Source organism: Bradyrhizobium sp. SZCCHNRI1009, from assembly GCF_032487575.1.
Taxonomy (GTDB): Bacteria; Pseudomonadota; Alphaproteobacteria; order Rhizobiales; family Xanthobacteraceae; genus Bradyrhizobium.
This window is the reverse complement of sequence record NZ_JAUEUL010000019.1, coordinates 1-56955: the sequence shown is the minus strand read 5'-3', so window position 1 is coordinate 56955 and position 56955 is coordinate 1. Positions and strand designations below refer to the sequence as shown.

General features: G+C 66.2%; 53 protein-coding genes (1 of these 53 only partly in view). 21 read left to right on the top strand and 32 right to left on the bottom strand.

Translation table 11 applies throughout. From position 1 onward, the window contains the following. The 9 genes from QX010_RS25695 to QX010_RS25655 form a co-directional block, all read right to left on the bottom strand. Positions 1-193, bottom strand: partial view of an urea amidolyase associated protein UAAP1 gene (locus QX010_RS25695; protein ID WP_316182694.1) — the 5' portion only. The gene continues 617 nt to the left of window position 1, outside the view; the window shows 193 of its 810 coding nt (coding positions 1-193); its start codon is at positions 191-193; its stop codon lies off the left edge, out of view. Continuing rightward, positions 190-792 carry an urea carboxylase-associated family protein gene (locus QX010_RS25690; RefSeq protein ID WP_316182693.1) on the bottom strand — a complete coding sequence of 201 codons (603 nt, stop codon included), beginning with the start codon at positions 790-792 and terminating at the stop codon, positions 190-192. Before QX010_RS25690 ends, QX010_RS25695 begins: the two co-directional genes overlap by 4 nt. An 11-nt stretch (positions 793-803) precedes the next feature. Continuing rightward, positions 804-1196, bottom strand: a complete 393-nt coding sequence (locus tag QX010_RS25685) for a RidA family protein (protein ID WP_316182689.1) — start codon at positions 1194-1196, stop codon at positions 804-806. 24 nt (positions 1197-1220) lie between these two features. Then, the gene (locus tag QX010_RS25680; RefSeq protein ID WP_316182687.1) at positions 1221-1988 is read right to left on the bottom strand and encodes an amino acid ABC transporter ATP-binding protein; all 768 of its coding nucleotides are present in this window, start codon (positions 1986-1988) and stop codon (positions 1221-1223) included. Positions 1989-2000: 12 nt separating this feature from the next. Then, positions 2001-2657, bottom strand: coding sequence for an amino acid ABC transporter permease (locus QX010_RS25675; RefSeq protein WP_316182685.1), 657 nt, complete (start codon positions 2655-2657; stop codon positions 2001-2003). After that, complete coding sequence (locus tag QX010_RS25670; RefSeq protein WP_316182684.1) at positions 2654-3298, bottom strand: amino acid ABC transporter permease; 645 nt, start codon at positions 3296-3298, stop codon at positions 2654-2656. The genes QX010_RS25675 and QX010_RS25670 overlap by 4 nt, the downstream gene beginning before the upstream one ends. Before the next feature lie 136 nt (positions 3299-3434). After that, positions 3435-4289: a transporter substrate-binding domain-containing protein gene (locus QX010_RS25665; RefSeq protein WP_315805024.1), complete on the bottom strand. Its 855-nt coding sequence runs from the start codon at positions 4287-4289 to the stop codon at positions 3435-3437. A gap of 25 nt (positions 4290-4314) precedes the next feature. Beyond that, positions 4315-5148 (bottom strand): nitroreductase family protein, encoded by an 834-nt coding sequence (locus tag QX010_RS25660; RefSeq protein WP_316182682.1) that lies wholly within the window; start codon positions 5146-5148, stop codon positions 4315-4317. A 436-nt stretch (positions 5149-5584) separates the two neighbouring features. Further along, entirely contained in the window at positions 5585-6073 is a 489-nt protein-coding gene (locus tag QX010_RS25655; RefSeq protein ID WP_316182680.1) for a MarR family winged helix-turn-helix transcriptional regulator, read from the bottom strand. Between the two features lie 174 nt (positions 6074-6247). On the opposite strand from QX010_RS25655, the gene QX010_RS25650 reads away from it, so the two are divergent. Genes QX010_RS25650 through QX010_RS25635 form a run of 4 tightly spaced genes read left to right on the top strand, consistent with a single transcriptional unit; the run spans position 6248 to position 11922 of the window. Continuing rightward, positions 6248-7525 carry an amidohydrolase/deacetylase family metallohydrolase gene (locus tag QX010_RS25650; protein WP_316182678.1) on the top strand — a complete coding sequence of 426 codons (1278 nt, stop codon included), beginning with the start codon at positions 6248-6250 and terminating at the stop codon, positions 7523-7525. Position 7526: 1 nt separating this feature from the next. Then, positions 7527-9899 (top strand): xanthine dehydrogenase family protein molybdopterin-binding subunit, encoded by a 2373-nt coding sequence (locus QX010_RS25645; protein ID WP_316182676.1) that lies wholly within the window; start codon positions 7527-7529, stop codon positions 9897-9899. Then, complete coding sequence (locus QX010_RS25640) at positions 9896-10726, top strand: FAD binding domain-containing protein (protein ID WP_316182674.1); 831 nt, start codon at positions 9896-9898, stop codon at positions 10724-10726. The genes QX010_RS25645 and QX010_RS25640 overlap by 4 nt, the downstream gene beginning before the upstream one ends. Beyond that, on the top strand, positions 10723-11922 hold the full coding sequence (locus QX010_RS25635; protein WP_316182673.1) for a 2Fe-2S iron-sulfur cluster-binding protein: 1200 nt from the start codon (positions 10723-10725) through the stop codon (positions 11920-11922). Before QX010_RS25640 ends, QX010_RS25635 begins: the two co-directional genes overlap by 4 nt. Before the next feature lie 774 nt (positions 11923-12696). Here the strand turns inward: QX010_RS25635 and QX010_RS25630 are convergent. The 8 genes from QX010_RS25630 to QX010_RS25595 all read right to left on the bottom strand — a co-directional run bounded on the left by QX010_RS25630 (position 12697) and on the right by QX010_RS25595 (position 22260). After that, a complete protein-coding gene (locus tag QX010_RS25630; protein WP_316182671.1) occupies positions 12697-13452 on the bottom strand; it encodes a hypothetical protein in 756 nt (251 codons plus the stop codon). Next, on the bottom strand, positions 13427-15076 hold the full coding sequence (locus QX010_RS25625; protein ID WP_316182669.1) for an RNA-directed DNA polymerase: 1650 nt from the start codon (positions 15074-15076) through the stop codon (positions 13427-13429). The genes QX010_RS25630 and QX010_RS25625 overlap by 26 nt, the downstream gene beginning before the upstream one ends. An 80-nt stretch (positions 15077-15156) precedes the next feature. Next, complete coding sequence (gene guaA, locus QX010_RS25620) at positions 15157-16764, bottom strand: glutamine-hydrolyzing GMP synthase (RefSeq protein WP_316182668.1); 1608 nt, start codon at positions 16762-16764, stop codon at positions 15157-15159. 502 nt (positions 16765-17266) lie between these two features. Then, entirely contained in the window at positions 17267-18565 is a 1299-nt protein-coding gene (locus QX010_RS25615; RefSeq protein WP_316182667.1) for an RsmB/NOP family class I SAM-dependent RNA methyltransferase, read from the bottom strand. Positions 18566-18578: 13 nt separating this feature from the next. Further along, on the bottom strand, positions 18579-18911 hold the full coding sequence (locus tag QX010_RS25610) for an MAPEG family protein (protein WP_315805034.1): 333 nt from the start codon (positions 18909-18911) through the stop codon (positions 18579-18581). A gap of 141 nt (positions 18912-19052) precedes the next feature. Beyond that, the gene (locus QX010_RS25605) at positions 19053-20075 is read right to left on the bottom strand and encodes an NADP-dependent oxidoreductase (protein ID WP_316182665.1); all 1023 of its coding nucleotides are present in this window, start codon (positions 20073-20075) and stop codon (positions 19053-19055) included. A gap of 185 nt (positions 20076-20260) precedes the next feature. Then, entirely contained in the window at positions 20261-21748 is a 1488-nt protein-coding gene (guaB, locus tag QX010_RS25600) for an IMP dehydrogenase (RefSeq protein WP_316182664.1), read from the bottom strand. Between the two features lie 263 nt (positions 21749-22011). After that, positions 22012-22260 (bottom strand): hypothetical protein, encoded by a 249-nt coding sequence (locus QX010_RS25595; protein WP_316182662.1) that lies wholly within the window; start codon positions 22258-22260, stop codon positions 22012-22014. Positions 22261-22395: 135 nt separating this feature from the next. Between QX010_RS25595 and QX010_RS25590 the strand changes: the two genes are divergently transcribed. Next, positions 22396-23883: an MDR family MFS transporter gene (locus QX010_RS25590; protein WP_316182661.1), complete on the top strand. Its 1488-nt coding sequence runs from the start codon at positions 22396-22398 to the stop codon at positions 23881-23883. A 15-nt stretch (positions 23884-23898) separates the two neighbouring features. Here the strand turns inward: QX010_RS25590 and QX010_RS25585 are convergent, their stop codons facing one another. Continuing rightward, a complete protein-coding gene (locus tag QX010_RS25585) occupies positions 23899-25092 on the bottom strand; it encodes a sialate O-acetylesterase (RefSeq protein ID WP_316182660.1) in 1194 nt (397 codons plus the stop codon). A gap of 155 nt (positions 25093-25247) precedes the next feature. Here QX010_RS25585 and QX010_RS25580 point away from each other — a divergent pair, with 155 nt between their 5' ends. After that, the gene (locus QX010_RS25580) at positions 25248-26672 is read left to right on the top strand and encodes an O-antigen ligase domain-containing protein (protein WP_316182658.1); all 1425 of its coding nucleotides are present in this window, start codon (positions 25248-25250) and stop codon (positions 26670-26672) included. On the opposite strand, the gene QX010_RS25575 is transcribed toward QX010_RS25580, so the two are convergent. From QX010_RS25575 to QX010_RS25525, 11 genes are all read right to left on the bottom strand, one after another. Continuing rightward, positions 26657-27715 carry an acyltransferase gene (locus QX010_RS25575; RefSeq protein ID WP_316182656.1) on the bottom strand — a complete coding sequence of 353 codons (1059 nt, stop codon included), beginning with the start codon at positions 27713-27715 and terminating at the stop codon, positions 26657-26659. The genes QX010_RS25580 and QX010_RS25575 overlap by 16 nt on opposite strands. A gap of 299 nt (positions 27716-28014) precedes the next feature. Further along, positions 28015-29991, bottom strand: a complete 1977-nt coding sequence (locus QX010_RS25570) for a cellulose synthase catalytic subunit (protein WP_316182655.1) — start codon at positions 29989-29991, stop codon at positions 28015-28017. Further along, positions 29991-31193 (bottom strand): hypothetical protein, encoded by a 1203-nt coding sequence (locus tag QX010_RS25565; protein WP_410051983.1) that lies wholly within the window; start codon positions 31191-31193, stop codon positions 29991-29993. The genes QX010_RS25570 and QX010_RS25565 overlap by 1 nt, the downstream gene beginning before the upstream one ends. An 11-nt stretch (positions 31194-31204) precedes the next feature. Next, on the bottom strand, positions 31205-32680 hold the full coding sequence (locus QX010_RS25560; RefSeq protein WP_316182651.1) for an HlyD family secretion protein: 1476 nt from the start codon (positions 32678-32680) through the stop codon (positions 31205-31207). A gap of 197 nt (positions 32681-32877) precedes the next feature. Beyond that, on the bottom strand, positions 32878-34377 hold the full coding sequence (locus QX010_RS25555) for a tripartite tricarboxylate transporter permease (protein ID WP_316182649.1): 1500 nt from the start codon (positions 34375-34377) through the stop codon (positions 32878-32880). Then, positions 34377-34871, bottom strand: a complete 495-nt coding sequence (locus QX010_RS25550; RefSeq protein WP_315805045.1) for a tripartite tricarboxylate transporter TctB family protein — start codon at positions 34869-34871, stop codon at positions 34377-34379. The genes QX010_RS25555 and QX010_RS25550 overlap by 1 nt, the downstream gene beginning before the upstream one ends. After that, positions 34868-35836, bottom strand: coding sequence for a Bug family tripartite tricarboxylate transporter substrate binding protein (locus tag QX010_RS25545; RefSeq protein ID WP_316182647.1), 969 nt, complete (start codon positions 35834-35836; stop codon positions 34868-34870). The genes QX010_RS25550 and QX010_RS25545 overlap by 4 nt, the downstream gene beginning before the upstream one ends. 244 nt (positions 35837-36080) lie before the next feature. Continuing rightward, on the bottom strand, positions 36081-36443 hold the full coding sequence (locus tag QX010_RS25540) for a hypothetical protein (protein WP_316182646.1): 363 nt from the start codon (positions 36441-36443) through the stop codon (positions 36081-36083). A gap of 80 nt (positions 36444-36523) precedes the next feature. Continuing rightward, positions 36524-36802 (bottom strand): DUF3551 domain-containing protein, encoded by a 279-nt coding sequence (locus QX010_RS25535; RefSeq protein ID WP_315805047.1) that lies wholly within the window; start codon positions 36800-36802, stop codon positions 36524-36526. 100 nt (positions 36803-36902) lie between these two features. Then, positions 36903-37598, bottom strand: a complete 696-nt coding sequence (locus QX010_RS25530; RefSeq protein WP_316182643.1) for an RlmE family RNA methyltransferase — start codon at positions 37596-37598, stop codon at positions 36903-36905. 146 nt (positions 37599-37744) lie between these two features. Next, positions 37745-38818 (bottom strand): Ppx/GppA phosphatase family protein, encoded by a 1074-nt coding sequence (locus QX010_RS25525; protein WP_316182641.1) that lies wholly within the window; start codon positions 38816-38818, stop codon positions 37745-37747. 200 nt (positions 38819-39018) lie between these two features. Here QX010_RS25525 and QX010_RS25520 point away from each other — a divergent pair, with 200 nt between their 5' ends. The 12 genes from QX010_RS25520 to QX010_RS25465 all read left to right on the top strand — a co-directional run bounded on the left by QX010_RS25520 (position 39019) and on the right by QX010_RS25465 (position 48847). Further along, positions 39019-41394, top strand: coding sequence for a xanthine dehydrogenase family protein molybdopterin-binding subunit (locus QX010_RS25520; protein ID WP_316182639.1), 2376 nt, complete (start codon positions 39019-39021; stop codon positions 41392-41394). Positions 41395-41817: 423 nt separating this feature from the next. Further along, positions 41818-42108, top strand: a complete 291-nt coding sequence (locus QX010_RS25515) for a RebB family R body protein (protein ID WP_315805051.1) — start codon at positions 41818-41820, stop codon at positions 42106-42108. A 61-nt stretch (positions 42109-42169) separates the two neighbouring features. Continuing rightward, positions 42170-42439, top strand: a complete 270-nt coding sequence (locus tag QX010_RS25510; RefSeq protein ID WP_315805052.1) for a RebB family R body protein — start codon at positions 42170-42172, stop codon at positions 42437-42439. Positions 42440-42511: 72 nt separating this feature from the next. Next, entirely contained in the window at positions 42512-42781 is a 270-nt protein-coding gene (locus QX010_RS25505; protein WP_172108194.1) for a RebB family R body protein, read from the top strand. Positions 42782-42855: 74 nt separating this feature from the next. Beyond that, entirely contained in the window at positions 42856-43128 is a 273-nt protein-coding gene (locus tag QX010_RS25500; RefSeq protein ID WP_172108192.1) for a RebB family R body protein, read from the top strand. Between the two features lie 68 nt (positions 43129-43196). Continuing rightward, a complete protein-coding gene (locus QX010_RS25495) occupies positions 43197-43418 on the top strand; it encodes a RebB family R body protein (protein ID WP_316182636.1) in 222 nt (73 codons plus the stop codon). Position 43419: 1 nt separating this feature from the next. Continuing rightward, complete coding sequence (locus tag QX010_RS25490; RefSeq protein WP_315805054.1) at positions 43420-44052, top strand: RebB family R body protein; 633 nt, start codon at positions 43420-43422, stop codon at positions 44050-44052. A 98-nt stretch (positions 44053-44150) separates the two neighbouring features. Next, entirely contained in the window at positions 44151-44495 is a 345-nt protein-coding gene (locus QX010_RS25485; RefSeq protein WP_315805055.1) for a hypothetical protein, read from the top strand. 6 nt (positions 44496-44501) lie between these two features. Continuing rightward, positions 44502-45557, top strand: a complete 1056-nt coding sequence (locus QX010_RS25480) for a hypothetical protein (RefSeq protein ID WP_316182634.1) — start codon at positions 44502-44504, stop codon at positions 45555-45557. Between the two features lie 26 nt (positions 45558-45583). After that, positions 45584-46267: a hypothetical protein gene (locus QX010_RS25475; RefSeq protein ID WP_316182633.1), complete on the top strand. Its 684-nt coding sequence runs from the start codon at positions 45584-45586 to the stop codon at positions 46265-46267. Between the two features lie 122 nt (positions 46268-46389). Then, complete coding sequence (locus tag QX010_RS25470) at positions 46390-47112, top strand: hypothetical protein (protein WP_315805058.1); 723 nt, start codon at positions 46390-46392, stop codon at positions 47110-47112. A gap of 178 nt (positions 47113-47290) precedes the next feature. After that, on the top strand, positions 47291-48847 hold the full coding sequence (locus tag QX010_RS25465; RefSeq protein WP_316182631.1) for a hypothetical protein: 1557 nt from the start codon (positions 47291-47293) through the stop codon (positions 48845-48847). 102 nt (positions 48848-48949) lie between these two features. Here QX010_RS25465 and QX010_RS25460 read toward each other — a convergent pair whose 3' ends face one another. Beyond that, the gene (locus tag QX010_RS25460; protein WP_316182629.1) at positions 48950-50605 is read right to left on the bottom strand and encodes a helix-turn-helix domain-containing protein; all 1656 of its coding nucleotides are present in this window, start codon (positions 50603-50605) and stop codon (positions 48950-48952) included. 304 nt (positions 50606-50909) lie between these two features. Further along, the gene (locus tag QX010_RS25455; RefSeq protein ID WP_316182627.1) at positions 50910-51707 is read right to left on the bottom strand and encodes a hypothetical protein; all 798 of its coding nucleotides are present in this window, start codon (positions 51705-51707) and stop codon (positions 50910-50912) included. Positions 51708-51832: 125 nt separating this feature from the next. On the opposite strand from QX010_RS25455, the gene QX010_RS25450 reads away from it, so the two are divergent. From QX010_RS25450 to QX010_RS25440, 3 genes are all read left to right on the top strand, one after another. Further along, positions 51833-52327: a YaiI/YqxD family protein gene (locus QX010_RS25450; protein WP_316182626.1), complete on the top strand. Its 495-nt coding sequence runs from the start codon at positions 51833-51835 to the stop codon at positions 52325-52327. Positions 52328-52331: 4 nt separating this feature from the next. After that, a complete protein-coding gene (locus QX010_RS25445) occupies positions 52332-54143 on the top strand; it encodes an ABC-F family ATP-binding cassette domain-containing protein (RefSeq protein WP_316182624.1) in 1812 nt (603 codons plus the stop codon). 151 nt (positions 54144-54294) lie between these two features. Next, on the top strand, positions 54295-55374 hold the full coding sequence (locus QX010_RS25440) for an alanine racemase (protein WP_316182622.1): 1080 nt from the start codon (positions 54295-54297) through the stop codon (positions 55372-55374). A gap of 238 nt (positions 55375-55612) precedes the next feature. On the opposite strand, the gene QX010_RS25435 is transcribed toward QX010_RS25440, so the two are convergent. Continuing rightward, positions 55613-56839, bottom strand: a complete 1227-nt coding sequence (locus QX010_RS25435; protein WP_316182621.1) for a TIGR03862 family flavoprotein — start codon at positions 56837-56839, stop codon at positions 55613-55615. Between the last annotated feature and the right edge of the window lie 116 nt (positions 56840-56955).

Sequence of the window (56955 nt, the reverse complement as noted above, 5' to 3'; positions counted from 1 at the left end):
CGCGCGACAGCCGCACCGTCGTGTGCCAGCCGGACGGCACCTGCTCGCTCCGGACGATTGCGTCGTCCGCGATCGGCGCGCCATCGAGCGCCGTCGGCGGCGGCAGTTGCTTCAGCTCTTGCCCAGCCGCACGCAGCTCCTCATAGCGGCGGCGGTTGGCGGCGGCACGCTCCGCCATGCTCTCTGCGCTCATGCTGATGTCACCGTGAAATGCGCCTCGACCGGCTGCCCCGCCTTGCCGTTGATCGGCAGGATGTCCTGCGGACAGGCCGAGAACGCGATCACCAGGTCCATCTCCGCGCGCAAGCGCACATGGCCGCCAGGAACGGGGCGCGGCGGCGCGGCAAAGCCGAGCGTGCCCTCGGCATCCCACGGAATGTTCATGAACAGGTTGAGCGGGCTCGGCACCTCCGGCGGCGTCAAGCCAAGCTCCGCCATGCCGGCAAACAGATTGTCGGTGCAATTGTCGTGGTGGCCCTCGTGTCCGAGGAACGCGTAGCGATGGCGGTCGCAGGCCGCGATCAGCGTGTCGTGGATGCCGCCCGAGGTGTCCTCGACCAAGGTCAGGATCGGCCGGCGCATATTGGTCCGGAGCACGTCGCCCGGCCGCGGCACCAGATGCAGCGAATGTGCCCGCGTGTGCTCGTTCGACATGAACTCAGACAGGTCGGCGCGGTTGAAGGCCCAGGTGTCGACCACCTGCTCGCCGTGGGTGTTGATCACGGTGATGACCTGCCCCGCCCCGACAAAGGCCGCCTTGCCGCGCCGCGCGGGAATTTCGATCAGCTCCATTGCACTCTCCATCACGGCTTGTAGGCGACCAGGTCGATCTCGACGATGCCGCCGCGCGCGAGGTCGCAGACCCCGATCGTGGTGCGGCCCGGCCGGTGCGCATCGTCGAAATGACTCGAGAAGATCGCGTTCATCGGCGCGTAGTCGCGCTTGAAATCGGTCAGGTAGATGCGGGCGAACACGACGTTCGAGAAGTTCATGCCGCAGCCCTTCAGCACCCGCGCGAGATTGTCCATCACCTTGCAGGTCTGCGCCTCGATACCGTCGGGAAGCGGCAGCGAATCGTCATCGGGATCGGTCGCCAGCTGGCCGGTGACGAACAGGAACGGGCCTGCCTGCACCGCATGGCTGTAGGGCGTGACCGGCTTCGGCGCGTCGGGAAGCAGATGATAGATCGGATCCATGGCGTGTCCTCGCTGTTCTCTTGGCTATCCGGCGGCGTAGCGCTGAATGAACTGGCGCGCGCGCTCGGTGTCCGGGTTGACGAAGAAGCGCTCCGGCGGCCCGGTCTCGACGACGCGGCCGCGATCGAGAAACAGGATGCGGGTGGCGGCGTCGCGGGCAAAACCCATCTCGTGGGTCACGATCACCATCGTGCGCCCTTCGCGCGCGAGCTCGCGCATCACCACCAGCACCTCGCCGACCAGCTCCGGATCGAGCGCACTGGTCGGCTCGTCGAACAAGAGAACATCCGGCTTCATCGCCAGCGCCCGCGCAATTCCGACGCGCTGCTTCTGGCCGCCGGACAGCCGCGCCGGGAACACATCGCATTTGTCGGAGAGCCCGACCTTGGCGAGCAGCGCCATCGCCTCCTCGCGCACCTCGGCCACGGGGCGCTTCTGCACCTGCACCGGCGCCTCCATGAGATTCTGAAGGACGGTCAAATGCGGCCACAGCGCGAAATGCTGAAACACCATGCCGATCCGCGTGCGAACTCGCGACAGCTCGCGATCGGACATCACGACACCGCCATTGTTGATGCCGATGCGGTCGCCATTGAGATAGATCTGTCCGGCGTCGGGCCGCTCCAGCCAGTTGATGCAACGAAGCAGGGTCGACTTGCCGGAACCGGACGGGCCGAGCACGCAGACCGTCTCGCCACGCGTCACCGTGAAGCTGATGTCGGAGAGCACCTCCAATTCGCCAAAGCGCTTGGAGATGCCGGCGACGTCGAGCACGGCCATGTCGTCGGTCATCCCAGGTTCCTTTCAGCGCCGCGCCGCCGCCAGCCGGTCGATGCCGCTGACGGCGGCTTCGATCACCAGGCAGAGGCCCCAATAGAGGACCACGGCGGTGATGAAGGCGGCGAACGGCACGTAGTGGCGCGACTGGATCGAGCTTGCGGCATGCGTCAGCTCGGGCAACGCAATGATGGTGAGAAAGGCGCTGTCCTTGACGATCTGGATCATCTGGTTGCCGATGACGGGCCCAGCCGCGAGCAGCAGCGGCGGCAGGATGATGCGGCGGAACAATCGCGCCCCGGAGAAGCCGAAGGCGACACCGGCCTCGAGCGGCTCGCGCGGCTGTGCCGCCCAGGCGCCACGCAGGATCTCAGCCAGGTAAGCGGCGTGATAGACGGTCAGCGCCACCAGTCCCGAGCTCCAGTTGTCGAGCCGGATGCCGAACGAGGGCAAGCCATAGTAGACGATATAAGCGAACAGCAGGAACGGCACGCAGCGCATGCCGTCGACGAACACGCGCACGGTGAGCGCCAGCCAGCGCCGCTGCGACATCAGCGCCGGCGTCAGCACGAACGCGATCACGAGGCCTGCGATGGCCGACAGCACCGACAGGATCGTGGTATTGCCGAGCCCGCTCAGCAGCAGATCCCGCTCGCTCCAGACGATGGCGAAATCCCGGATCATGCCGCCTCGCTTGCGCGCTGGCGCTTCTCGATGAAGCGCTGCAGGGAGACGAGCGCGAACACGATCGGCGCATACATCGCGATCGCCACCAGGAACGGCGGCAGCGGCTCATAGGTCTCGGCACCGATGCGCACCGCCGCGCGGGTGATGTCGACGACGCCGACGACCGCAAGCACCGGCGTCACCTTGATCAGCAACGACATCTCGTTGACCAGGCCAGGGAGACTGACCCGCACGATCTGCGGCAGCACGATGCGGCGGAAGCGCAGGCTCGCATGCATGCCCACGGACTGCGCCGCCTCGTACTGCTCCTTGGGAAAATTCATCAGGGCGGCGCGCCAGACCTCGCAGTTGAACGCCGAGGTATTCATCACCAGCGCCAGGATCGCCGCCGACACCGGCCCGATTGCGATCCCGATATTGGGCAGCGCGAAGAACAACAGCAGCAGCAGGGTGACGAGCGGCGTCGCGCGCAGGACCGAGACGTAGACGGCCACGATCCGTGCGATCACCGGCACGTCGGCCCAGCGCAACAGCGCGAGACCCAATCCGATGGGAAGCCCGATCACGATGCCGACGAAGGACAGCGTCACCGTGACCACGGCGCCCTGCAGGATGGCCAGGACGTCGGCCGCGCTCATGACCATCCATCCGCAGCGCCGCGCGGCGGCCGGCGCCCTGCACCGGCCGACCGCGCCCGCTGGAGGACCACGCGACCGTCAAGCGGACGGGCGCGCAGCGATCGCCACCCGCACATGAATTGCCCTCGCCGCGCCGTCAGAATTCCGGCTCGAACGTGACCGGCAGATCAGGGAAGGCTTCGCCGAACCACTTCTTCTGCAACTCGGCGAAGCGCCCGTTTTCCTTCTCCTTGGCGATGAAGCCGTTCAGGAATTCCACCAGCTCAGTATTGCCTTTCGCGACCGCCCAGGCCGGATACGACTTGCCGGAGACGGGCTGGCCGACCGCGAACACGTTGGGCTTCTCGGCGACCAGCGCCTTGATGTTGATGATCGTGTTGACGACGTAGTCGACGCGGCCGAGCGCGAGATCCTGATAGGCTTCCGGATAGGAGGTGTATTCGACCACCTTGCCGAGCTTGCCGCCCTCCTTCTCCAGCATCGCCTGGAGCTCGGGCAGCCGCCCCAGCAGCGCGCTGCCGGCCTGAACGCCGACCGTCTTGCCGCTGAGATCCTTGATCGCGTTGATGCTCTTGTCGTCCTTGCGCTTGACGTAATAATGCGTCGCGTCGGCGATCGGGCTGGTGAAGTCGAGCGACTTCTTGCGTTCCTTGGTGATGATCGCCGCGGTGATGGCGACGTCGTATTTGCCGGTGGAGACGCCGGCCAGGATGCCGGTCCAGGGCAGGATCTGCTGCTTGATCTCGAACGGCGCATATTTGCGCAGATCCTCGATCAATTCGTTGTCGAAGCCGGTCGGCTTGCCGTCCTTGACGAACTCGAAGGGCCGGAAGTCGTCCTCGGTGGCAACGATGAGGCCCCGCTTCTTGATCTCGTCCATGCTGCCGGCCTTGGCGGTGAACGCGGCCGGCAGCGTCAGCGCGGCCGCCAGCAGGGCCAGCGCGACGCGCCGCGACGGCGCCGACAGGCGGAGAAACGAAGGCTTGGTCATCTCACATCTCCTCATATGAAACTGATCAGTCGAAGCTGAAGCCGTGCGCGCGCAGATAGGGTGGGAAGGCCGCGCCCTCCGCCTTGGCGGCCTGCCGCGCCTTGTCCTCGGACCAGCCGTAGAACTCGGCCTCGCCAAACTCGGCATTGCCGCGCTGCTGCTCTTTCGGAATGGCATGCCGCGCATGACGCCGGCGGTCGTAATCGTCGAGCGCGGCGGGCAGAGCATCGTCGCCGTAGCGGTCGACATGCGTGGTGATGCTGCGCGGCAGCCGCAGGCTGACATGGCCCTCCACAGCGGGATAACCGAGACACAACCCGGCGACCGGAAACACCATGTCGGGTAGTTCCAGCACCTTGGCGACCGTGTCGATCTCGTTGCGGATGACGCTGATCGGACAGGTTCCGAGACCGGCCGACTCAGCGCACAGGATCATCGTCTGCAGCGCCAGCGCGGCGTCGACCGAGGCGTTGAAAAAGCCCTCCAGGGTCCCGTTCTTGACGGGCTTGGCACGCAGTTCGCCGATCCGCTGCAGCCGCCGCGCATCGCCCAGAAACACGAAGAACGCCGGCGACACTCCGATCCAGGGCATGCTCGGAAACAGTCTGCCGATCGCCGCCCGCTTCTCCGCGTCACGCACGCGCATGATCGAGGCCTGCTGGAAATCCGACTTGGCCGAGGCGCTCAGCGCGCAGGCGACGAGCAGATCGAGCAGCCCCTCTTCCGGCATCCGGTCGCTATAGCGGCGCACCGTCTTGCGGGACAGCACGCCGTGCAAAAATGCGCTGGACTCGGCGTCGCCGCCGTCGGGCCCGCCATCTCCGAAGCGTGTCGCAATGACATCAGCATGCTCCGGCATTAGGGTGCTCCCGTCGCGTCATGCGCAACGCACCACGGCGCACGAACGCTCTTGGCCCGAGCAATGATCGGCGGGTTGCGCCGCGGCAGACATCGCATCGCTTACTCCACGCCGCGACATCGATGTCGCCGCCCCGGATTCATTTCGCCGCGGCTTACGCGCAGCTGTCGTCGGTCATGTCAGCAAGGGACATGCCAGAAGCCGCCCTGCCACGCGCAGCGCAACGTCTGCGCATCGGCGTCCACGATGGCGTCAGCGGAAATTGGGCTGGCAGATGCGCCGTTTGCGGACAAAACGCCGCAGCGCGAAAATGCGGAGCATGCTTCGTAGTTGGCGCAACGAACGCCATGGCCGGATACCGCGCTCCGATGACGCGCTGCTTTTCGGGCAGCACCATGCCCATTATCTAATCGGAGCTCATCGCCATCGGTTGCCGTCAGTCGGGCGACCTCGTCGCATCGAGCCTTTGCTCCTGTGCCTTGACGATCGTCTGCATCATGGCAATGAACCGCTTCTGATCGACCTTGGTCAGATCCGCGACCGTCGCGAGATGCGCCGCCCGCGCCGGCCGCTCGATCTTGCGCAGCAATGCGAGGCCGGAACTGGTCAGGCGGCAGGTGCGCGACCGCCGGTCGTGCGGCCCGACGCTGCGATCGATCAAGCCGCGCGCCTGCAGCCGCTTCAGCGCGCCGGTCGTGGTGGTCCGGTCGAGGGCGATGTCCTGTGCCAGCGCCGTCTGGTCCGCCGTCCCGCGTTTCGCCAGCGCCGTCAACAGGCTGTACTGTAACGGCGTGATCTCATAGGCGGCGCATTTCTCCTGGAATAGCGCGACGTGGATCTGGTGCAGCCGCCTAATCAGATAGCCTGGACGTCCCTCGAGCGGCCAAGATGATCCATCGGCTTTCGGCTTGTTCCTTCCGGCCATCGAACGACTCCCCGCATAAGCACTCATCACACTGCATCAATTTCAAGCTGTCTATGGCACGGATCTTGATGTAATGCGAAGCATGCTTCGTAATTGGCCGGCGGATCGTCCGCGCCGGCTCGTCGAGGAAGGTTTTGACCGGGACAGACATCCCGCCCGGAAAGGAGACCTTGCATGTCCGTGAGCGCCTCGTTCGACCTGCTGCTGCGCGGCGGCCGCGTCATTGACCCCGCTTCCGGCATCGATGGCTTGAGAGACGTCGCCATCCGCAACGGCCGCATCGCGGCCGTCCAATCCGACATTCTGCCGACCAGCGCCAAGGACGTCATCGATGTCAGCGGCCAGCTCGTGCTTCCGGGACTGATCGACACCCACGCCCATGTCTATCAATACGTCACCGGCCGCTTCGGCATGAACGCGGACATGGTCGGCGTGCAGTCGGGCGTCACCAGCCTGATCGACCAGGGCGGCCCGTCCTGCATGACCCTGCCCGGCTTCCGTCACTTCGTCGCAGATCAGGCGCAATCGCGCGTCTATGCCTTCCTGTCGGCCTATCTGGTCGGCGGCCTCGAGGGCCACTACTATCCCGATCTCTACCGGCCGGATTGCGTCGACATCGATGCGACGGTGAAATCGGCGGTCGCCAACCGTGACCTCGTTCGCGGCATCAAGGCGCATGCCGAGATCGGCGGCTTCGCGCGCTGGGGCATCCGTGTCATCGAGATGGCGGCCGAGATCGGCCGCCGCGCCGAGCTTCCCGTTTACGTCCATTTCGGCCAACTGTGGGGACTGCCCGCAAGCGGCACCAATGGCGAGGATGTCGACACCATCCTGGAGCGCGTGATCCCGCTGCTGCGTCCGGGCGACGTGCTGGCGCATCCGTTCACCCGGCATCCCGGCGGCTTCGTCAACACCAAGGGCGAGGTGCATCCGGTGATCCAGGCCGCGCTCGATCGCGGGCTCAAGGTCGACGTCGGCCATGGCAGCCATTTCTCCTACCGCCTGGCACGCAAGGCGATCGACGCCGGCATCGTGCCGCATACGCTCGGCGCCGACATCCACGGCTACAACACCCATGTGCCGGCGCCCGCGGGCACCCCGGACGAGCATGCCGACGACGAGAACCATCCATTCGCGGGCCAAGCCAAGTTCAGCCTCGTGCAGGCGATGAGCTCGATGGTCGCGCTTGGCCTGACCTTGGAGCAGGTCGTGCCGATGGTGACGTCGAACCCCGCCGCCATGCTCGGCCTGTCCGATCAGATCGGCGCGCTGCGTCCAGGCATGGAGGCTGATGTGAGCGTGCTCCGCGAGCAGCAGGGCCGTTTCGTGCTGCGCGACAACGAGAAGACCGAGGTGATCGCCGAGAAGCTGCTGCAGCCGGTGTGCTGCCTGCGCGCCGGCGTCCGGCACGACGCCACGGCGCCGATCCTGCCCGCAGCGGTCGCGGCCTGACGTGACGGACGCGGCCTCGACCGCCTCGGATGCCCGCGCGCCGCGCGGTGTCGGCGCGCGCTTGCCGCGCAAGGAGGACGATCGTTTTCTGCGCGGCCGCGGTCAGTACGTCGCCGACATCAGGCTGCCGGGACTGAAGGACGTCGCCTTCGTGCGCAGCCCGATCGCGCACGCCAGGATCAAGGCGATCCACGTTCCCGCTAATTACCGCGACGTCGTGTTCACGGCCGATGACCTCACTGGCATCAACCCGATCCGCGCGGTCTCCGGCCTGCCCGGCTTCAAGATCTCCGAGCAGCCGGTGCTGGCGACCGGCAAGGTGCGCCATGTCGGCGAGCTTGTGGCGATGTGCGTCGCCCGCAGCCGCGCCGAAGCGGAGGACATCGCCGCGGCGGTCGAGCTCGACCTGGAACCGCTGCCGGCGGTGCACGACATGCGCCTGGCGCGCGAGGCTGGCAGCGCGCTGGTGCACGAGCACTGGGGCGACAACGTCTTCCTGGAAACCAACTTCGAGGTCGACATATCAGCCGCGCTTGACGCGCCGATCAAGGTGACGCGCGAGATCACGACCGCACGCCAGTGCATGGCGCCGCTGGAGGGCCGCGGTGTCGTCGCGACGTTCGATTACCGGCTCGATCAGCTTACGCTGCACACCGGCTCGCAGATGCCGCACATCGTGCGCAACGGTCTGTCCGACTGCCTCGGCATCGAACAGGGCCGCATCCGCATCATCGCGCCTGACATCGGCGGCGGCTTTGGCCACAAGGGCATCCTGCTGCCCGAGGAGGTCTGCCTCAGCTGGCTCGCCATGCACAGGGGCTGGACGGTGCGCTGGCTCGAGGACCGGCGCGAGCATCTGAGCGCCAGCGCGAATTGCCGCGAGCACGCCTATCGCATCACCGTCTACGCCGATCGCGACGGCCGGCTGCGCGGCATCGACTGCGTGGCCACGGTCGATTCCGGCGCCTATTCGTCCTATCCGTTTTCGGCCTGCCTCGAAGCGGCGCAGATCGCGAGCATCCTGCCAGGGCCGTATCGGATGCCGGCCTATCGCTGCCGGACCTACTCGGTCGCGACCAACAAATGCCCGATCCTGCCGTATCGCGGCGTCGCCCGCACCGGCGTCTGCTTCGCCCTCGAGCTGCTGCTCGACGCCGTCGCGACCGAGGCCGGGCTCGAACCCGGCGAGGTCCGGCTGCGCAATCTGGTGCAGCCGCAGGACATGCCGTTCGACAACATCACCAACAAGCATTTCGACAGCGGCGACTATCCCGGCGCGCTGCAGCGGGCGCTGACGGCGGTCGATGTCCCCGCCGTGCGCGCACGACAGCAGCGCGGCGAGCCGGACGGCCGGCTGATCGGCACCGGCGCGTCGATCTATTGCGAGCAGGCCGCGCATGGCACCTCGGTCTATGCCGGGTGGGGCATCCCGATGGTGCCCGGCCATGAGCAGGCCACCGCGCGGCTGACGCCCGACGGCGGACTCGAGCTGCGTGTCGGCGTCCACTCCCACGGCCAGGGACTGGAGACGACGCTCGCCCAGGTCGCGCACGAGATCCTCGGCGTCGATCCCGACAAGATCCGCGTCGTGCTTGGCGACACCGCGATGACGCCCTACTCCACCGGCACCTGGGGCTCGCGGTCGATGGTGATGGCCGGCGGCGCCGTGGGCACGGCCTGCGCGCAACTCGTCGCGCGCGCCACGCGCATCGGCGCCAAGCTGCTGCAGCTCGCGCCCGAGGCGGTCACGTGGCGCGAGGGCCAGGCCTGCGGGCCGAACGGCAGCGTCAGCCTCGCCGAGATCGCTCACACCTGGTACCGCCGGCCGCAGGACCTGCCCAACGACGTCGATCCGGCGGGCCTTGAGGCGACCGGCGGCTACAAGCCGGTGCGTGACAGCGGCACCTTCTCCTACGCGGCGCATGCCGTGACGGTCGCCGTCGATCCGGATCTCGGCGAGGTCGAGCTGCTCGACTACGTCGTCGTCGAGGACGGCGGCGTCCTCGTCAATCCGATGATCGTCGACGGCCAGATTCTCGGCGGCCTCGCCCAGGGCATCGGCACCGCGCTGTACGAGGAGATGCCGTTCGACGATGCCGCGCAGCCGCTGGCGACAACCTTGGCCGATTACCTGCTGCCGGGTCCGACCGAAGTCCCGGAGCCGCGCCTGTTCCACATGGAGACGCCGTCGCCCTACACGATGTTCGGCGTCAAGGGCATCGGCGAAGGCGGCGCGATCGCGCCGCCGGCGGCAATCGCCAACGCCGTCAACGACGCGCTGCGGCCGCTTGGTGCTGAAATGATGCAGTCGCCGCTGTCGCCGCGCCGGATCGTCGCGGCGGTGCTGGCAGCGAAACAGGCGAGCTCGCCGTGAAGGCCGCCTCCTTCAACTACGCGCGTCCCCAGAGCGTCAGCGACGCGGTCGGCCTGCTCGCGAAGGCCGAGGACGGCACACGGATCATGGCCGGCGGACAGTCGCTCGGTCCAATGCTCAATCTGCGTCTCGTGCAGCCGCCGCTCATCATCGACATCGCCGGCCTTGCCGAGCTTCGTTCGGTCGAGCGCGATGGCGATGCGCTCGTGATCGGCGCCTGCGTCACCCATGCCGACATCGAGGACGGCCGCCTCCCCGACGTGACCCATGGCATCTTGCCGCGGATCGCCCGTGGCATCGCCTATCGCGCCGTGCGCAATCGCGGCACCATCGGCGGCTCGCTAGGTCATGCCGACCCGGCCGCCGACTGGGTGACGACGCTCACGGCCCTCGGCGCCAGCGTGCAACTGACAGGCGCGCCGGGACGGCGTGACCTCGCCGTGACGGAGTTCATCCAGGGCGTGCTGCAGACGGCGCTGCGTCCCGGCGAGCTGGTCACCGCGATCCGCCTGCCCTCGCTGTCACCCACGGCACGCTTCGGCTACGCCAAGGCCTGTCGCAAGCCTGGAGAATTCGCCCATGCAATGGCCGCCGTGCTGATCGAGCCCGACACCGCCCGCAGCCGCATCGTCATCGGCGCCATCGACACGACACCGATCATCATCGACGATTCATCCCTGTTCGGCGGCGCGACCAGCCATCTCACCCCGCAGTTCGATCGCGCCCTCGCCGACCGCCGGCTCATCCAGGCCGGCGTGGCCGATCCGGCCGCCCGGCACATCCATGTCAGCGTGCTCGCGCGGGCGATCGCGGAGGCGGCCGCGTGAACAAGATCCAGCTCACCGTCAACGGCAGCGCGATCGAGCCAACGGTCGAACCTCGCACCCATCTCGCCGACGTCCTCCGTGATCAGCTTGACCTGACCGGGACGCATCTCGGCTGCGAGCACGGTGTCTGTGGCGCCTGCACGCTGTTGCTCGACGGCGCTCCGGCCCGTTCCTGCATCACGCTCGCCGTGGCCTGCGCTGGCGCTGCCGTGACGACGATCGAAGGCCTGGACGAGGATGAGATCGCCGCCGAGCTGCGCGTGGCTTTCACGCGCGAGCATGCCCTGCAATGCGGCTACTGCACGCCCGGCATGATCATGTCGGCGCGCGACCTCGTGCTGCGCCTCGATCACGCCGACGAGCACGCCATCCGTGTCGGCCTGAGCGGCAATCTCTGCCGCTGCACCGGCTACGCCGGGATCGTGCGCGCTGTCAGCGCTGTGATCGCGGCACGACGGCAGCGGGGCATCGCGGCCGTGATCGGCGCAGGTCGGACATCGCTCGGCCCGGTGGGATCGCAGCCCGGCGCCATCGCGGCCGCGGCCTCGCCAGCACGGCCAGCGGCGACGGGCATCAAGCGCTCCGGCGACCTGGCCCTCGGTTCGCTCGATCCTTCCGAGGTCATGCCCGCCAAGAGCTTCGATGCGTCGTTCACGGTGAACGCCGCGCCAGAGCAGGTCTTTGCTCTGTTCGGTCAGCCCAAGACCCTCGCCGCATGCTTTCCCGGCGCCACCATCACGGATCTCCCTGCGCCCGATCGCATCGAAGGCGCGATCAGTGTCGCCATCGGCCCGCTGTCGGCCGTCTTCCGCGGTTCTGCGCGCATCGATCGCAATGCGGCGGATTTGTCGGGCCGGCTCATCGGCACGGGACGTGACCGGCGGAGCCGCACCTCGACCTCCGGACAGATCAGCTGGCGCATGCTTCCGATCGACGAAGGACGGGCCACCCGCGTCGCGCTCGCGATCGGCTACAGCCTCTCCGGCCCGCTGGCGCAGATCGCGCGCGACGGGCTGGTGCGCGATCTGGCGTCGCGCATCACGACGACGTTCGCGCAGAACTGCGACCGGCATCTCAACGGCACCGCGGGCCCGACGGAGACACCAGAGCCGCAGCGCCTCAACGCGCTTGCCCTGCTGCTGGACGTCGCACGCAAACGCCTCACCGGCTTGGCCCAGCGCCTGCGCGGGCCATGAGACCGCCGCGCACCGGCGAACCAGCTCTCGCTCACGGCCGGCTGTGACATCGGCGCTGAAAACCCGCGCGCGCCTCGTCCTGGCACCTGTCTCCACGTTTCAAACAACGGGCATGCCCCGGCTTTCTCGCGGCGAGATTCGCCCGAGCTTTGCCATCAATCGACCTCTTCGTCCGAAGAAGAGGCGCAGGGAAGACCGGGTATCGGCTGATACCCGCGGTCCGCGTGCAGCAAAAAGCACGCGGCAGAACCACAGGTTCAGCCCAATATCCGGCCTTCCCTGCGCGACGGTTTGACGGGTTATAGGCGCTCTCCCCGGGGATCGGCTGTCTTGCCCCCGTCGCCGGCGGATCATCATCACCACCGGCTTGGCATCAGCACCGCGATGCCAGGACCACACCATTTCGCCGTCGCCTCGCTCCGTTCGTCGGCGCGGGCTGTGACACCCGGCTGCAGAGCAACGCGCCCGTCGCATCGTCCGGCTCGACGCTCGTGACGATCGCGAAACGTCCCTCTTCAGCGAGCCGGGATGCGCGAGAATGTGGAGGTGATTTGCCCGACGTGGCAAGGGAGAAGTGCGCGACAAACTGGCACGACGGGCAGTTGGCGCATGCGGGGCATGCGAGGATTGCCCGTCGGGCAAAACGATCATCAAGCTGACCGACTACTGCGAGGAGACTGAAGGAATGTAGAGCGCACCCTCAATTCTCGTGGTGAGGAGCGCGTATCCAGCGGATACCAGCAGATCACTGATTCAACCTCGCAGGACGCGTCTTCACGCCGAATTAATAACAGCTCGATCCTCAAGCAAACTCGAGAATAGTTCCACCAGATCGATCTTAGATTTACCTGCAGCGACTACCGATATTATCTCATCAAACGAAAATCGCACGATCAGATTCAGACGAGGATTCACTAGAAATCCAAAAGTCCACTCGACAGCCCCAGATTCAAGCGCAGCACAGTAGCTGAGAAGCCAATAAGTTAAGATTTGTCGATAGTCGGAAGCAGAAAAGCGCTTGTTAGTACATTTAACTTCAATCAACGCACTTCCGACCGAAAAATCCCCGACACCCGACGCCACCCACTGATAGCCTGGAATAGCGGGTGCACGCACAAGATCCCAACCTCCACTGGATAATCTGACGTGCCTTAAAATAGCGACAAGGTTCTCAGCAACCTTCAACGAGACTTCCTTCTCTACAGCAGAGAGCGCTTCGGGAAGCTTCGCATCGAAATGCTCTCTCTGGCGAGCCACTGCAGTAAGTAGACACCCACCCCAATCAACAGCTTGGCTTCCTTCAATCAACTGCTCAGCCGCAGCCACAGCCACTTCAAAAAGCATCGCCCGTTGAATTTTGGTCGCATCAACTAAATCTTGCGGAACCTCAACGCAATCGTCCAACGATACTGCTCGACGATTCAGACCAGCAACAACGCCCTGAGCAAGCTGCGGGAAGAGCGCATCGAACAGACCAGGAATCTCTCTAGCAATTGTCCGAGGATCACTGAGTGGCAGACGCATCAACATCGCCCTCCGTCCATTCGGAGTATGTATTGGCAAACGTAGGTTCACTCCCACGTTCGATGCCAAGACGCCATTCGTTGACTATGCTCTTCTTCACTTGATCTCGAAACTTGAATCCTTCATCTCCGAACTGAGCTGCAGAGAGCCAGAGCATACGCTGCTCCTCAGCGCTTAGGGAACTCCACTTGTTCCGTTGTCTTGTAAAAGCCGCTCGATCCTTCCAAAGACGCCAGCAGTCAACGCATGCGCGCTTTACGGTTTCGGACGAGGTTGTAGAATGAACCTTCTGGACAAACGCAGCTCTATCCAAAGTGCGACGAAAGCGAAGTGTGCGTAAATAATGGAGGCAGCTAACTTCAGCGCGCAACAAATGCGAAGAATGAGCAGGAATCGTGTCTAGCAACTGGTCTATCCCCGCATGAATTGGCGCGAAGCGTGGATCAGCACAGACTGAAGAAACACCTCTCATGATGGTAGACCAAGACGCACGAAACGCGTGAAGGTTTCTCGAAGACAACAGGGTCTTGCAAAGCTGAAAGGCCGCTGCAGGATCATGCAACCTCAACGTTCGCCCAATCTGGGTGACCAAAAAGGTGTCTGGCTGCGCCTTACGAAGCTCGCTATTCAAAAGCGCCTGGATGTCTAGTCCTTCAACGATTTCCTTCAGTTCGTCGTAATCGGTCTCTGGCGTATCAGAATAGGGATCAAACTGCAGGTCAATTTCTGCGAGCTTATTGGCCTTATCTTCCGAGGTACCGAGCTGCGCTCTAACGTAGTCAATGTAATGCTTCGCCGTTATAATGATTGTTTTTGTACGATTCAGTGTTAGTCCATAATCGGCAAGCGCATGAGACAAAATAGAGAGAGCGCGATATGCTTCTGATTGGTTGGCCGTCACCAACACGAAGTCATCAACATACCGCCGCCAAACAATGTTTTCGACAGAAAGAGTGCTATCGATCGAGGTCATCAGCAGTTCGGCGAGTATTCTCGAGCACTGCCCTCCGACAGGCAAACCGAAGGATCTTCCGGCAGCGAACTTGCTGAGAAAACGGTCAACCTGGACCGCCACGTTCGAGTCCTGACCAAAGAGATCGTCGATTAAATTCTCAATTCGATGGTGCGAAACATGTTCGTAGAAGCTTGATATGTCCGTCTGCACGACAACGGCTGAACCGGACATTTTCTCGCAGTCTGCTATTGCCACCTCTCGAAAAGAACGCCACGAAGCCTCGCGATCAAATAGGCTGCTTCCGCTTGCAATATATCTATAAGAGTGTGCGCGGCTACTGCGGTTAGGTTCGACAGCCTCAGCAATGGCAATACCCAAACCGTTAAAATAGATGTTCCAGAAGGGATGAATTTTTGTAGTAATCCGAAATCCGGCGGAGCCAGTGGGGACGAGCAATCTTTCAGAAAAGACCGGCAACTCCTCTATCAATCTCCTAGCAGTCTTCTTGTCGACCTTGGCAACCCTCTTGCTCCACTCAAAAGCTAACTTGGCCAGATCATCCTGACGTTGGGTAATAAACCGATTATCTACGTCAAACGGGAGCGTGTCGTTATCGCCGTGTGCGCTTATGTCTGCGACAGCTCGCCTAAAATGCTCAAGCTTTATTTGATTCATGGGAAAGGCCCAGGCGCACGCTTCGGTTAAAAGCTAACTTCACTATGCAAATGAATAATGCTTCATGACTTCGTTATGCCTCACTCCCACTCAATCGTCCCCGGCGGCTTGCTCGTCACGTCGTACACCACCCTATTCACGCCCTTCACCTCGTTGATGATGCGCGTCGCCGCGTTGCCCAGGAACTTCATATCGAAGGGATAGAAGTCGGCGGTCATGCCGTCCGTCGAGGTGACGGCGCGGAGGCCGACGACGTAGTCGTAGGTGCGGCCATCGCCCATGACGCCGACGGTCTTGACGGGGAGCAGCACCGCAAAAGCCTGCCAGATGGTGTCGTAGAGGCCGGCTTTGCGGATCTCGTCGATGTAGATGGCGTCGGCCTTGCGCAGGATGTCGAGCTTGTTGACCGTGATCTCGCCGGGGCAGCGGATGGCGAGGCCCGGTCCCGGGAACGGGTGGCGGCCGACGAAGACGTCGGGCAGGCCGAGCTCGCGGCCGAGCACGCGGACCTCATCCTTGAACAGCTCGCGCAGCGGCTCGACCAGCTTCATGTTCATGCGCGCCGGCAGGCCGCCGACATTGTGGTGCGACTTGATCGTCACCGAGGGGCCGCCGGTGAAGGAGACGCTCTCGATCACGTCGGGATAGAGCGTGCCCTGCGCCAGGAAGTCGGCGCCGCCGATCTTCTTCGCCTCCGCCTCGAACACGTCGATGAAGAGTCGTCCGATGGTCTTGCGCTTCTGCTCCGGGTCGGTGACGCCGGCGAGCTCGCCGAGGAAGAGTTGTGAGGCGTCCACATGCACCAGCGGGATGTTGTAGTGGTGCCGGAACAGATCGACGACGGTCTCGGCCTCGTTGAGCCTGAGCAGGCCGTGGTCGACGAACACGCAGGTGAGCTGGTCGCCGATCGCCTCGTGGATCAGCACGGCGGCCACTGCGGAATCGACGCCGCCGGAGAGGCCGCAGATCACCTTGCCTTTGCCGACCTGCGCGCGGATCTTCTTGATCTCCTCCTCGCGGAAGGCATGCATGGTCCAGTCGCCGCCGAGACCGGCGATGTTGCGGACGAAGTTGCGGATCAGTTTTGCGCCGTCGGGCGTGTGCACCACCTCGGGGTGGAACATCAGGCCGTAGTACTTGCGCGTCTCGTCCTGGATCACGGCGAAGGGCGCGTTCGGCGAGACGCCGGCGACCGAGAAGCCCGGCGGCATCCGGGTGATGCGGTCGCCATGGCTCATCCACACCTGGTGCTGCTCGCCCTTCTGCCAGACGCCGTCGAACAGCAGGCTGTTGGTCTTGACCTCGACGTCGGCGCGGCCGAACTCGCGGTGGTGGCCGCCCTCGACGGTGCCGCCAAGCTGGGCGGCCATCGTCATCTGGCCGTAGCAGATGCCCATCACGGGGACGCCACTATCGAAGATCAGTTGCGGGGCGCGCGGCGAGCCTTCCTCGTGGACGGATTCGGGGCCGCCGGACAGGATCACGGCCTTCGGGTTCATCTGCCGGAAGGCGGCCTCCGCCTTCTGGAACGGCACGATCTCGCAATACACGCCGTCCTCGCGCACCCGGCGCGCGATCAGCTGCGTGACCTGGCTGCCGAAATCGACGATCAGGATCTTGTCATGGAGCGCGGCCACGGAGGTGTCGGTGGCGGCGGCGGTCGGGGTGTTGTTGGCTGGGGCTGTCATGGCAAGGAATTACGCCGCTGCGGGGGGACTCGCAACCCTTGCAAGCGGGCGATTCACCGGCGCGTGCCGCGCCCGCCGCTGTCGTCCCGGCCAAGCGGGCTGGGGCAATGCGCAGCATTGCGCCGGGCCGCGCCGAGCCGGGATCCATAACCACAGGATGCGGGGCTCGGGCAGGCTGGCCGCTCCATCTCGCACCTCATAACGGCCGCGGCGTATGGGTCCCGGGTCGGCGCACCACGCGCTGCGCGCGCGGGGCTTGCCCGGGCCGACACTTGTTTTGTGGCCCCGGCCTTCGTCCCGGCCAATCGGGCCGGGCAATGCGCAAGCATTGCGCCGGACCGCGCCGAGCCGGGACCCATAACCACAGGATGCGGGGCTCGGGCACGCTGGCCGCTCCATCTCGCGCCTCATAACGGCCGCGGAGTATGGGTCCCGGGTCGGCGCACCACGCGCTGCGCGCGCGGGGCTTGCCCGGGACGACAGCGGAGGGTGTTCGCGGCAGCTAGGCCTTCTTCAGCACCGACACGAAGAACCCGTCCGTGCCGGTGCGGCGGGGGGTCATCAGCCAGCCTTCGGGGGTCTGCAGGGCGGCTTCGGCGAAGGCTTCGGCCTTGTCCCAGAGAACGGTGGCGGTTTGCTCCGGCGGCTGGACCGCAAATTCCGGATGGCGCGCCACGAACGCCCGCACCTGGTCACCGTTTTCCGGCTGGAGCACCGAGCAGGTGATATAGGCGATGCGGCCACCCGGCTTGACCAAGCCCGCGGCGCGCTCGAGCACCTCGGCCTGGTCCTTCAGGCGGATCTCCAGGGCGCCGGGGCGCATGCGCCATTTGGCGTCGGGGTTGCGGCGCCAGGTGCCGGTGCCCGTGCAGGGGGCGTCGATCACCACCAGATCAGCGGAGGCGCTGATGTCGGCGAGCGGGTCGGCGTCGCCCTTCGGGCTGCGGATCTCGGCGTTGTGGACGCCGGCACGCGACAGCCGCTCGTGGATCGGCGCGAGCTGGCGCTTGTCGGCGTCGGTGGCGATCAGGCGGCCCTTGCCCTGCATCATCGCGGCCAGCGCCAAGGTCTTGCCGCCGGCGCCGGCGCAGAGGTCGATGACCTGCTCGCCGGGCTTGGCCGCGGTGAACAGCGCCGCGAGCTGCGAGCCCTCGTCCTGGACCTCGATCGCGCCCTTGATGAAATCCTCCTCGGCATGGACGCCGGGATTGCGCGCATCGGCCCCGAGGATGATGCGCAGGCCGAGCGGCGACCACGGCGTCGGCTGAGCGCCGAGATGCTTCAGCGAGGCCTGCACCTTCTCGCGCTTCGCTCTCAGCGTGTTGACGCGCAAATCGAGCGGCGCGCGGCTGGCCATCGCCATGGCCTCGGCGACGCGGTCGTCGCCGAACACGGCGGCGAGATACGGGTCGAGCCAGTCGGGATAGTCGCCGGCGACCGGCGGCGGCGCGCCCTCGGTGGTGCGCGAGGCCAGCGCCTTCTCCTCGGCGGCGGTGAGCGGCGGCGGCGCGAAGCGGCTGCCGTCGCACATCGCGGCGATGGTCGGCACATCCAGGCCGCGCTCGAGCTTGAGCATGCCGAGCACCCGCGCCCGCGCGGTGTCGTCCTCCATGACATAGGCGCTGGAGGCGCGGCGGCGCAGCACGTCCCAGACCAGGCCGGCAATGGCGGCTCGGTCGCCGGAGCCGGCGAAGCGGTGGCTGGTGCCCCAATCCTTCAAGGCCTTCGCCGCCGGCGCCCGCTGGGACTCGATGGACTCGATGATGTCGATGGCGGCGGACAGCCGGGCGGCGGGGGTCATTCAGTATCCAGTCTCAGATCAGGAGAAGCATCTTCAGGGCGAAATACAGCCACATCGCCAGCAGCACCAGCGCAGAGGCGGTCCAGGCGAGGGAGCGCTTGTCTGCCCCACTGATAAAGCCGGCATTGACGAAGCGGGTGACGACGAACACCCAGGACAGCAGCACGATCACCAGATCGGCATGGCGCAGCGGCAGCGCCAGCGCGATCAGGGCATAGAACAAAGTCGGCAGGCCGAATTCATCGGCGGCATCCGTGGCTTGCGCCTTCCTCTTATTCCAGAACAGCAGCGCGAAGGTCAGTGCAACCTCGACGAAAACGGGCAGCAGCACCATGGGCAGCGACATCGACAATCCCCCCTTGGGAAAAGTGAAGGCCCGGCATGATGCCGGGCCCTCGTGGATGAACCGGTTCCCTCAGGACTCCGAATAAGGCGCTGTGGTTCCCGCTTTTTTGCGGACAGGCTGAAGAATCACATCAGGTGTGGCTCAGGCCTTGTCCGGCCCGACCCGCACCAGCTGCTTGCCGAAATTGGCGCCCTTGAGCAGGCCCATGAACGCCGCGGGCGCGTTCTCCAGGCCCTCGGTGACGTGCTCCTTGTACTTGACCTTGCCGTCGCGGACCCAGGCCGACATGTCCTTGAGGAAGTCGCCGTGGCGGGAGGCGAAGTCGGAGACGATGAAGCCGCGGATCAGGAGCCGCTTGGTCAGGACGTTGCGCATCAGCGCGCCGGCCCATTTCGGCGCCACCGACTGGGTATCGTTGTAATGGGCGATCAGGCCGCAGACCGGCATGCGCGCGAAGGCGTTGAACAGCGGGAACACTGCCTCGAACACCGCCCCGCCGACATTCTCGAAATAGACGTCGATACCCTTCGGACAGGCTTCCTTCAGCTTGGCGGCGAGATCGGGGTCGCGATGGTCGAGACAGTCGTCGAAGCCGAACTCGGATTTCACGTAGTCGCACTTGTCCTTGCCGCCGGCGATGCCGATGGCGCGGGCGCCCTTGATCCTGGCGATCTGTCCGACCGCCGAGCCGACCGCGCCGGAGGCGGCGGCGACCACCACGGTCTCGCCCGGCTTGGGCTGGCCGATGTCGAGCAGGCCCGTGTAGGCGGTCATGCCGGGCATGCCGAGCACGCCGACGGCGGTCGAGATCGGCGCGAGGCTCGGGTCGATCTTCGCAAGACCCTTGCCGTCGGAGACCGCATGCGTCTGCCAGCCGGCGCGCGCCAGCACGATGTCGCCGGCCTTGAAGCCGGGATTGTTGGAGGCCGCCACCTCGCACACGGTCCCCGCCTCCATCACGCCGCCGACCGGCACCGGCTGGGCGTAGGACGGCCCGTCGCTCATGCGCCCGCGCATGTAGGGATCGAGCGACAGCCAGATCGTGCGCAACAGCACCTCGCCGGCGCCGGGAGTCGGGATGGCGTGCTCCTCGAGGCGGAAATCAGACGGCTTGGGCTCGCCGACGGGACGGGACGCGAGCACGATGCGCTTGGCTTGGGACATGGTGTTTCCTCTTGTTTGTTGATGTGGCGTTCGGTGCCGACCCCACGGGAGCCGTCATTGCGAGCGAAGCGAAGCAATCCAGGGCCGCGCGCGCAACCCCTGGATTGCTTCCGCCGTCGCCCTTCGGGCTATGGCGGACAAGTCGTCGCTTCGCTCCTCGCAATGACGGAGAGAGCGGTGGTTGTTTACACCCCGCCCGGATAGTTCGGGCTCTCGCGGGTGATCGTCACGTCGTGGACGTGGCTTTCGCGCAAGCCCGCGCCGGTGATGCGGACGAACTCGGCCTTGCCGTGGAATTCGGCGAGATCCTTGGCGCCGACATAGCCCATCGCGGCGCGCAGGCCGCCGGCGAGCTGGTGCATGACGTTGCCGACCGGACCCTTATACGGCACCTGGCCCTCGATGCCTTCCGGCACGAGCTTCAAGGTGTCCTTGATGTCCTGCTGGAAGTAGCGGTCGGCCGAGCCGCGGGCCATCGCGCCGACCGAGCCCATGCCGCGATAGGCCTTGTAGGAGCGGCCCTGCCACAGGAACACCTCGCCGGGCGTCTCGTCGGTGCCGGCGAGCAGCGAGCCGACCATGGCGACGTCGGCGCCGGCGGCCAGCGCCTTGGCGAGATCGCCGGAGAACTTGATGCCGCCGTCGGCGATGACCGGCACGTCGGCCTTCTTGGCGGCTTCCACCGCATCCATGATCGCGGTGAGCTGCGGCACGCCGACGCCGGCGACGATGCGGGTGGTGCAGATCGAGCCCGGGCCGATGCCGACCTTGACGGCGTCGGCGCCGGCATCGATCAGCGCCTGCGCGCCGTCGCGGGTGGCGATGTTGCCGGCGATCACCTGCACCGCGTTGGAGATGCGCTTGATGCGGTTGACGGCTTCCAGCACGCGCGAGGAATGGCCGTGCGCGGTGTCGACCACGACGAGGTCGACGCCGGCCTCGATCAGCTTCTCGGTGCGCTCGAAGCCGCCCTCGCCCACGGTCGTCGCCGCGGCGACGCGCAGGCGGCCTTGCGCGTCCTTGCAGGCCAAGGGATGCGCGACCGCCTTCTCCATGTCCTTCACGGTGATCAGGCCGACGCAGCGGTACTGGTCGTCGACGACGAGCAGCTTCTCGATGCGGTGCTTGTGCAGGATCTTCTTGGCCTCGTCCTGGCCGACGCCCTCGCGCACGGTGACGAGGTTCTCATGCGTCATCAGCTCGGAGATCTTCTGCCGCGGATCGGTGGCGAAGCGCACGTCGCGGTTGGTGAGGATGCCGACCAGCTTGCCGGGGATGCCCTTGCCCCCGCCGGTGACCACCGGGATGCCGGAGAAGCCGTAGTCCTTCATCAGCGCCAGCGCGTCGGCGAGCGTCGCCTCCGGCGAGATCGTCAGCGGGTTGACCACCATGCCGGATTCGAACTTCTTGACCTGGCGCACCTGGGCGGCCTGGCCCTCGGGGTCGAAATTGCGGTGGATCACCCCGACACCGCCGGCCTGCGCCATCGCAATCGCCATGCGCGCCTCAGTGACGGTATCCATGGCGGACGCCATGATCGGAATGTTGAGCGGGATCTCGCGCGTCACGCGCGAACGGATGTCGACCTCGGAGGGCAGCACATCGGACAGGCCCGGCTTCAAGAGCACGTCGTCGAAGGTGAAGGCTTCGCGAAGTGTCTGGACGGTCGCCATCGTCAACTCCTTGTCTGCGGCCAAAACGGCCGCGATGCGGTTACGGATGAGCGGCGCCGCCGTCGAGACCATGCCTCGCCGTCGAATCGGTGCCCATCGGTGGGGTTGACGCGGGTCGATAGCATGGGCCTGTGACGAATCAAAGGGCCGATCCGCCATCCTCCCGCGATTGCGAAGAACGGCCCAGACCGGCCCTGATCAGGTCCGAAATGCGCAACAAAAGGTCGCGGACGCCCCGATTCCGGGGCAGAAGTTCCGCGGCTCTAGCGCCAGGCGCCGGGCGGCGGTCCATAGCGGCGGATGGCGTCGACCACCTCGCGGTGCCGCCGATCCTCGCGCCGCATGCGGACGGCGATCAGGGCGTGCGCCGAGGGCACCAGCAGCAGCACGTGGAAGAACAGGCCGAGCACCAGGCAGACCACGCACAGCAGCAGGTTGAAGATGGCCGCGAACGGCTGCCCGTTGAGCAGCAGACCCAGCGGCGGCACCAGGGCGGCGAGCAGGTAGATCATCGGCACATCTCCCAAACCATAGGACGCGACAGCGTCGCGCTGCATTTGGGGGGCCATGCCGGCAGCGCAATGGCCCCGTTCGTCGCAGGGTGTTAAAGCCGCCGCGCCGGCCCCGCCTTCCCCTCCCAGGATTCGATGAACAAGCAACGCGTCATTCCGCTGATCGTCGCCACCGCGCTGTTCATGGAGAACATGGACTCCACGGTGATCGCGACCTCGCTGCCGGCGATCGCCAGGGACATCGGCACCAGCCCGCTGACGCTGAAGCTCGCCATCACGTCTTATCTGCTGTCGCTGGCGGTGTTCATCCCGGCGAGCGGCTGGACCGCCGACCGGTTTGGCGCGCGGCGGGTGTTCTCCAGCGCGGTCGCGGTGTTCATGATCGGCTCGATCGGCTGTGCGCTCGCCAACTCCGTCGAGAACTTCGTGTTCGCGCGCATCCTGCAGGGCATGGGCGGCGCGATGATGACGCCGGTCGGACGTCTCGTCCTGTTGCGGTCCGTCGACAAGAGCGCGCTGGTCGGCGCGATGGCCTGGGTCACCATCCCCGCGCTGATCGGTCCTGTCATCGGACCGCCGGTCGGCGGCTTCATCACCACCTATTTCTCCTGGCACTGGATCTTCCTGATCAACATCCCGATCGGCATCGTCGGCATCATCATGGCGCTGCGCTTCATCGATCCGATCAAGAGCGACAATCCCGAGCCGTTCGACCTCACTGGCATGGTGCTGGCCGGCATCGGCCTCGCCGGTCTCGCCTTCGGCCTCTCGGTCGCCGGTCTCAACCTGCTGCCGTGGTCGGTGGTCGCGAGTCTCGTTGCGATCGGCGCGATCTCGATGACGCTCTACGTCCGCCACTCCTGGCGCACCAACTCGCCGGTGCTCGATTTCTCGCTGCTGCGGCTGCCGACCCTGCGCGCCTCGATCGTCGGCGGCTTCATGTTTCGCCTGGGCATCGGCGCCCTGCCCTTCCTGCTGCCGCTGCTGATGCAGCTCGGCTTCGGCCTGTCGCCGTTCCAGTCCGGCCTCGTCACCTTCGGCTCCTCTGCCGGCGCAATGGGCATGAAGGCGCTGGCCGCGCGGCTCATCCGCGCCTTCGGCTTCCGCCATCTGATGACGGTCAATGCCGTCGTCAGCTCGGTCTTCCTCGCCGCCTGCGCGCTGTTCACGCCGGCGACGCCGCTGCTGCTGATCCTGATCATTCTCGTGGTCGGCGGCTTCTTCCGCTCGTTGCAGTTCACCGCGATCAATACCGTCGCCTATGCCGAGGTCGAGACCGCCCAGATGAGCCGCGCCACGACGCTCACCAGCGTCAACCAGCAGCTCGCGATCTCGGCCGGCGTCGCGGTCGGCGCGTTCTCGGTGGAGACCACGATGTGGATGCACGGCGCGAGCCAGCTCACCGCGGCGTCCTTTGCGCCCGCCTTCATCGTCGTCGCGATCACGTCGGCGCTGTCGTCGATCCTGTTCTGGCAGATGCCGGATGACGCCGGCAGCGAGATCTCGGGCCGCAAGGTCGCCGCGATCGCCAGTCGCAAGGGCGCCGAGAAGGGCGCGGAGAAGGCCGCCAGGAAGTCGGCGAGCGAGACCACGCAGGATGCGCGGGATCAGCGGCTGGGGTAGCGGACGGTTCTCCGGTCAAGGTCTCCGCGCGCCGGACCTCCAGAATTCGGCCAGGCGATCGGCCCACATCCGCGCGTGCTGCTCGGTGCCGGCGTGGCTCATGTGGCAGCTGTCGTGGCGCAGCGGAAGGCCGATCTGGTCGGTGTCCGGCCCCGGATAGACGCCGGTCGCAGGGTTCGGCACGGCGGTCTGCGCCGACCGGATGATCTCGTCGGGAACGCTGCCGCAGAGCGTCGCCGTGGCGACGAAGATCGGCGCGGTCACGTCGGCCGCGCGCAGCCCGGCCACGATCTCGAGATCGTTCCGCAAGTAGGACAGCCGTCCCGCCTCCTTCATCTTCGCGGTGACCTGCAATTGCGTGCCGTCCTCCGCGCCATTGGTCGAGAAGGCGAAGGCGTTGGACTCGCCCTGATGCCAGAGCACCGCGCTCGGCTCGAGACCCGCCTCGCGCAGGCCGGCAAGGGTCGCGAGCAGCACCTCGAAATACTTGCCGCCACGGACACGCCACTCCTCGATATACGTCCCGCCGATCGCAACGGGTGCGATCAGGATCGTCTTCGCCAGCCCGCGATCGATCAATTCGTCGCCCAGCCGCGTGGCGACGTTCTCGCCCTCGCCCGGCGTTCCCAGCAAGGGATTGCGCGCCACGTAGCAGCGGCCGTCGAAGCGGTCGAAATTGTAGAACCGGTTGTGCGGCTGATAGAGCCGGCCACTCTGATCGGGCGCGCCGGTGTTGGAGATGTTCGACTGGCCCGCGGTCAGAAGCACCACCAGCCCCTCGCGCGGAATCGCGTCGCAGGCAATCGGCGTCGCCCTGGCGCGCACCGCCTCGTTGTCCGGCAGGAGACAGCGCGAGGCGCTGCCGCCCGCGATGAAATCCGCATCAGAACCGTACAGCGCACGGGCCAGGTTGCGTCCCTGCAGCAGGTTCTGCACCTCCGGATCTCCGCTGGCGCCATCGATGCGACGGTCGATGTCGGCAAAGGCGGCGCGCCGCGTGCGCACCTGCTCCAGCAGTGCCAGGAAGCCTGGCGCGGTCGAGACGGGTCCGACGGCGCAGGGAACGCAATTGCCGTCGCGCGATTTGGCCGAGGTGGTCGGCTGGCAGACGTCGCGTGCCGGCAGCACCTCCGCGGCTCCTGCCGTCGCAGTCAACGAGACGGCCAACCACGCGGCGACAAGAGTGGCCACGATTACGCGTCGCATCATGCTCGGATCATTTCTTTCGTCGCCTCGGTTGACGGCCGCCTTGGGCGCCGGGCCTCTGACTTTCCAAGCCATGCGGCTGTCCCAGCCATGCTCGCCGGCACGGTCTCGTTCGAACGTGCGTCGGGAGCCGGGGTTTTCCATTATAGTCCGACTTCATGAAAGAGAGCCGAATCGACCCGCAGCCGCTCGCGGCGATGGCGATGAACTGTTGGCCGTCCGCGCTTCTCCTGGCAGCGACGGCGCTCGCCGTGCCCGCACTCGGCGGCATCGTCAGGCCGGCTTTCGTGCTCGGCTGCGCGGTCGCCGGCTGGTTCGCGTGGCGTCGCAGCCCCGCAGCCCACGTGCAGTCGGCGATCCTGATGTTCGCCTTCGCTCCCTTCGTGCGCCGCCTGGTCGACATCTCCGCGGGATTCGATTCATCCGGCATCATGCTGAGCGGCCCGCTGCTGTTCATCATCGCACCAGTTCCGAGTCTGGTGCTCTCGCCCTCGGACAAGGACAGGCCGGGCAATCCATGGCTCGTGGCGCCCCTCATCGTCCTCGCCTGCATCGTGTACGGCGGCGCGCTGTCGATATTCCAGAACGACTGGTTCAACGCCGCCAATGGCGGAATGAAATGGGCCGCGCCCGTGCTCTATGCGATCGCCCTGCAGCAGCGGTCGCGATCCGACGGCGCCCTGCTCGATGCAATCACGCGTGTCTTCCTGCTGGTGCTGCCGGTCACCGGCCTCTACGGCATCTGGCAATATGTCGATCCGCAAGGCTGGGATCGGTTCTGGATGGTGAATGCCAGCATCACCTCGGCCGGCTATCCGCTGCCCTACATGGTCCGCGTGTTCAGCACGATGAACGGCCCCGCCAGCTACGCGACCTTCACGGCCACCGGCCTGCTGCTGGTGGGCTTCCTGCGCCCGGGATGGCTGTCGATGGCGGCGATGGCGCCCGCAGCACTCGGCCTGTTGCTGTCGCTCTATCGTACCAGCTGGATCACGCTCGCGGTGGGCGTGCTGTTCTGCATGCTGTTCCCCGCGACGCGGCGTCGCGCCGTATCGATCACGGTCGGACTGGTCGGCGCGGTGATCGTCACCGTCATGTTCACGCCGTTCGCGGAGGTCATCACCTCCCGTCTGGAATCGCTCGGCAGCGTGTCGCAGGACAGCAGCGGCAGCGAGCGGCTGGATGAGTTCGTCACGCTGTGGAATGCGCCGAACAGCATGGTCCTGGGATCGGGCTTCACCATTACCGACGTCGGCGTCGCCGGCGCGATGCCGATCGACGGGCAGATCATCGCAAGCTGGGTGACGATGGGCATTCCTGTCGGACTGATCTGCCTCGCGGCCTATGTCTGGGTCGGGCTCGCCGCCACCGGAGCCGCGTGGCGGATGCCGACGCGCGAGGGCGCCGTGCTCGGCGCGCTCGCCATCAGTGCGCTCTTGATTCAGCTGCCGCTGACCAGCATCTCGTCCGGTGAGGTCTCGGCGCTGTTCTGGATGCTCGTCGCCATGGCCTGTCCGCTCGACCAGTCGGCCGGCGCAGCACGGCGCACCGTCGCCGCGCGGCAGCATCAGGCCGGCGCCTGATCGGACGTTGCAACGCGCGGCGTGATCGCCGCAGTCTGCGGCTTGCGGGAGGCCAGTGGTGCGAGCCCGAAGACGGCCAGCAGATTGAGCCGCCGCAGGATGGCATGCGCGATCAGAGGAAGCACCACGCCGGCCACCGTTCCGGCCAGCAGGTAGACCCATGGCAATGGCGGGATGTGCAGCTTCAGCATGATGATCCGCACGCCCGAGCCGGCAAGGATGTGCAGCACATAGATCGTCATCGACGCCACGCCCGCGGCCGCAAGCCAGCGATGGCGCGTTGGCGCGAGCAGCTTGCAGAGCCCGACCGTGCCGGCGATGCCGAGCACACAGGCCGGCAGGGAGGCGAGCCCGTTGGCGTCCATGCCGGACAGCTGGCCGCCCAGCGCCACTGCGGCCGCAAACGCGATCCCGATCACGACCGGAGAGGACCAGCCGAACGGCCGCCATTCCGCGACCACGCGGGTGCCGTAGACGCCCGCAACGTAGAACGGCAGATGATGCAGGGTAAGTGCGAGGTCAGGCCGGATCGGCAGCGCGAGGAACACGCCGAGCCCGGCCAGCGCGAGCGTGATCAAAACCGTCCGCGACGGAACCAGCACCGCGATCACATGGCAGATCATTAGCGCGTAGAGGAACCAGAACTGTGCGACCGGACGATACCAGATCGCAGCGAGATCGTTGGGATGGATCGGGATGTTGGCATCCCGCGCCAGCAGCATCGTGATCCCGCCTTGGATCAACGACCACAGCACGTAGGGATAGGCGATGGTCCAGAGCTTGGAGGTGAGGAAGGAACGCGCGCCGCGCCGCAAGCTGTGCTGCACGTTCAAGCCGGCCAGGAAGAAGAACAGCGGCATGTGGAACGTATAGAGCGTGTAGTCCATCCAGCGCGCGACGGCTCCATCCGGGAAGATGCCCGAGCGCACGAGGCCGCCAAGCACATGACCGTACACCACCAGGATGACGCCAAGGCCACGCGCGAAATCGATCCACGCCGTGCGCGCGGTGTCAGCCGTTGCCCTCTGCGTTCCAGCGTCCATGCCCGACATGTCCTGCTTCTGTCGCGCAGCCCGCGTCCAGTCCGCGATGCTGCGAAGTCAGCGCGCCCCAAGTCATATCGCAGCCGGCTTTGCAGCGCCGTCGGCGCCTGCAAGGACATCGGGGGTATTCTCGCGTTAGTCTTAACCAACGGATAAGCTTCCGCCGGATGGCTGCGCCTCCGCCGGGTTCGCGACCGGAACGGGGCACGAGGTGGAGACGCTCGCCATCCCGCCCGGCCGGTGGGCACGCTGCCGCCTGCGGCGGCTGCTTTGCCCACCCTACCGCTGGATCCGGAACGTCAGCGACCGACGAAGCCGCGGCGCGCCAACCCTGCGAGGGCCCCGCGCAGGCGGGCGCGGCCGGTGATGACGCCGCAAGAGGAGCTGAACAGGCGGACGACCAACTGGCGCCGCTGCGCCTCGGTCGGGTGCATGCGGAGGTGCATCGTCGTCCTGGAAACATCGCTCACCGAGGCCTCGATCCATCCGAGGCCGTCGAGATGCACCGGCAGCAGCGCCCCTGGCCGCATCGTTCCGCGGCCGCGCGACCGGGCCACGCGCGCCGACGACAGAGACAGCGCCTCGATCTTGCACGGCACGACCTCGCCGTTCTGCGCCAGCCAGCCCGCCTCGTCGCTCGGAAACAGGTCCTCGCCGCGCGGCAGCTCGAAGCAGACGAGAAACGCGATGAAGGCGATCAGCATCGCGATGCCGGCCCATAACAGATTGAAGTAGTCGATCGACGAGATCTCGCTGGCTGCATTCGGCGACACGAACGCCCAGACGATGGCCGCCGCCGAGCTCGCGGCGATCGCGCCGAAAATCGCGGCGAGCTTGCCATGGACGCGCGGCTTGGAGCGGTCGCCGCCCTTGTCGGTCACCTTGAAGGGGCGGCCGAACGGCCGGACCAGCGCGCTGAGCAAGGTGGCAGTGACGGCAAAGCAGGTCACTGCATGGGTCGCTTCCATGAACAGCGGCAGGGTCTTGGAACGCGAGATCCAGCCCATGTAGATGATCGTCCCGAGCAGCGCCGGCACGCCGTAGCGCAGGAACGACAGATAGTCGGCCTCGAACGCCGGCAGCCCGGCGAACCAGTAGATCGGCGGCGCGATCAGAAGCAGCACCATGAACGGCTTGCAGGCCCAGTTGAGCACGCCATGCAGGAAGTGCCAGCGCTGGGTGAAGCTGTAGCCGCGGCTGCGCAGCGGGCCATCGCGCAAGAGCGCGACCTGGATCGTGCCGAGGCACCAGCGGGCGCGCTGGGTGATGTATTCGGGCACGCCTTCCGCCGAGAGGCCGAAGCTGAGCGGCTCGTTCAGCCAGACCGTGCGATGGCCGCGCTTGAGCAGCGTGTAGGTGAGATTGAGATCCTCGGAGATCGCCGCATGCGGGAAGCCGCCGATCTCCATGAGCCGCTCGCGGCGGACGACGAAGGAGGTGCCGACACAGAACGCGCAGCCCCAGGCATCCTTGGCCGGCTGGAACACGTCGAAGAAGAAGCGCTGGTCGTCGACCCAATGGCCTGATGACAGCAGATTGTGCTGGATCGGATCGGGGTTGTAGTAGAATTGCGGCGTCTGCACGACGGCGATATCGGGCTCGGACAGCAGCAGGCCGACCGTGCGCTGGAGAAAGTCACGGCGCGGGGCGAAGTCGGCATCGAGCACCAGGATCACCGGCGCGTTCGACAGCTGCGCCGTCGCCGCAAGCGCGTTGTTGAGATTGCCGGCCTTGGCGCCCTTGTTGTCGGGCCGCGTCAGATGGCGCGCGCCGACCTCGTCGCAGAACGCGCGGAGCCGATCACGCCGGGTGTCGTCGAGCACCCAGACGGTCTTGTTGGGATGGTCGAGCGCGAGCGCGGCCAGGATCGAGCGCTCGACAATCTCCATGGGCTCGTCATAGGTGCAGATGAAGACGTCCACGGCCGGCTGCTCGCCCCGTGCCGCCAGCGCGCGCTGCGCGGCGTCGGCCTGTCCCGAGCGGTCGACGCTGCGGGTCAGAATCAGGATCGACATCAGCGTGTAGGAGATCGCCACGATCTCGAGCGTGATGAACAGCCGCGGCCACAGCGCCTGCAGGGTCAGGTCGAACACCGGCAGCGTGTCGTGCCAGCGCCATAGCGTGTAGATCAGGAGGAACGACGCTGCGGTAGCGCCGAACAGCAGGCGGTCGCGCCGGCGCGTCGGATCGAGCAGGCGAGCCATCACGAGGAGCCCGAGCAGGACTCCGAGATCGGTGGTCAACACCGAGGCGTCATTGCTGGGGAGCGGAAACATCAGGGCACCCTTGCGCCAGTGAAAGGATTCCAGCCGGTCTCGGCGAGCACGGCCCAGGCAGTGGCACCGAGATGCGGACGCTTGTAGTAGAAGAAGTCCTGAATGGTGGTCGCGCCCGTCGGATCGATCGACAGCCCCGTGGTAAGGCGCGCGTTGCGCGTCGCGTTCAGCAGTCCCGTTGCCGTGCGGTCGGCACGCAATCCTGCAAGCAGCCGCTGGCTGGCAGCGGCGTCCCCGACCATGCGATAGGCCAGCGCCGCCTGCGCGGTGCCCTCGACCCAGACGCCGTCGCGATCGCCGTTGAAGTCGAAGCCGCCGTCGACGGCGAGATGAGTTTCGGCAAAGCGCAGCGCCCTGCGCCAGTCGGGCGCATCCGTCACCGCCATCCACGGCCAGAGCTGGACGTCGAGCGCGAGCAGATTGCTGTCGGCGAGGTGGCCGTCGGGCTTGGTGCCGAGCAGGAAGTGATCGCCGCGGAACGTGCGATCGAGCAGCCGGCGCGCCGTCTGCGCGGCATCCCGATAGCGCGGCTCCGATGTGATACGAGAGAGCCAGGAGGCCACGGCGTAGACATCGGCATTGTGCTCGGTCGACATCCAGCTGAGGCGCACCTGCTGCGGATCGTAACCGTGATAACCGCCGCTAAAGCCGTCCGCGCCGTTCGTTGCGTGGGCCATGATCCAGTCCATCAGGCGCCGCGCGCCGGACAAGTAGTCCTCCTCACCGGTCGCCTGATGCAGCGTCAGCAGCGCCAACGCTGCCCAGGCAACGTTGCCGGTCGCGGTGCCGTCCTGCGCGGCGTCCTCGCCCCAGATCTTCTTGTGGTCGTCCCACCAGCCCGGCAGCAGCGCCGCGCCGGGGCCGACAGGACCGGCGCGATAGGCGTTACGCAGGCGGCCATCGCCGAAGCTGCGATCATGAGCGCCGGCATGCACCAGCGCGTTGCCGATCACGCGGCCCTCGTCGACGCGACCGCATGCGACCAGCGCGATGGCGGCCAGGGCGTTGTCATAGGTGAACGCCGTCGTCGAAAGGCCGAGCGGCAGCCCCTCCTCGTCGGCACCCGGCTCGTAGCTGCGGATGAACGCCGCGTCACGGCCGGCGAGGCCGGGCTCGACGGCCTGCATCAGTCCCGCACACAGCGACGTCTCGGCGCGCATCGGCGATGCTCCGCCGAGCAGAGCGATCACCGCCATCGTCATGGAGAGAAGCCTCATTGTGCCGAGACCGCGCGCGCCGTCGGCAGCCACTGCTCGTCGAAGACCGGCTGCTGCGCCGGTTGCGACCGCAAGGCGGAGTCGAGCTTGCTGACACCGGCACGGCGCGTCGCTTCGTCCGGCTCAGACGGGTCCAGATCGGTCAGCGACGCAACGAGGTGGCCGAGCCGGCGCCATGTCACCGACATCGACGGCACGATGCCATTGTCGCGCGTCACGGTGACCCACTGCCCCACCGTGCAGGCCGGCGTCGCCGCGGAGGTCGGCTGCGCTGCCGGCTTCTCGTCGGCAGCGTCAGGCGTGATCATGACATAGAGCTCGCGCCGCTCGGTCTGTGGAAATGGCACGGCAAAGCGCTCGTCGACCTTGTCGCTCGTCTTCGGCAGCACGGCGCTGACGATGCCGCTATGGAACCCGCCGCCATCGATGCGCACCTTGGTGCCCGGCTTCATCGCTTCGCCCTGGCGATAGGAGAAGATCGCGACCACGAAGCGTTTGTCGCAATCGACCACCGAGGCGATCGTATCGCCGGCGCTGACGTGGCGTCCGGTGTCGGCGCCCACCGCCAGCACCTTGCCGGGACCGGGCGAGAGCACGTCCGCGGCAGCGAGCCGCGCCAGCCGCGCGCGCTCCGACTTGATCAATCCCTCGAGATCGTCGAGCACGGCGGCCTGCTGCTTCTCCTCGATCTCCATCCGCCTTGCATCGAGATCGATGTCACGGCGCTTCTGACTGAGCATGTTCAGCGCGACCAGATCCTCGCCGACATAGACGCCGGCGTCGAGCGCCTCCAGCTGCGCCAGCTTCTGGTTCAGCTTGGCAGTCTGCGCATCGGTGTCGTGCAGCGCCGCCGCATATTGCTGCTCGGTCGGCTTCAGCATCTCGACGCTGGCGGCATCGCGCGCGACCATGCGGTTCTGGCGGTCGACGATGGCCTTCTTCTCGCTGCTCTGCGCGTTCGACTGCGCGACGCGGGCACGCAGCTCCTCGATCTGGGACTGCAGCTGCGCCTTCAACTGACCGGCCTGGCTCGCGATCTCCTGATCGAGCGAGCTGACATAAGCGACATCAGACTGATGCTTGGCACGCGTGGCGTCCAGCTTCTGACGCGCGTCGCCCGCCTTTTCTTCCAGCGAGATGAGCGTGGTGCGGTCGAGCCGCGGATTGGTGATCTCTGCGAGGCGGTCGCCGGACCGAACCTCGCCACCCGGCTTGGCCGTGAGCGAATCGACCTGGCCCGCGATCGGGGACGTCAGCAGCATCACCGGCGCATCGACCACGGCGCGATCGGACTGGTCGGCCACGATCGGCGGCACCACCGCGGTCAGCATCAGCGTCGAGAGGATGCCGGCCACGCCGAGCGCCGACACCCTGAGGATCACGGGATGGCGCGGCGGACGGGTTGCGGTCTTCGGAGCGGCGGGACGTTGCGCGGGGGCTGGCTTGAAACCGTCATCGAAGCGATCGGTCATCGGGTCTCTTTCGGTTTGGGGTGACACGCCCCGAAAGACGCTTCCTCGGCTGATCCGGAGTTCCAGGCCCCGGTCTCGATGGCTCAACCCAAACCGGATCGCGGGCACATCGTTTCACGCCGCGCCCGATCTCCGCGCCCCCCTCCGGTCACGTTATGTTGCACTGCGATGGCGCGGTTTCCGCTTGCGGGCCGCACTCAATCCTCATTCGCCTTGAAGCGCCCGAGTCCCTTCAAGACGAACGGCGCGATCAGCGCAATCAGCGCGACGACCAGAAGAGTTGCAGAGATCGGCGACTGCAGCAGGGTCATGGGATCGCCGAGGCTGATCGCGAGCGCCCGCCGCAACTGGCTCTCGGCGATCGGCCCGAGGATGAGCCCGACCACGACCGGCGCAATCGGGAAATCGAACCGGCGCATCAGGAATCCGAGCACGCCGAAGCCGGCCAGCATCGACAGTTCCACGACCGACGGCTTTGCCGCGATCGTGCCCATGGTCGCGAACACGAGGACGCCAGCATAGAGCCAGGGTGTCGGGATCGCGAGCAGCTTCACCCACAGCCCGACCAGCGGCAGGTTGAGCACGAGCAGCATCGTGTTGGCGATGAACAGGCTCGCGATCAGGCCCCAGACCAGATCGGGCCGCTCGGCAAACAGCAGCGGTCCCGGATTGAGGCCATATTGCTGGAAGCCGGCGAGCATCATCGCGGCGGTCGCCGAGGTGGGCAGGCCGAGGGTCAGCAGCGGCACCAAGGTGCCCGCGGCAGAGGCGTTGTTGGCGGCCTCAGGGCCGGCGACGCCTTCGATCGCGCCCTTGCCGAACTGGTCAGGATATTTGGTCAGCCGCCGCTCGGCCGAATAGGACAGGAAGGTTGGAATCTCGGCGCCGCCCGCCGGCAGCGCGCCGATCGGAAAGCCGAACAGCGTGCCGCGCAGCCACGGCTTCCACGACCGCTTCCAGTCCTCGCGCGTCATCCACAGCGAGCCCTTGATGGCCTCGATCTTCTCCTCGCTATGGTGACGGCGCGAGGCGACGTAGAGCGCCTCGCCGACTGCGAACAGGCCGACCGCCAACGTCGTCACCTCGACACCGTCGAGCAGTTCCGGCACGCCGAAGGCGAGCCGCGCCTGCCCCGTCAGCTTGTCGATGCCGATGAGACCGAGCGTCAGCCCGATGAACAGGCTGGTGAGGCCGCGGATCGGTGAATCGCCGAAGGTCGCGGACACCGTGACGAAGGCGACGCACATCAGCGCGAAGTAGTCCTCCGGCCCGAAGCGCACGGCGATGTCGACGAGGTAAGGCGACAGGAAGGCGAGACCGATGGTGGCGATGGTGCCGGCGACGAAGGAGCCGATCGCCGAGGTCGCCAGCGCCGGGCCGCCGCGGCCGGACTTGGCCATCTTGTTGCCTTCGAGCGCGGTCGCCATCGAGGCGCTCTCGCCGGGCGTGTTGATCAGGATCGCGGTGGTCGATCCGCCATACATGCCGCCATAATAGATGCCGGCGAACATGATCAGCGAACCGCCGGGATCGAGCTTGTAGGTGACCGGCAGCAGCAGGGCGACCGTGAGCGCCGGCCCGATGCCCGGCAGCACCCCGACGGCGGTGCCGAGGAACACGCCGACCAGCGCATAGAGCAGGTTCATGGGCTGGACGGCGATCGCCATCCCATGCGCGAGCGCGGCAAAGGTGTCCATCAGAGCAGTCTTTCGAGCGGACCGGCGGGAAGGCTCAGGGTGAGGAGACGGTCGAAGGCGAGATAGATCACGGTCGTCAGCACGGCGCCGATGACGAGATCGGTGACGAAGGCGCGCCGGCCGAACGCGGCCGACGTCGTCACGAACAGCGTCGTCGTCGCCAGGATGAAGCCGCCACCGAAGCCGATGATCGCGATCAAGAGCGCAAGGCCGGCGAGGATCAGCAGCACCGCGACCGGATCGGAGCTCTCGCGCGGCGGCAGCTTGCCTCTCACGGCATCGATCAGATTGGCCAGTGCAAGAATGCCGAGCCCGATCGCGATCACGACCGGCATGACCTGCGGGCCCATGCCGTACATCGTGGTCGCCGGGATCTGATTGGCGTCGTAGACCAGCACGAGCGCAACGGCCGCGAGCAGCGCCGCAATGACGATGCCGGCCTTGTCGACGCCTCCCGAGGCGGGTGTCTCGGCGCCGGCGCGCTCCGTCGTCATGACTTGACGAGGCCGACCGACTTCAACACGTCGGTGACACGGACGTTCTCCTTTTTCAGGAAGTCGGCGAACGCATCCCCCGGAAGATAGGCGTCGTCCCAGCCCTTCTGCTTCAGGATCTCCTTCCAGGCATCCGACTTCACCATCTTCTCGACGGCGTCGCTGAGCACCTTCTTCTGCTCCGGCGTGATGCCGGGCGGCGCGACCACCGAGCGCCAATTCGCGAGCACGAGGTCGATGCCCTGCTCCTTGAAGGTCGGGATGTCGACCCCGGGAATGCGCTTCTCCGAGGACACGCCGATCGCGCGCAGCTTGCCGCTCTTGATCTGCCCGTCATACTCCGACAGGCCGGAAATGCCCGCCGTGACCTTGCCGCCGAGGATCGCCGCCAGCGACTCGCCGCCGCCCGAGAACGGGATGTAGTTGACCTTCTTGGCGTCGGCGCCGACGGCGCCGGCGAACAGCGCCGCCATCACGTGATCGACGCCGCCGGCCGAGCCGCCGGCGAAGGTGACCTTGGCGATATCGGCCTTCAGCGCCGCGGCGAGGTCCTGCGCCGTATTGATCGGCGAGTTGGCCGGCACGACGATGACCTGGATCTCCTCGGTCAGCCGCGCGATCGGCGTCACCTGCTCCAGCGTCACCGGCGACTTGTTCATGGCGAGCGCGCCGACCATCACGAAGCCGTTCACCATCAGCTGGTTGCCGTCGCCCTTGGCGCCGGTGACGAACTGCGCGATGCCGACGGTGCCGCCGGCGCCGGCGACGTTGGTCACCTGGACGCTGCGCGCCACGCCCGACGCCACGAAGGCCTGCTGCATGGCCCGCGCGGTCTGGTCCCAGCCGCCGCCGGGCGCGGCCGGCGCCATCACCTTCAGCTCCAATTGCTGGGCAGAGACCGGTGCACCGGCCAGGAACGTCAACGCAACAGCTGCGCCGAACAGGCGCGCACAGAATGACTTCAAGGACCCCTCCACGGCCGCCCCGGCGGCTCACGTTTCTCTATCCGCGTCTCAACCCCGATCATGCGGCACCAAGACGCGCACGGCTGCACGATCGACTGCGCACGGACCGGTCAGATCAGCTCTTGGATTCTCGAGACACAGCAAAAGCTTACAGGCCCAAAGGGGGCATTCAAGGCGCTACCCTGCGACAGGATGGCGCACCCCCTTTACGCGAGGCACTTTGCCGCTCAGTGGCCTGGAGGGCTCAGCCGCAAGTCCAGACCATTCCCACCGGCGTCCGCGTCCAGCACGGGCCGAAGCTGCCGCCATTGTAATGGCCGCGATAGAAGCCGGGCTGGCCGAAATAATGCCACTCGCCGTTGTAGAGCATGTATTTCGGGGTGCCGTCGATGTACCAGTGGCGGCGGCTGCCGCGCGGCGGGCCGTTGCGCATCGCTTCCTTGTCCGCGTACAGCGGGAGGCTGTTGTTCGGCGGCTGCTTATAGCCCGGCAGGAAGCCATAGCCCTGCCAGCGATGAGCCTTGCGCTTGTGCGACGGAGCGGCCGTCGCAAGCGCGGGCACCAGCAGCAGAAGCATCACAAGCGAAACGATGAAACGATGCGGCATGGCGGCAGCCCGATGAAGAGGAGGTCGCGAATCTTCAGTCCGATTGCGGCACGGCAACGGCCGCAGCGTCATGAAATGTTTCAGCGATGCCGCCGGTGCTTGCCGCGCGGCGGCGGTGCCGGCGGCGCGTAGAATGGATTGAGGTCGCACATCGCCGCGCGGCCGGACGCCGTGGCGCGGCATTGCGGCAGCGACGTGTAGCTGCAGTCGATCCACTCGCCACCGCCAAACCGGCCGCCTTCGTAGACCTTCATGCACACGGGATAGCGCGGATCGTAGGCCTGGGCATGAGCCGGCGCCGATATGGCCGAGCCCACCATCAAAGCGACCGCGACAGCGCTGCAGGTCAGGACACGCATTCGGGGACCTCCGGAAGGGGTCTCGTCGGCCCAAGCCGATTCCCGAGACCGTGTTGCATCTGCTCTGTATCGCCGGCGCGGGCCGCTCGCAATGACGCCATTACAACAGGTCGGCCTGCTCTCCGCCGCGGAAACCCATCGCCAGCACGTAGCGCTCCGACGAATCCTGCCGGCTCGCGGCCGGCTTGACGTGGCGGACGCTGGCGTAATCGCGCTTGAGCTGCGCCATCAAGTCGGCATCGGCGCCGCTCTGGAACGTCTTGGCGAGAAAGCTGCCGCCCGGCTTGAGCACCTCGCTGGCGAAATGCGCGGCAAGTTCGACGAGACCGACGATGCGCAGCTGGTCGGTCTTGCGATGGCCGGTGGTGTTGGCCGCCATGTCCGACATCACCACGTCGGCACGCCCGCCGAGCATGGCGCGGAGCTTTTCCGGCGCATCCTGGGCATGGAAGTCGAGCTGGGTGAAGGTGACGCCGGGGATCTCGCCCATCTCCAGCAGATCGATCGCGATCACCTTGCCCTTCCCGGCTTCGGCCCCGACCCGACGCGCCGCGATCTGGCTCCAGCCGCCGGGCGCAGCGCCGAGATCGACCACCGTCATGCCGGGCTTCAGCAAATGATACTTGTCGTCGATCTCGAGCAGCTTGTAGGCCGCGCGCGAGCGGTAGCCGTCGCGCTTGGCCTTCATGACATAGGGATCGTTGAGCTGGCGCTCCAGCCAGAGTTTCGAGGACAGCTTGCGCTTGCCCCCGGTCTTGACCTGCACATGCATGCGGCCAGTGGTGTCTTTTGCCATCTTGATCTCTGAGGTCATTCCGGGACCGCCCGTCAGGGCGGGACCCGGAATCCAGAAGTTGCGGAGCGAGATTCCGGGTTCGCGCCAAACGAAAGCAGCTTCGCTGCTTTCGTCCGACCGCACCGGAATGACGTCGTCAATTCTTGCTACGCCGTCCTGAGCGCGCCGTCCTCGCGCATCATCTCGACCAGCATGCCCTCGCGCAGGCCGCGATCGGCGACGCGCAGCCGCGGCAGCGGAAACGCCAGGCGAATCGCGTCGAGAATGGCGCAGCCCGCCAGCACGAGGTCGGCGCGGTCGATGCTGATGCAGTTGTTCTCGGCGCGCTCCTGGTAGCTCATCGCCAGCAGCTTGGCGATCGTCGTCGTGATGTCGGCATCGTTGATCCAGATGCCGTCGACCCGGCGCCGATCGTAGCGCGCGAGGTTCAGATGAATGCCGCCGAGCGTCGTCACGGTGCCGGAGGTGCCGAGCAGATGCATGCCGGAGAGGTCGCCGCCATTCTCGGCCGCGAACGGCCCGACATGCTCGGCCACGGCCTCGACCATGGCGGCATAGATCTCCGGCGTCACGTCGCGACCGCCGAAGCGTTCGGCCAAGGTCACGACGCCGAGCGGGATCGACATCCAGGCCTTGATGCGCGGCTCGGCGTTGCGGTCGGCCGGATCGCGCTCGATCCTGACCAGCTCGCTGGAGCCGCCGCCGATATCGAACAGGATGGCCCCGCGCCCGCCCGGATCGAGCAGCGGCGCGCAGCCCTTGACGGCCAGCGTCGCCTCGGTCTCACGGTCGATCACCTCGAGCTCGATGCCGGTCTCGGCCACCACCCGGCTGCGGAACCCGTCGGCATTGGCGGCGGCGCGGCAGGCCTCGGTCGCGATCAGGCGCAGGCGGCTGGCCTTCTTGGATTGGATCTTGTCCCGGCAGATGCTGAGGGCGGCGATGGCCCGATCCATCGCCGCATCGCTGATACAGCCGGTGGTCGAGATGCCCTCGCCCAGCCGGACGATGCGCGAGAACGAGTCGACCACGCGGAAGCTGTCGCCCGAAGGACAGGCGATCAGGAGCCGGCAATTGTTGGTTCCGAGGTCCAGGGCCGCGTAGACGCTGCTGCCATTGCTGGCGCAGGAAGGCGTCGCGACGTCCAGACCCGGACGCAAGCCGGGCTCCAGGTTCCCGCGCGGCGTGGGACTCTCCCGCAGCCGCGTGTCATTGATCATTCAAATGTCTTTCCGCTGGCCGGACCGGCCCAGATGGAAGTTCTCTTTCGCTAGACATTATCAGTGGATAGCGCCGGCGCAACAGCCCCTCCGTCAGGCGTGATGCACCATTCCTAATCAACCGTTGTCCGGTCGCGGGCGCTGCACTATCTGGGAACAGCCCGCATTTGCGACCAATCCAGCCCGTTGGGTCCTCATCCATGCAAGATCACACCTCCCCGGCCTCCCTCGAAAACGCGATCGCGCTGCAGAAATTCGGCGTCGGGCAGCCGGTCCGGCGCAAGGAGGACGACACGCTGGTGCGCGGCCACGGCAAATATACCGACGATTTCAACCTGCCCGGCCAGGCCCATGCCTGGATCGTGCGCTCCAGCCATGCCCACGGCATCATCAAGGGCATTGATACCGCGGCCGCAAAGGCGATGCCCGGCGTGCTCGGGGTGTGGACCGGCGCCGACCTCGCGGCGGCCGCCTATGGCCCGTTCACCTGCGGCCTGCCGCTGAAGGGCCGGGACGGCTCACCGCTGCTGCAGACCAATCGCCCGGCGCTGGCGACCGACAAGGTGCGCTTCGTCGGCGACCCCGTCGCCTTCGTCGTGGCGGAAACCGCCGCGCAGGCCCGCGATGCGGCCGAGGCGGTCGAGCTCGATATCGAGCCCCTGCCCGCGGTCACCAATGCCGAGGAAGCCGCCAGGCCCGGCGCGCCGCTTCTCTACGACCACATCCCGAACAACGTCGCCCTCGACTACCACTATGGCGACACCGCCAAGATCGAGGAGGCCTTCGCCAAGGCGGCGCACGTCACCAAGCTCGACATCGTCAACACCCGCGTCGCCGTGGTGTCGATGGAGCCGCGCGTTGCGCTGGCGGCCTTCGACGGCAAGACCGAGCGCTTCACCTTGCAAGTGCCGACCCAGGGCGTCTCCGGCAACAAGGCAACGCTCGCCAAGATCCTCAACGTCGCGCCGGACAAGGTCCGCATCCTCACCACCAATGTCGGCGGCTCCTTCGGGATGAAGAACGTCTCCTATCCCGAATATGTCTGCATCCTGCATGCGGCCAAGGCGCTGGGCCGTCCGGTGAAGTGGCGCGACGAGCGTACCACCGCCTTCCTGTCCGACAGCCAGGGCCGCGACCAGATCATCCATGGCGAGCTGGCGCTCGACGCCGACGGCAAGTTCCTCGCTGTCAGGCTGTCCGGCTACGGCAATCTCGGCGCCTACATCATGGGCGTGGCGCCGCTGCCGCTGTCGCTCAACACCGGCAAGAACCTCGCCAGCGTCTACAAGACGCCGCTGCTCGGCGTCGACATCAAGACGGTGCTGACCAACGTCACCCTGATGGGCGCCTATCGCGGCGCCGGCCGGCCCGAGGCGAACTACTTCATGGAGCGGCTGATCGATACCGCCGCGCGCGAGATGGGCATCGACCGCCTCACCATCCGCAAGCGCAACTTCATCAAGCCGAGCCAGATGCCGTTCCCGGCGGCGTCCGGAGTCACCTATGATTCCGGCGACTTCGCCGCGGTGTTCGAGAAGGCGCTGGAGGTCTCGGACTACGCCGGCTTTGCCAGGCGCAAGCGCGAGAGCCGCAAGAACGGCAAGCTGCGCGGCATCGCGGTCGGCTCGTATCTCGAGGTGACCGCGCCGCCGTCGGGCGAGCTCGGCAAGATCACCTTCGACGCCGATGGCGGCGTGACGCTGACCACCGGCACGCTCGATTACGGCCAGGGTCACGCGACCCCGTTCTCGCAGGTGCTGTCGGCGCAGCTCGGCGTGCCCTTCGAGAAGATCCGGCTGGAGCAGAGCGATTCCGACCTCGTTCGCTTCGGCAACGGCACCGGCGGCTCGCGCTCGATCACCGCGACCGGCCAGGCGATCGTCGAGTCCTCGCAGCTCGTCATCGCCAAGGGCAAGCAGGCGGCGGCGCATCTGCTCGAGGCCTCGGAAGCCGATATCGAGTTCGCGGGCGGCCAGTTCACCATCGCCGGCACCGACCGCAGCATCGACATCATGGAGCTGGCGCGGCGCATGCGCGAGGGCAAGATGCCCGAGGGCGTGCCGGCCTCGCTCGACGTCGACCACAATTCGACCGCGACCGAGTCGACGTTTCCGAACGGCTGCCATGTCTGCGAGGTCGAGATCGAGCCCGACACCGGCGTCGCGCAGATCGTCGCCTACACCGCGATCAACGACTTCGGCACGGTGATCAACCCGATGATCGTCGCCGGCCAGCTCCATGGCGGCGTCGCGCAGGGCATCGGCCAGGCGCTGATGGAGCACCTGCGCTACGACGAGAGCGGCCAGCCGATCACGGGATCGCTGATGGACTACGCGCTGCCGCGCGCCTCCGACGTGCCGATGATGACGGTCGACAACCATCCGGTGCCGGCGAAGTCCAACCCGTTGGGCACCAAGGGCTGCGGCGAAGCCGGCTGCGCCGGCTCGATGGCATCCGTGATCAACGCGGTGATCGACGCACTGTCCGACTACGGCGTGAAGCATCTCGATATGCCGCTGACCACCGAGAAGCTCTGGCGCGCAATCCAGGACGGCAAGGCGAGGACCGCGGCGTAGAACCGTCGTCTTCGGCGCATCGCCGTCGCTTTTGCCTGATCAAGCCCGGCCCGAACGGCCGGGCTTTCGTTTGCGCAGATGGCAGAGGATCCGTTCGCACGGCGACGTTGCCGCGCGCCGGTCTCACGCTCCCTCCATACGCGATCGCCCTGCCCGCAGCGGGGGATGCCAGTCGCGATCACCGCAGCAGGCGTGCGGAAAAATCGCTGAATTGCGGCAGAACCGATGAAGTCATCCGGTTATTTTCGCCGGGATTCGTCCCTGAGTTCCATCCCTTTCGACTATCGCGAGCGTCCCGATCTTCCTTAGGTTGCTGCAACGCCGGTTGGCATCTTCAACACACGCCGGACGCCGGTGCCACGCCAAACGACGCACGACTGCGTCACGCGGTGGATGTCGGCTCAAACGAGGGAGAATGACGAGATGGCTTTCCCGACGTCGGTCAACGACCAGATCACCGATTCCGTCACCCAGGCGAATACCAAGGTGCTCGGAGATGCGCCCGCGATTGCGATGGGCAACCTCTATCAGGCCACGGCGCAGGCGCTCGCCAATGCGGCTCACAACGCGACCAATGCGCAGCAGCAGAGCTACGTGACCACGCAGGCCGCCACCACCATGGGCGTCGCCACGCTCTACTCGCTCGACACCGCCACCACCGGCGTCGCGACGGCCGACATCCTCAACACCGGCGTCAAGGGCCTGACGAGCTGACGCGCACGTCCCGTTCGACCACCCACCTGCTGAAATGACCTCCACCTGAAAGGATCGAGCCATGGCATTTCCGACCTCAGTCAACAATCAGATCACCGATTCCGTCACCCAGGCGAACACCAAGGTGCTCGGCGACGCGCCGGCGATCGCGATGGGCAACCTGTTCCAGGCAACCGCGCAGGCGCTCGCGAACGCTGCGCACAATGCCACCAATTCGCAGCAGCAGAGCTATGTGACCGCGCAGGCGGCAACGACCATGGGCGTCGCCACGCTCTACTCGCTCGACACCGCCTCCACCGGCGTCGCCACCAAGGACATCCTGTCGTCCTGACCAGGCCCGAGCGCGGGATCGGGACACTCCCCGATCTTGGCCCTCGCCTCATGATCCCAGGGAGCTGGTGAGATGGCATTTCCCACGGCAGTCAACAGTCAGATCACGGACTCCGTGACCCAGAGCAACGTCCAGGTCCTCGGTACGGCACCTGCGATCGCAATGGGCAACCTGTATCAGGCGACGGCGCAGGCGCTGGCGAATGCAGCGCACAACGCCACCCTGGCGCAGCAACAGATGTACGTCACTGCGCAGGCAGCGACGACGGCAGGCGTCGCGCTGCTCTACTCACTCGACACGGCGTCGACCGGACTGGCGACGTCGACCATCCTGAAGAGCTAGGCACCATCCGCGCGTGATGCCCGGCTGATCGAGAGACGACCCCACGCCAACAGCACTCGCAAAGGAGAGACATCATGGCATTCCCCACCGCCGTCAACAGTCAGATCACGGACTCCATCAGCCAGGTGAACACCAAGGTGCTCGGCGACGCGCCGGCCGTCGCGATGGGCAACCTGTTCATCGCCACCAGCCAGGCGCTGTCCAACGCGGCCCACAACGCGACCAACAACCAGCAGCAGTCCTACGTGACGATGCAGGCCTCGACCACGCAGGGCATCTCCACCCTGCTGACCCTCGATACCGGCACGACCGGCATCGCCACCGAAAAGGTGCTCGGCCTGGTGTAGCGGTCCGTCCACCGACGGTGCCACCCGGCTAGCCGCAGGCTTGCGTCCGGCCAAGGGAGCCGTTCGTCGTGCCAGCCGCCTCCGCATCGTTGACGGCCGTGGTCGACGGCAGCGTCGTCAATGTCGGGCTCGCCCCATCGGTCGCCATGGGCATGACCTATGTGGCGATGGCCGACAGCCTCGGGCTCGCCATGGCGAACGCCGCGGCCAATCAGCAACGTGGCCAGGTCCTGGCCGGCGCGGCGCTCGCGCAGGTCCTGGCGATGATCATTGCGCAAGGGAGTTCGTGACATGAGCGATCCGGGTACGGTCAACGGCCAGATCATCGACTCGACGACCGGCGTGGTCACGCTTCTGACCGGTCAGTCTCCGTCGCAGGCCTTCGGACTGCTCGACGCCGTGATGGTCGAGACGCTCGGCATGGCCATGCACAATGCGATCGGGCGGCAGCAGGGCGCGAGCGTGATCGGCTCGGCGGCAGTGACCGCGGCGTGTGCCAAGATGCTGTCGGTGCCGCTTCCCATTGCACCGCCGCCCGCGCCGAAGCCCCCGCCGCCCGCCGTCGATCCGCTCCCCGGACCGCCGCCCAATCCGTCGCCGAGCGCAGCCGTCGCCGCCGCCTTTGCCGAAGCGGAAAGCGCGGTGACCGCGCTGAAACTGCAGGCCAGCTCGGCCTCCAGCCTGGCGCAGACCGCGCAGGCAGATCTCAACCAGATCGTCACCGACGCCGGCGGCACGACGCCCTCGACGCCGCCACCCCCGAGCAGCTCGATCGCGACCGCCTATGCGGATGCGGCGAGCGCGATCGACACGCTGAAGGCCCAGGCCGCGACCGCGAATGGCCTGGCGCAGACCGCGGAGAGCGACCTCAACAAGCTGATCACCGAGGCCGGCGGCACCCCGCCCGCTCCTCCGAAGACCTGACCAGATCCTGAGCCGAAGACCCGACGACGAGACCGCCATGATCCGGGGCGCCGCAACCAGCACCGGCCGCAGCCTTCGGATCGGTTGAGGATACGCAGATGCCCAGCAATGTCGACGCCCAGATCATCGACGTGATCAACCAGGTCCAGAAGGCGACCATGGCGCCGCAGGTCGTACTCACCAGCGGCGCCGGCAAGGCCTATCAGTCGGTGGCGCAATCGGCGGCCATCGCCATCCAGGACGCGGCCGATGCGCTGCGCAACGTCTCGACCATCGCGACCACGGCCTCCGGCGTCGCCATGGCGCAGTTGCTGGCGACCGGCGAGCCGAAATACGCCGAAGCGCTGGTGACGGCGCAGAGCATGATGAAATCGGCGACCGACGACTTTGCCCAGATCGGCGCGGCCGCTTCCACGATCCTCAAGAACTTCCCGTCGGGGTGATGTGTCATGTCGGTGACGGTCGCAAACAGGCTGATCCAAGGCCGTGGCGGCCTCTCCGAGATCGGCGCGGTGGTTCTGGCGTTCATCGACGGCGGCGTGCAATGGCTCGAATGGGCGGTGCGGGCGCCGACGGCGAGCTACAGCTTCCCCGACGAAACCAGCATGATGGCCGAAATCCAGGACGGGCTGCACGGCTCGCCGCTGGCGCTGCTGCCCGGTCTGGGCCTGCAGGTCAGCCCGGTCAAGCTCCTGACCTTCAATCTCGGTGACCTGCGCGCGATCGCCAAGGCGGAGACCGGCGCGCAGGACGCCGCGACGGCGAGCCAGACCGAGAGCATCCTCAACGCCCACGGCATCCATGCGCAGTCGGATCTCGCAGCGGTCCCGGCCCTGCTCTCGCAGTTTGGCGTGGCCACGTCGCCGCTGTTCCAGTGTCTTGGCCTCAACGAGACGATCGCGCTGAGGGAGCTGATCGCGCTGCCGCAGCCGCAGGACGGCGAGCCCGACATCCGCAACGACGCGGCCGCCTTCGCCGTGCAGCAGGCCCGCACGCCCGAGGAGTTCTGCGACTACTACCGCATCTACATGGCGCTGACGGCCAAGCTGAAGACCGCCGCCAGCTCTGCCGAGCAACGCCTGTCCCAGGCCAATGGCGCGGTTCAGACGCTGCTGCCGATGATGTTCGGCGCGCTCGACTGTCCGCAGGTGCGGGGCCTAGTGCCCCCGCACGAGGTCGCCGCGGCCGTCAACAACTGGCTGCGGCAGGGACGGCGGCTCGGTTTCGCCCGGCTGTCGGAGGGCGTCTGCCGCATCATCGAGAGCACGACATTCACGCAGGAGACCGGCGCGGCGGCCCAGCAGGTCGTCACGCTGTATCTCGCCAACGCGCAGTCGTTCCTCTCGGCCAATCATCCGAAGACCGGCCGGATCAGCCAGGACGGACGCTCCTGCATCCTGCCGACGCAATCCGGCAATCTCTACGCCGAGCTCTACCTCGGCGCCGACGGCGACATCACCTTGCGCCAATTCAGGCGGATCGCGCCGCCCGCCGAAAAGAGTTGAGTCCGACACCCCATGAGGCAGGCATCATGAGCGAGCAGCCCCCGTCCCAGACCTCTCCGCCGGAGAACGAGCCCGACATCCTGCTCGACAATCCCTATGCCAGCCCGATGTTGCCTGAAGCATTCATCGAGCAGATCGAGGAGCAGTCGGCGGCTCAGTCGGCGCGCGATACCGAAGTCGAAGCCGAGCTGATCGAGAGCGCCACCGACGAGGTCGTGTCGATCGAGGAGCATCTGGGCGAGATGGACGAGGCGGTGATCGAGGTGGACGAGCAGGTCGCCAGTCCCCTCTCCTCGCACTCCATCCACCAGATCGAGCATCGCCTACTGGAGGCCTCCCGCGCGATCGCCGCGGCCCAGCAGGCGTTCAACGAAGCGGTTGGTCGCACGGCGGCCTCGATGGAGCGCAAGATGGCCGCGGCGCAGGCCGCCATGCTGTCACGCCGGGCGCAGGTCGAACCGCTGCAGCCGCCCGCGGACTACGCGCCGCCCACGGTCGAGACGGCCGAGCAGGCCGTCGCGGCCTCGATCGTCGCCACGCGCCAGGCCACCAACTTCACCGATCGTCAGCTCGCGGCGATGGCCGCCACCGGCCGCGCCATCATCGCCGAGGCCCAGCAGGCGGCCGAGCAGAGCGTCATCGCCGCCGAACGCTCGATCAGCGCCGCGCTGGCGGCGAGCCAGCCACAGAAGACGGCGGCTTCCGCCTGACGCCACGCAAACCACCTCGCTGCGGCTGCGGGTGATCCGACCTGCTGTGTCAGCGATACTCCCGAAGCGGTCGTAAGAACACCGCCTCCGGCACCGCCTATCACGCGGAAGGATCCAATCCGATGTGCTGCATCATCTTCGATCTCGCCAGCACCGGTGGCCTGGACACCCTCGCCTCGCCGGGTGCCGGCCTCCCTGGCGCGCTGCCCCAAGGCATGGGAACCCAAGGCGGCCTCTACGTGATCGTCAACGTTCCCACCAACAACAGATACATCGGGAAAGCCGGCAATCTGGCGGACCGCTTCGATGGTCGAATGCTCACCGTGAACGAGTTCGGACTGAGCACCAACAATCTCAGGGGCGTCGGCGCGTTCTGGGGTGTCGCCTACGCCTTCAACACGCCGCAACCTCCCTCGCCGCCACTGCCAGTCTTCAAGGTCGAGGCCGGCATCACCTACAACGCCCAAACGAACGATGGCCGCCTCGCCAACCTCCTCTTGCCCGGCCAATTCGCTCCGGGAACTCCACAATATGCTTTCGCCAGCGCGCTGCAGATGAACACGATGGAAACCTGCAGGGTCGCCGATCCCATCTATTCCCTTAAAGATCCAACGGTCTACATCGATTCAACGACAGTCGACGTCGAACAACTACTCATTCGATTCTTCAAGATGGCGATCGGCAGCGGCGGAACTCTCACAAACAAGCAAAAAAGTCTGAATGCGTTCGTGAATTCAACCGGCAACAGCATGATCGTTGCGGTGTCGTGGGGCGCATGCCAAGCGCTCGGATTCCCGACCAGCGGCTTCACCATCATCACGATCGCCAACGGCGGCGCGCTTTGACGATCGCCGCGGGACTACCGTCCCGCCGCAGCGCGCGGGCCGTGCCGATCGACCCGGAGCGTAACGCCAACGGCAAAACGGTGAACATCAGAACTGATTCCAATTCGATTGCGCCGGGGGATGCGAGGCTCGCAGGCATACGGCGCTCACATCAAACAAAGAGAAGAGGACGATCAGGATGCCAAAAGGCGACGAACCAACGATCTTCGTGACCAAGGACGACAGGCAAGTCGTCATCGCGTCAGGAGGCGAGCAGATCAGCCCCAACAGCTACGGCTTCGAGATCGAATTCTGCAGCCACAACAGCTGGGTGTTCCAATTCACTCACGTTGAAGCAGCCGACATCGAATTGACGGTTGGAGACTCGCCGGAAGCAAAAGCCGTCTGGACGATCGAGACCGATTCGGACAACGTCTTCGAACTCACGACGGGCAAGACGTGGTTTTCGACCGTCGCGGACGCCTACCTTGCCAAAGACCGACTTGCTGAATATCTCGTCGCTTCTGTATCCGGGACATCGACGCAAAAATATGTGACTTTCCTGCAATGGAAGGCGGCGCTCGCAAGCGAGGCCTTCGATACCCTCGTCAAGAATTTCTTTGGCAAAGCGTTGAAGAAAGCCGAGGCGAAGAATCGCAGCTCCACTCAAGTTCTTGTTCAACTGAACGAAAACAACATTGACGATACGACTAATGTCGGCGCGGCCCTATGGACGTTCGCCAAGAACGAGGGAAGCCCCCAAGATCCACAACCGTGGAACGATTACCTCAACAACATCCTCCTTGGGCGCAGCCAGAAAGACCCAAAAGAAGGCTTTTCTTCGCAGGTCAACATGCCCATGACCTTGCAAGGTTATTTTTTATACCAAATGGCGTGGAAACTACCTCGTGAAAATCTGCGCTTCAGCAAGGGCGTGGTACGGCCATCCTGGATCTGGTTGAACGTCATGGCCGAAGTCTATAGCGGATACATGTCATTGCTTACAAAGATCTATAAGGACGTCGGTCAGATTGATCCGGCGAAAGTTCCAGTCGAACTGAACATGACTATTGCAGAACTCAAGAAGTCCGCGTTTGTTTTCCTTGTTACGAACAAGGTGGTATGCGGTGCAATGGGCGCTCTGAGCGAGATGAATCAGCTCAAGCTCCAGGAAATCGCATACGCCGAAAAATCGACGTTGATCTTTCGGGATCCATACCCCTTTGAGGAACAGATCAATTCATATCAAGTGGACCAATTCCCGCGCTGGTGGCGCTGGTTGCCATTTCATAGCTACCTGAAGGATTTGACGGCACTCTGGTTTAAAGCTGCGCTGCTGGATGTGATCAGCAAGGAAGACTTTGATCGCACGTTTTACGGCAAACTCGGCGAAGTTCTCTTGTCGGGAGAAACGGCTGCGATTTGGCTGGACGCACTCGCAAAGTTTCAACGCGAGTACATAGAGAAGGCCGGAAAGAAACCTTACTCACGGCTCGCGACGTACGACGTCAAATCTCTCTGTAAAGCGATCAACATGGTGGAGAAAGCGCTGGGCGCAATGCTCCTGAACGCGAGCAATCCATCCACCGATCTTGCTTTCAATCTGCCGCCGCCAAATGCGCGCCCGTTTCTTGACTATTCCAGAGCACCGAAGTGGGAAGGACGCTACGACACCATGTGGTCTTCGATCAAACTACCGGGGTCCTCGCCGTCGACCGGTGATTGGACGTACCTCGTTGAGCATCGCCGGCATTAGGCGACGGAGAATGCCTTGGGTGGAAACGCGTCTTTTTCATACCAACCCTCGGCGGCGCTTACATGTTTCCAAAGCCTCTGTGAAAGAGGACAACCGCCCCCCTCACTCCGCCGCCATGCGCCGGTACTCGCGCGGGGTGCGGCCGACCTGACGGCGGAAGTATTTCTCGAAATGGCTGAGATCGGCGAAGCCGACCTGTAGCGCCACATCGGTGATCGGCTGCCGCGCATTTGTTGCCAGCAACTCCTTGGCTTTCTCGACCCGAATGCGCGACAGCATTGCCTTGCACGAGGTCTGCAGGCTGTGGCGAAACAGGAAGCTCAGATGCGACTGGCTGACATGGGCCTGGCGTGCCAAGCTGCCGAGCCGGATCGGCTCGGCATAGTGATCGACGAGATACAGAAGTGCCCGGCGCAGATTGGGATGCAGGCGCGACAGCGCCGTGATGTCCTTGTTGAGCACGTGGCGAATCCAATCATCCGCTTCCGCCCCGATTTCCGGCCTCGCGGACGCTTGCTCGCGAACGGCTTCGGCCGGCGGCTTCGCCGCCGGCAACGCCGGTGACGGTGCCGCCGACGTCACCGTCACGCGCTCGGCCCGCGCGTGGAGAGCCGGGAAATAGCGCCTGATGTCCTCGGCACGGATCCTCGCACGTCCGGTCATGACCGCGAGCCGGGCGACCACGCGCTCGACCTCGAACGCGTTCTCCGGCCACGGATAGCTGCGGCACAGATCGAGCATCTCGGCGCTGATCTTGTCTTCGGCGCGATGACCATGTCCCTCGAGCGCAGCGATGACGAGCGGCTCGATGTCGTCGCAGCGCTCGCGCAGCGGCGGCACGCTGACGGGCAGAAAGTCGAGCTCGGCCAGCAATTGGCGCGAGAAGGAGCGCTCGGCCACCATGCGCGGCAGATCGCCGCCGGCCGAGGCGATCACGCGCACGCGCGTCGTGTTCGACACGTCCAGCCATTGTCCCAGGCGAGAATGCATGTGCTGCGGCAATTCGTTCTGCAGACCGGGCGCCAGCATGTCGATGTCGCTGAAGAACAGCGTGCCGCCCTCGGCCTGCCGAAACCAGTCCTGCGGCGCCCCCCGCGGCTGCGCGCAATTGACCTGCACGAACGGCAGATCGCGGCGCGGCCCGCAGCAATGGATCGCGGCGGCCAGATACGGCGTCTCGGTCCCGAACTCGCCCTGCAACAGGCACGGCAGATCGCTGTGCGACGCCTTCTCGACGAAGATCTCGAGATTTCGGACCGCCTCGCTCACACCCACCAACAGCAGCGAGCGGCCCAGGCGCTGCCGTGCCCACTCGCAGACCTCGTGGCGCTTGATCACGAAGGCGAGCTGGCGCGCGCAATCCGCCAGCGCGTCGGACAGGTCCGGCCCGCCCCGCCGCCCCTCCCAGGCCAACGTCAAACGGCCGATCCCGACGTCGGCATAGACCAGCGGCGCCGTCACGGATGGCGTCGGTTCGAGCCGCCATTCCGGCGCACGCCGCGGCTCGCGCTCGGCAGTCGCCGCACCACCGCCGTCTCTTTCGCTGAGCCAGTCCTGCACGGTTTCCGATCCGGATCGGGACAGGACGATGCGGCCGAGATCGGCGACGGCAATCTCCACAGTCGCCGCCCGCGACAGCTCCGCCAGACGCTGTGCATAGCTTGCCAGGAAATCGACGACGTTGAGATACGGCCGGCTCATCCTGGACAGATCGCGCCAGGCCTGATCGCCGCCGTCGAGTCCCCGCTGGTCTTTCATGACCCGGCTCAGCGCACGGACGCGTTGTGTCGATGATCCAACATGGCGGGCACGTTACCGCGGCTCCGACGCCGCTTCCGACCGAAGCGGCCGGCCCGATCTGCCCACCTTGTGCATCGCTTGCCAGAATTCATGGTCCCCCATGACGCAGCCCACGGCCACGCCGCATCTCCCATGTCCGATCATTGGCCCTTCCCCCTCACAACTACGGGCCAACCAAACCATACACAATTTTAGATTGAGTGTGAATGAATTCACAAGCAGGCCATCAAATGGTCTTGATGACTGATGCGATTCGTCGCAGCTATCCGCGCTGTTCGCGTGGCTGATAGATCGCCACGTGATGGCAATGCGCGAGCGGGCGGTCGCCATTGGCGACCACCAGCGCATCGAGCTCGACGAAGCGGTGACCCTTCTTCTCGTAGTTGGCAACCACACGGCCGCGCGCGGTGATCTCGTCGGCTTCTTCGATCGCCGACAGCAGTTGCATGCGGCTGCCGACGTGAATCCAGGGGCCGAGGACGACGTTGTCGACGAGCAGCCGGTTCATCACCCGCTGCAGCATGCCGGGATGGCCGAGCCGCTCGTTGGCATAGATCGGATCGCGCTCGCGAATCTCAGAAAGATAGGCGGTGGCCGCCTGCCCTGGCCACGCGCGCGGCGCCGTGCCGAGCCAGCTGCCGACAGCGAAAGACTCCGCACTGACGAGCGGCCGCACCGCCGCGGCCGGAACATCCCGGTACTCGGCCAGCACGACATCCGGCACCGACGCGGGCAGCGAGGCGGAACCGGTGGCGCAGAGCTGCCCTCGGCTGATCACCTCAAGGGCGAGCCCGTCGGAGGTCTCGTTCGCGACGACCTCCGCGATCTCGCCGTCATAGACCGGCTTGGTGAACCGTGCCTCGATCAGCCCACGCTCCAAGAACGCCCGCCCCCAGCGTGCGACGGGCTGATGCAGCATATAGGCCAGCACCTCGACGCCGGGTACGAGACCGCCGGCGAAGCCGAATCGCCGCGCCACACTGTCGTCGTGCATCTTGTTCTCGGACTGCTTGGCCGTGTTGAACGCCTCGACCGCATACGTCGCGATTCTGCCCGACATCCTTGCCTCCCTTTCACCGTTTTCGGGCGATGGTAGCGGCCGGAAAGGCCCTGGCAAGCGGCGCGTTTGGCTCGCAATTCCCGGCGCGATGGAGTACCAACCGGACCATTCCAACCGATGGCCCGATGACGACCGAAACCGCCCCGATCCGCATCTATGTCGACGCCGACGCCTGCCCGGTGAAGGACGAGATCTACCGCGTTGCGATCCGGCATGGCCTGCCGGTGACCGTCGTCGCCGGTGGCTTCATCCGCGTGCCCGAGGATCCTCTGATCACGCGCGTGGCGGCCGGCAGCGCCATGGATGCCGCGGATGACTGGATCGCCGAGCGCACCGGCGCTGACGACATCGTCATCACGGCGGACATTCCGCTGGCCAGCCGCTGCGTCAAGGCCGGCAGCGCCGTGATCGCGCCGAACGGCAAGCCGTTCACGGCGGAGTCGATCGGCATGACGCTCGCCGTGCGCAACCTCATGACCGATCTGCGGTCATCGGGCGAGGTGACCGGCGGCCCGCGCTCGTTCACGCCGCGCGACCGCTCCACCTTCCTTTCCACCCTCGACACCACGATCCGCCGCCTGCAGCGCCAGCGCGCGGCGCGGACTCAGCAGCAGAGCTAACCTCATGGCGCCGCCTCTCATCCAACTCAAGGACATCCGCCTGACCTTCGGCGGCACGGCCCTGCTGCAGGGTGTCGAGCTGTCGGTCTCGCCAGGCGAGCGCGTCTGCCTGATCGGCCGCAACGGCTCCGGCAAGTCGACGCTGCTCAAGATCGCCGCCGGCCTGGTCGAATGCGACAGCGGCACCCGCTTCGTGCAGCCGGGCGCCACGGTGCGCTATCTGCCGCAGGAGCCGGATTTCTCCGGCCATGCCACCACGCTGTCCTATGTCGAGGCCGGACTCGGGCCGGGCGACGATCACTATCAGGCACGCTATCTCGTCGAGCAGCTCGGACTGACCGGAGAAGAGGATCCCGCGCATGTTTCCGGCGGCGAGGCGCGCCGCGCGGCGCTGGCGCGCGTGCTTGCGCCCAACCCCGACATCCTGCTGCTGGACGAGCCGACCAACCACCTCGACCTCACGACCATCGAGTGGCTGGAAAACGAGCTCGACGGCCGAAGCTCGGCGCTGGTGCTGATCAGTCACGATCGTCGCTTCCTCACCAATCTGTCGCGCGCGACCGCTTGGCTCGACCGCGGCCAGATCAGGCAGATCGATCGCGGCTTTGCGGCATTCGAGGCGTGGCGCGACGAGGTGCTGGCGGAAGAAGAGCGCGAGCAGCACAAGCTCGACCGCAAGATCGTCAACGAGGAGCACTGGCTGCGCTACGGCGTCTCCGGCCGGCGCAAGCGCAACGTCAAGCGGCTCGCCAATCTGCATGCGCTCAGGCAGCAGCGCCGCGACTATCGCGGTACGGCCGGCAGCGCCAATCTCGCCGCGGCGGAAGCCGACAAGTCCGGCAAGCTGGTGATCGAGGCCAAGGGCGCATCGAAGAGCTATGGCGACCGCAGGATCGTCGACAACTTCTCCATCCGCATCCAGCGCGGCGACCGCATCGGCATCGTCGGCCCGAACGGCGCCGGCAAGACCACGCTGGTCAATCTGCTCACCGGCGGCAGCGAGCCCGACAGCGGCAGCATCAGGCTCGGCGTCAATCTGGAGACGGCGACGCTCGACCAGCACCGCGAGAGCCTCGATCCCCGGACGACGCTCGCCGACGCGCTGACGGGCGGCCGCGGCGATCACGTCATGGTGGCCGGCAAGCCGAGGCACGTCGTCGGCTACATGGAGGACTTCCTGTTCTCGCGCGAGCAGATGCGCACGCCGCTCGAAGTGCTATCGGGGGGCGAGCGCGGCCGGCTGATGCTGGCGCGCGCGCTGGCCAAGCCATCGAACCTCTTGGTGCTGGACGAGCCGACCAACGATCTCGACCTCGAGACGCTCGACGTGCTCGAGGACATGCTCGGCGACTACGAAGGCACGGTGATCCTGATCAGCCACGACCGCGACTTCCTGGACCGCGTCGTGACCTCGGTGATCGTGCCCGAGGGCAACGGCAAATGGCAGGAATATGCCGGCGGCTACAGCGACATGCTGGCTCAGCGCGGCGCCGACCTGAAGCGCGAGCACGCCAAGGCGGCTGAGGAGAAGAAGGAGGCCAAGCCGGCTGCGACAGCGCCGGCGAGCGCGCCGAAGCGCAAGCTCTCCTTCAACGAGAAGCACGCGCTGGAGACCCTGCCGAAGACGATCGCGAAGCTGCAGGCCGAGATTGCCAAGCAGCAGGCCGTGCTCGCGGATCCTGCTCTTTACGCCAAGGACCGCAAAAAGTTCGACGCCGCCTCCCTCGCCATCGCCACCGCGCAGGCCGAGCTCACCGCCGCGGAAGACCGCTGGCTGGAGCTGGAAGTGCTGCGCGAGGAAATCGAGGGGGCTTGATGTTTACGTAGGATGGGCAAAGGCGCGCAAGCGCCGTGCCCACCACGAGCTTGCGCAACAGAAGACGGTGGGCACGCTTCGTTTTGCCCACCCGACATTCTCTCCGTCATCGCTTCGCTCCTCGCAATGACGGCAACATGGAGTGAATGACATGACCACCCCGCTCGCCGCCAGGATCGCCCGTGAGTACGGCACGCCCTGCGCCGTCATCGACATGGACAGGGTCGAGCGCAACATCGCGCGCATCCAGGCCCAGTGCGAGGCCGCGGGCGTCGCCAACCGACCGCACATCAAGACGCACAAGAGCCCGGTGCTCGCGAAACTGCAGATCGAGGCCGGCGCGCAAGGAATCACCTGCCAGAAGATCGGCGAGGCCGAGATCATGGCGGATGCCGGCATCGCCGACATCCTGATCAGCTACAATCTGATCGGAGAGGAGAAGATGGCCCGCCTCGCCGCGCTACAGGCCAAGGCCGACATGACCGTCGCCGCCGATAACGCGACCGTCATCGCCGGCCTGCCGCAAGCGGCGAAGCAGTCGGGCCGCACGCTCTCGGTCGTGGTCGAATGCGACACCGGGCGCAAGCGCGCCGGGGTCGAGACGCCGGCGGAGGCGATCCAGCTCGCGCGCCAGATCAAAGCCTCCGAGGGACTGCGCTTCGCCGGCTTCATGCTGTACCCGACCGAGAGCGGCTGGGACGAGGCGCAACGCTTCTACGACGAGGCGCTGGCCGGCGTGCGCGCCGAGGGACTGGACGCTGCCATCGTCTCGACCGGCGGCTCGCCGAACCTGAAGAATCTCGGCAAGCTCAGGGGCGCGACCGAGCATCGGCCGGGCACCTATATCTACAACGACCGCATGCAGGTCGCCGCCGGCGTCGCCACCTGGGACGACTGCGCGCTGCACATCTACTCGACCGTCGTCAGTCGCGCCGCGCCCGAGCGCGGCATTCTCGATGCCGGCTCGAAGACGCTGACGACCGACACTGGCGGGCTCGACGGCCACGGCCTGATCCTGGAACACCCCGAAGCCAAGATCGCGCGCTTCGCCGAGGAGCACGGCTTCCTCGATCTGTCGCGCAGCAACACCCGCCCCCATGTCGGCGACGTCGTCCGCGTCGTCCCCAACCACGTCTGCGTCGTCGTCAACATGATGGACGAGGTGGTGATGGTGCGCGGCGAGGAGATTTTGGGCACGCTGCCGGTCGCGGCGCGGGGGAAGCTGCGATAGGGGGCGCTCTCTCAGCCGTCATTGCGAGGAGCGAAGCGACAAAGCAATCCAGAGCCGCACGTGCCGCCCTGGATTGCTTCCGCCGTCGCCCGTCGGGCTCTGGCGGACAAGTCGCTTCGCTCGCAATGACGGCAAAGACGTCGGGTGGGCAAAGAGGCGACGCGGCAACGCCTCGGCGCATCGTGCCCACCGTTGTCTCTGTTGGTGCTGACGGTGGGCACGCTGCGCTTTGCCCACCCTACGATTTAAGCCACTTCAACACGCCCTTCCCCGCAGCCGCGCCAGTCGCAAACGACGCCTGCAGCAGATAGCCGCCGGTCGGCGCCTCCCAGTTCAGCATCTCTCCCGCGGCGAACACGCCGGGCAGTCGCCGCAGCATGTAGTCGGCGTCGAGCTCATCGCGGGCGATGCCGCCGGCGCTGGAGATGGCGCGCGCGAGCCCGGCGGTGCCGGTCAGCTTGATCGGCAGGGCGTTGATCAGTGCCGCGAGACGGTCGGGCGGTAGCGACGACAACGACAGCCCATGCGTCTTTGCTGCCTCCTGCAGCAGGCCGATCGCGACCGGCGACAACTGCGCCGCCTTGCGGAGCACATTCGAGAACGACTGCTTGCCGCGTGAAGCCGATAGCTTCTTGATCAGATCAGCGGCAGCGAGATCGGGCCGCAGCGCGACGTGCAGGACAGCCTCGCCATGAACAGCGACGGCCTCCCGCAGCTCGGCCGACAGTGCATAGACCGCGCCGCCTTCGATGCCGTCCCGCGTCACGACCGCCTCGCCGCGCACGCTGCGCTCGCCGAACGCCAGCGCGATGCCCTTCAGCGGCTGGCCCTCGAAGCGGTCGCGGAAGATGTCGGACCAGCCGACGGTGAAGCCGCAATTGGCGGGCCGCAGCGGCGCGATCGCGACGCCCTTGGCGGCGAGGATCGGCACCCAGCCGCCGTCGGATCCGAGCCGCGGCCAGGAGGCGCCGCCGAGTGCCAGCACGGTCGCGTCGGCTGCCACGGTGTGCGGACCGTTCGGCGTCTCGAAGGTCAGATGTCCCCGGTCGTCCCAGCCGGTCCAGCGATGCCGTAGCGCGACTCGCACGCCCTGCGCATCGAGCCGGCGCAGCCACGCCCGCAGCAACGGCGAGGCTTTCATTGCGACAGGAAACACGCGGCCCGAGGAGCCGACGAAGGTCGGCTCGCCCAGCGCCTCGCACCAGTCGCGCAGTTGTTGCGGCGAGAAGGCCTGGATGGCCGGCGCAAGCCACGACGCAGCGTCGCGATAGCGCGACAGGAACAGCGGCAGCTCTTCGCTGTGGGTGAGATTGAGGCCCCCTCGCCCCGCCATCAGGAACTTGCGGGCAACCGACGGCATCGCGTCGTAGACGGTGACGGCGACGCCGCCGCCCGCCAGCACCTCGGCGGCCATGAGCCCAGCCGGGCCGGCCCCGATGACCGCAATGTGCTTTAAAGAGGACATGTCGTCAGTTTAGGCCCCCCACCGCACCAAGCCAAAGGTCGTCATGCCCGGGCTTGTCCCACGGCTGTCCGGTTCAGCTTCCGCATATTGCGAGGCTCAACTGTTGTGGGTTTTTG

Excerpts from the sequence above, each read along its gene's own strand:
- QX010_RS25690 (WP_316182693.1), bottom strand. The coding sequence starts at position 792 with ATGGAGCTGATCGAAATTCCCGCGCGGCGCGGCAAGGCGGCCTTTGTC.
- QX010_RS25685 (WP_316182689.1), bottom strand. The coding sequence starts at position 1,196 with ATGGATCCGATCTATCATCTGCTTCCCGACGCGCCGAAGCCGGTCACG.
- QX010_RS25680 (WP_316182687.1), bottom strand. The coding sequence starts at position 1,988 with ATGACCGACGACATGGCCGTGCTCGACGTCGCCGGCATCTCCAAGCGC.
- QX010_RS25675 (WP_316182685.1), bottom strand. The coding sequence starts at position 2,657 with ATGATCCGGGATTTCGCCATCGTCTGGAGCGAGCGGGATCTGCTGCTG.
- QX010_RS25670 (WP_316182684.1), bottom strand. The coding sequence starts at position 3,298 with ATGAGCGCGGCCGACGTCCTGGCCATCCTGCAGGGCGCCGTGGTCACG.
- QX010_RS25665 (WP_315805024.1), bottom strand. The coding sequence starts at position 4,289 with ATGACCAAGCCTTCGTTTCTCCGCCTGTCGGCGCCGTCGCGGCGCGTC.
- QX010_RS25660 (WP_316182682.1), bottom strand. The coding sequence starts at position 5,148 with ATGCCGGAGCATGCTGATGTCATTGCGACACGCTTCGGAGATGGCGGG.
- QX010_RS25655 (WP_316182680.1), bottom strand. The coding sequence starts at position 6,073 with ATGGCCGGAAGGAACAAGCCGAAAGCCGATGGATCATCTTGGCCGCTC.
- QX010_RS25650 (WP_316182678.1), top strand. The coding sequence starts at position 6,248 with ATGTCCGTGAGCGCCTCGTTCGACCTGCTGCTGCGCGGCGGCCGCGTC.
- QX010_RS25630 (WP_316182671.1), bottom strand. The coding sequence starts at position 13,452 with ATGTTGATGCGTCTGCCACTCAGTGATCCTCGGACAATTGCTAGAGAG.
- QX010_RS25625 (WP_316182669.1), bottom strand. The coding sequence starts at position 15,076 with ATGAATCAAATAAAGCTTGAGCATTTTAGGCGAGCTGTCGCAGACATA.
- guaA (WP_316182668.1), bottom strand. The coding sequence starts at position 16,764 with ATGACAGCCCCAGCCAACAACACCCCGACCGCCGCCGCCACCGACACC.
- QX010_RS25615 (WP_316182667.1), bottom strand. The coding sequence starts at position 18,565 with ATGACCCCCGCCGCCCGGCTGTCCGCCGCCATCGACATCATCGAGTCC.
- QX010_RS25610 (WP_315805034.1), bottom strand. The coding sequence starts at position 18,911 with ATGTCGCTGCCCATGGTGCTGCTGCCCGTTTTCGTCGAGGTTGCACTG.
- QX010_RS25605 (WP_316182665.1), bottom strand. The coding sequence starts at position 20,075 with ATGTCCCAAGCCAAGCGCATCGTGCTCGCGTCCCGTCCCGTCGGCGAG.
- guaB (WP_316182664.1), bottom strand. The coding sequence starts at position 21,748 with ATGGCGACCGTCCAGACACTTCGCGAAGCCTTCACCTTCGACGACGTG.
- QX010_RS25595 (WP_316182662.1), bottom strand. The coding sequence starts at position 22,260 with ATGATCTACCTGCTCGCCGCCCTGGTGCCGCCGCTGGGTCTGCTGCTC.
- QX010_RS25590 (WP_316182661.1), top strand. The coding sequence starts at position 22,396 with ATGAACAAGCAACGCGTCATTCCGCTGATCGTCGCCACCGCGCTGTTC.
- QX010_RS25585 (WP_316182660.1), bottom strand. The coding sequence starts at position 25,092 with ATGATGCGACGCGTAATCGTGGCCACTCTTGTCGCCGCGTGGTTGGCC.
- QX010_RS25580 (WP_316182658.1), top strand. The coding sequence starts at position 25,248 with ATGAAAGAGAGCCGAATCGACCCGCAGCCGCTCGCGGCGATGGCGATG.
- QX010_RS25575 (WP_316182656.1), bottom strand. The coding sequence starts at position 27,715 with ATGGACGCTGGAACGCAGAGGGCAACGGCTGACACCGCGCGCACGGCG.
- QX010_RS25570 (WP_316182655.1), bottom strand. The coding sequence starts at position 29,991 with ATGTTTCCGCTCCCCAGCAATGACGCCTCGGTGTTGACCACCGATCTC.
- QX010_RS25565 (WP_410051983.1), bottom strand. The coding sequence starts at position 31,193 with ATGACGATGGCGGTGATCGCTCTGCTCGGCGGAGCATCGCCGATGCGC.
- QX010_RS25560 (WP_316182651.1), bottom strand. The coding sequence starts at position 32,680 with ATGACCGATCGCTTCGATGACGGTTTCAAGCCAGCCCCCGCGCAACGT.
- QX010_RS25555 (WP_316182649.1), bottom strand. The coding sequence starts at position 34,377 with ATGGACACCTTTGCCGCGCTCGCGCATGGGATGGCGATCGCCGTCCAG.
- QX010_RS25550 (WP_315805045.1), bottom strand. The coding sequence starts at position 34,871 with ATGACGACGGAGCGCGCCGGCGCCGAGACACCCGCCTCGGGAGGCGTC.
- QX010_RS25540 (WP_316182646.1), bottom strand. The coding sequence starts at position 36,443 with ATGCCGCATCGTTTCATCGTTTCGCTTGTGATGCTTCTGCTGCTGGTG.
- QX010_RS25535 (WP_315805047.1), bottom strand. The coding sequence starts at position 36,802 with ATGCGTGTCCTGACCTGCAGCGCTGTCGCGGTCGCTTTGATGGTGGGC.
- QX010_RS25530 (WP_316182643.1), bottom strand. The coding sequence starts at position 37,598 with ATGGCAAAAGACACCACTGGCCGCATGCATGTGCAGGTCAAGACCGGG.
- QX010_RS25525 (WP_316182641.1), bottom strand. The coding sequence starts at position 38,818 with ATGATCAATGACACGCGGCTGCGGGAGAGTCCCACGCCGCGCGGGAAC.
- QX010_RS25520 (WP_316182639.1), top strand. The coding sequence starts at position 39,019 with ATGCAAGATCACACCTCCCCGGCCTCCCTCGAAAACGCGATCGCGCTG.
- QX010_RS25515 (WP_315805051.1), top strand. The coding sequence starts at position 41,818 with ATGGCTTTCCCGACGTCGGTCAACGACCAGATCACCGATTCCGTCACC.
- QX010_RS25510 (WP_315805052.1), top strand. The coding sequence starts at position 42,170 with ATGGCATTTCCGACCTCAGTCAACAATCAGATCACCGATTCCGTCACC.
- QX010_RS25505 (WP_172108194.1), top strand. The coding sequence starts at position 42,512 with ATGGCATTTCCCACGGCAGTCAACAGTCAGATCACGGACTCCGTGACC.
- QX010_RS25500 (WP_172108192.1), top strand. The coding sequence starts at position 42,856 with ATGGCATTCCCCACCGCCGTCAACAGTCAGATCACGGACTCCATCAGC.
- QX010_RS25490 (WP_315805054.1), top strand. The coding sequence starts at position 43,420 with ATGAGCGATCCGGGTACGGTCAACGGCCAGATCATCGACTCGACGACC.
- QX010_RS25485 (WP_315805055.1), top strand. The coding sequence starts at position 44,151 with ATGCCCAGCAATGTCGACGCCCAGATCATCGACGTGATCAACCAGGTC.
- QX010_RS25480 (WP_316182634.1), top strand. The coding sequence starts at position 44,502 with ATGTCGGTGACGGTCGCAAACAGGCTGATCCAAGGCCGTGGCGGCCTC.
- QX010_RS25475 (WP_316182633.1), top strand. The coding sequence starts at position 45,584 with ATGAGCGAGCAGCCCCCGTCCCAGACCTCTCCGCCGGAGAACGAGCCC.
- QX010_RS25470 (WP_315805058.1), top strand. The coding sequence starts at position 46,390 with ATGTGCTGCATCATCTTCGATCTCGCCAGCACCGGTGGCCTGGACACC.
- QX010_RS25465 (WP_316182631.1), top strand. The coding sequence starts at position 47,291 with ATGCCAAAAGGCGACGAACCAACGATCTTCGTGACCAAGGACGACAGG.
- QX010_RS25460 (WP_316182629.1), bottom strand. The coding sequence starts at position 50,605 with ATGAAAGACCAGCGGGGACTCGACGGCGGCGATCAGGCCTGGCGCGAT.
- QX010_RS25455 (WP_316182627.1), bottom strand. The coding sequence starts at position 51,707 with ATGTCGGGCAGAATCGCGACGTATGCGGTCGAGGCGTTCAACACGGCC.
- QX010_RS25450 (WP_316182626.1), top strand. The coding sequence starts at position 51,833 with ATGACGACCGAAACCGCCCCGATCCGCATCTATGTCGACGCCGACGCC.
- QX010_RS25445 (WP_316182624.1), top strand. The coding sequence starts at position 52,332 with ATGGCGCCGCCTCTCATCCAACTCAAGGACATCCGCCTGACCTTCGGC.
- QX010_RS25440 (WP_316182622.1), top strand. The coding sequence starts at position 54,295 with ATGACCACCCCGCTCGCCGCCAGGATCGCCCGTGAGTACGGCACGCCC.
- QX010_RS25435 (WP_316182621.1), bottom strand. The coding sequence starts at position 56,839 with ATGTCCTCTTTAAAGCACATTGCGGTCATCGGGGCCGGCCCGGCTGGG.